General features: G+C 63.5%; 55 protein-coding genes and 1 pseudogene (1 of these 56 running past the window's edge). 24 read left to right on the top strand and 32 right to left on the bottom strand.

What is annotated here, in order from left to right; genetic code table 11:
- The 3 genes from B0E55_RS28175 to B0E55_RS28165 form a co-directional block, all read left to right on the top strand.
- Positions 1–538 carry the 3' portion of an ABC transporter permease gene (locus B0E55_RS28175; protein ID WP_019749328.1) on the top strand. Its footprint begins 236 nt before the window's first position, so 538 of the gene's 774 nt are visible here — the last part of the coding sequence; its start codon lies off the left edge, out of view; it ends in the stop codon at positions 536–538.
- Positions 539–574: 36 nt separating this feature from the next.
- Positions 575–4384 (top strand): ABC transporter ATP-binding protein, encoded by a 3810-nt coding sequence (locus tag B0E55_RS28170; protein WP_080910912.1) that lies wholly within the window; start codon positions 575–577, stop codon positions 4382–4384.
- A gap of 175 nt (positions 4385–4559) precedes the next feature.
- The gene (locus tag B0E55_RS28165) at positions 4560–8321 is read left to right on the top strand and encodes a multifunctional oxoglutarate decarboxylase/oxoglutarate dehydrogenase thiamine pyrophosphate-binding subunit/dihydrolipoyllysine-residue succinyltransferase subunit (protein ID WP_080910911.1); all 3762 of its coding nucleotides are present in this window, start codon (positions 4560–4562) and stop codon (positions 8319–8321) included.
- Positions 8322–8420: 99 nt separating this feature from the next.
- On the opposite strand, the gene B0E55_RS28160 is transcribed toward B0E55_RS28165, so the two are convergent.
- Positions 8421–9050 carry a TetR/AcrR family transcriptional regulator gene (locus tag B0E55_RS28160; RefSeq protein ID WP_007736130.1) on the bottom strand — a complete coding sequence of 210 codons (630 nt, stop codon included), beginning with the start codon at positions 9048–9050 and terminating at the stop codon, positions 8421–8423.
- 71 nt (positions 9051–9121) lie between these two features.
- Between B0E55_RS28160 and B0E55_RS28155 the strand changes: the two genes are divergently transcribed.
- The 3 genes from B0E55_RS28155 to B0E55_RS28145 all read left to right on the top strand — a co-directional run bounded on the left by B0E55_RS28155 (position 9122) and on the right by B0E55_RS28145 (position 12545).
- Complete coding sequence (locus B0E55_RS28155; protein WP_080910910.1) at positions 9122–10696, top strand: flavin-containing monooxygenase; 1575 nt, start codon at positions 9122–9124, stop codon at positions 10694–10696.
- Complete coding sequence (locus tag B0E55_RS28150; RefSeq protein ID WP_080910909.1) at positions 10693–11523, top strand: SDR family NAD(P)-dependent oxidoreductase; 831 nt, start codon at positions 10693–10695, stop codon at positions 11521–11523. The genes B0E55_RS28155 and B0E55_RS28150 overlap by 4 nt, the downstream gene beginning before the upstream one ends.
- Positions 11524–11603: 80 nt before the next feature.
- Positions 11604–12545, top strand: a complete 942-nt coding sequence (locus tag B0E55_RS28145; protein WP_080910908.1) for an alpha/beta hydrolase fold domain-containing protein — start codon at positions 11604–11606, stop codon at positions 12543–12545.
- An 80-nt stretch (positions 12546–12625) separates the two neighbouring features.
- Here B0E55_RS28145 and B0E55_RS28140 read toward each other — a convergent pair whose 3' ends face one another.
- Positions 12626–13510, bottom strand: coding sequence for an ABC transporter substrate-binding protein (locus B0E55_RS28140; protein ID WP_080910924.1), 885 nt, complete (start codon positions 13508–13510; stop codon positions 12626–12628).
- Positions 13511–13713: 203 nt separating this feature from the next.
- Here B0E55_RS28140 and B0E55_RS28135 point away from each other — a divergent pair, with 203 nt between their 5' ends.
- The 4 genes from B0E55_RS28135 to B0E55_RS28120 are packed head-to-tail and all read left to right on the top strand — an operon-like array spanning position 13714 to position 17176.
- Positions 13714–14652 carry an ABC transporter substrate-binding protein gene (locus B0E55_RS28135; protein ID WP_019749336.1) on the top strand — a complete coding sequence of 313 codons (939 nt, stop codon included), beginning with the start codon at positions 13714–13716 and terminating at the stop codon, positions 14650–14652.
- Between the two features lie 4 nt (positions 14653–14656).
- Positions 14657–15802: an ABC transporter ATP-binding protein gene (locus tag B0E55_RS28130; RefSeq protein WP_029255803.1), complete on the top strand. Its 1146-nt coding sequence runs from the start codon at positions 14657–14659 to the stop codon at positions 15800–15802.
- Positions 15803–15806: 4 nt separating this feature from the next.
- Entirely contained in the window at positions 15807–16490 is a 684-nt protein-coding gene (locus B0E55_RS28125) for an ABC transporter permease (RefSeq protein ID WP_019749338.1), read from the top strand.
- Entirely contained in the window at positions 16487–17176 is a 690-nt protein-coding gene (locus tag B0E55_RS28120) for an ABC transporter permease (RefSeq protein ID WP_003945081.1), read from the top strand. Before B0E55_RS28125 ends, B0E55_RS28120 begins: the two co-directional genes overlap by 4 nt.
- Before the next feature lie 70 nt (positions 17177–17246).
- On the opposite strand, the gene B0E55_RS28115 is transcribed toward B0E55_RS28120, so the two are convergent.
- From B0E55_RS28115 to B0E55_RS28100, 4 genes are all read right to left on the bottom strand, one after another.
- Positions 17247–18440, bottom strand: coding sequence for an NAD(P)-dependent malic enzyme (locus B0E55_RS28115; protein WP_003945072.1), 1194 nt, complete (start codon positions 18438–18440; stop codon positions 17247–17249).
- Positions 18441–18859: 419 nt separating this feature from the next.
- Positions 18860–19234, bottom strand: a complete 375-nt coding sequence (locus B0E55_RS28110; RefSeq protein ID WP_020908450.1) for a hypothetical protein — start codon at positions 19232–19234, stop codon at positions 18860–18862.
- A gap of 3 nt (positions 19235–19237) precedes the next feature.
- Positions 19238–19852 (bottom strand): MarC family protein, encoded by a 615-nt coding sequence (locus B0E55_RS28105; RefSeq protein WP_164490628.1) that lies wholly within the window; start codon positions 19850–19852, stop codon positions 19238–19240.
- Entirely contained in the window at positions 19849–20703 is an 855-nt protein-coding gene (locus B0E55_RS28100) for a PHP domain-containing protein (protein ID WP_019749340.1), read from the bottom strand. The genes B0E55_RS28105 and B0E55_RS28100 overlap by 4 nt, the downstream gene beginning before the upstream one ends.
- 169 nt (positions 20704–20872) lie before the next feature.
- Here B0E55_RS28100 and B0E55_RS28095 point away from each other — a divergent pair, with 169 nt between their 5' ends.
- Together B0E55_RS28095 and B0E55_RS28090 are read left to right on the top strand one after the other, a co-directional pair.
- A complete protein-coding gene (locus B0E55_RS28095; protein WP_019749341.1) occupies positions 20873–21943 on the top strand; it encodes a magnesium and cobalt transport protein CorA in 1071 nt (356 codons plus the stop codon).
- Between the two features lie 133 nt (positions 21944–22076).
- Entirely contained in the window at positions 22077–22523 is a 447-nt protein-coding gene (locus tag B0E55_RS28090; RefSeq protein ID WP_007736117.1) for an SRPBCC family protein, read from the top strand.
- 25 nt (positions 22524–22548) lie between these two features.
- On the opposite strand, the gene B0E55_RS28085 is transcribed toward B0E55_RS28090, so the two are convergent.
- Positions 22549–23133 carry a suppressor of fused domain protein gene (locus B0E55_RS28085; RefSeq protein WP_019749342.1) on the bottom strand — a complete coding sequence of 195 codons (585 nt, stop codon included), beginning with the start codon at positions 23131–23133 and terminating at the stop codon, positions 22549–22551.
- Between the two features lie 71 nt (positions 23134–23204).
- On the opposite strand from B0E55_RS28085, the gene B0E55_RS28080 reads away from it, so the two are divergent.
- Both B0E55_RS28080 and B0E55_RS28075 read left to right on the top strand, forming a co-directional pair.
- A complete protein-coding gene (locus B0E55_RS28080) occupies positions 23205–23903 on the top strand; it encodes a metallophosphoesterase family protein (RefSeq protein ID WP_080910907.1) in 699 nt (232 codons plus the stop codon).
- Entirely contained in the window at positions 23893–24756 is an 864-nt protein-coding gene (locus B0E55_RS28075) for a hypothetical protein (protein WP_003945080.1), read from the top strand. Before B0E55_RS28080 ends, B0E55_RS28075 begins: the two co-directional genes overlap by 11 nt.
- On the opposite strand, the gene B0E55_RS28070 is transcribed toward B0E55_RS28075, so the two are convergent.
- Both B0E55_RS28070 and B0E55_RS28065 read right to left on the bottom strand, forming a co-directional pair.
- On the bottom strand, positions 24749–25855 hold the full coding sequence (locus B0E55_RS28070; protein WP_080910906.1) for a winged helix DNA-binding domain-containing protein: 1107 nt from the start codon (positions 25853–25855) through the stop codon (positions 24749–24751). The two genes, B0E55_RS28075 and B0E55_RS28070, sit on opposite strands and share 8 nt — an antisense overlap.
- A gap of 10 nt (positions 25856–25865) precedes the next feature.
- On the bottom strand, positions 25866–27131 hold the full coding sequence (locus tag B0E55_RS28065) for a sensor histidine kinase (protein WP_041816087.1): 1266 nt from the start codon (positions 27129–27131) through the stop codon (positions 25866–25868).
- A 126-nt stretch (positions 27132–27257) separates the two neighbouring features.
- Here B0E55_RS28065 and B0E55_RS28060 point away from each other — a divergent pair, with 126 nt between their 5' ends.
- A complete protein-coding gene (locus tag B0E55_RS28060; protein WP_202022982.1) occupies positions 27258–27494 on the top strand; it encodes a hypothetical protein in 237 nt (78 codons plus the stop codon).
- A 3-nt stretch (positions 27495–27497) separates the two neighbouring features.
- Here B0E55_RS28060 and B0E55_RS28055 read toward each other — a convergent pair whose 3' ends face one another.
- The 6 genes from B0E55_RS28055 to B0E55_RS28030 form a co-directional block, all read right to left on the bottom strand.
- Entirely contained in the window at positions 27498–28667 is a 1170-nt protein-coding gene (locus B0E55_RS28055) for an ABC transporter ATP-binding protein (protein WP_080910905.1), read from the bottom strand.
- Between the two features lie 4 nt (positions 28668–28671).
- Positions 28672–29502: a carbohydrate ABC transporter permease gene (locus B0E55_RS28050; RefSeq protein WP_019749348.1), complete on the bottom strand. Its 831-nt coding sequence runs from the start codon at positions 29500–29502 to the stop codon at positions 28672–28674.
- 1 nt (position 29503) lies between these two features.
- Entirely contained in the window at positions 29504–30385 is an 882-nt protein-coding gene (locus B0E55_RS28045) for a carbohydrate ABC transporter permease (protein WP_198538461.1), read from the bottom strand.
- A gap of 80 nt (positions 30386–30465) precedes the next feature.
- Positions 30466–31803, bottom strand: coding sequence for an ABC transporter substrate-binding protein (locus B0E55_RS28040; protein WP_029538448.1), 1338 nt, complete (start codon positions 31801–31803; stop codon positions 30466–30468).
- 226 nt (positions 31804–32029) lie between these two features.
- Positions 32030–32524 (bottom strand): general stress protein, encoded by a 495-nt coding sequence (locus B0E55_RS28035; RefSeq protein WP_003945065.1) that lies wholly within the window; start codon positions 32522–32524, stop codon positions 32030–32032.
- A 106-nt stretch (positions 32525–32630) separates the two neighbouring features.
- The gene (locus tag B0E55_RS28030) at positions 32631–33593 is read right to left on the bottom strand and encodes an HpcH/HpaI aldolase/citrate lyase family protein (protein ID WP_020908461.1); all 963 of its coding nucleotides are present in this window, start codon (positions 33591–33593) and stop codon (positions 32631–32633) included.
- A 72-nt stretch (positions 33594–33665) separates the two neighbouring features.
- Here B0E55_RS28030 and B0E55_RS28025 point away from each other — a divergent pair, with 72 nt between their 5' ends.
- From B0E55_RS28025 to B0E55_RS28005, 5 genes are all read left to right on the top strand, one after another.
- Complete coding sequence (locus B0E55_RS28025; RefSeq protein ID WP_019749352.1) at positions 33666–34952, top strand: magnesium transporter MgtE N-terminal domain-containing protein; 1287 nt, start codon at positions 33666–33668, stop codon at positions 34950–34952.
- A complete protein-coding gene (locus tag B0E55_RS28020; RefSeq protein WP_003945067.1) occupies positions 34949–35491 on the top strand; it encodes a DUF1003 domain-containing protein in 543 nt (180 codons plus the stop codon). Before B0E55_RS28025 ends, B0E55_RS28020 begins: the two co-directional genes overlap by 4 nt.
- 130 nt (positions 35492–35621) lie before the next feature.
- Entirely contained in the window at positions 35622–37028 is a 1407-nt protein-coding gene (locus B0E55_RS28015) for a lytic transglycosylase domain-containing protein (RefSeq protein WP_020970202.1), read from the top strand.
- Between the two features lie 145 nt (positions 37029–37173).
- Entirely contained in the window at positions 37174–38037 is an 864-nt protein-coding gene (locus tag B0E55_RS28010; RefSeq protein ID WP_003945171.1) for a lytic transglycosylase domain-containing protein, read from the top strand.
- Between the two features lie 24 nt (positions 38038–38061).
- Positions 38062–39198, top strand: coding sequence for an Mrp/NBP35 family ATP-binding protein (locus B0E55_RS28005; RefSeq protein WP_003945178.1), 1137 nt, complete (start codon positions 38062–38064; stop codon positions 39196–39198).
- 63 nt (positions 39199–39261) lie between these two features.
- Here B0E55_RS28005 and tatB read toward each other — a convergent pair whose 3' ends face one another.
- The 4 genes from tatB to sigE form a co-directional block, all read right to left on the bottom strand.
- Positions 39262–39654, bottom strand: a complete 393-nt coding sequence (gene tatB, locus B0E55_RS28000; RefSeq protein WP_080910903.1) for a Sec-independent protein translocase protein TatB — start codon at positions 39652–39654, stop codon at positions 39262–39264.
- 74 nt (positions 39655–39728) lie between these two features.
- Positions 39729–41207 carry a S1C family serine protease gene (locus tag B0E55_RS27995; RefSeq protein WP_047889716.1) on the bottom strand — a complete coding sequence of 493 codons (1479 nt, stop codon included), beginning with the start codon at positions 41205–41207 and terminating at the stop codon, positions 39729–39731.
- Positions 41208–41304: 97 nt separating this feature from the next.
- Entirely contained in the window at positions 41305–41664 is a 360-nt protein-coding gene (locus B0E55_RS27990) for a hypothetical protein (protein WP_020970204.1), read from the bottom strand.
- A 52-nt stretch (positions 41665–41716) separates the two neighbouring features.
- Positions 41717–42313: an RNA polymerase sigma factor SigE gene (gene sigE / locus B0E55_RS27985; protein WP_029255812.1), complete on the bottom strand. Its 597-nt coding sequence runs from the start codon at positions 42311–42313 to the stop codon at positions 41717–41719.
- A gap of 330 nt (positions 42314–42643) precedes the next feature.
- On the opposite strand from sigE, the gene B0E55_RS27980 reads away from it, so the two are divergent.
- Entirely contained in the window at positions 42644–43279 is a 636-nt protein-coding gene (locus B0E55_RS27980; protein WP_007736091.1) for an O-methyltransferase, read from the top strand.
- On the opposite strand, the gene glgC is transcribed toward B0E55_RS27980, so the two are convergent.
- Positions 43276–44490, bottom strand: coding sequence for a glucose-1-phosphate adenylyltransferase (glgC, locus tag B0E55_RS27975; protein WP_003945185.1), 1215 nt, complete (start codon positions 44488–44490; stop codon positions 43276–43278). The two genes, B0E55_RS27980 and glgC, sit on opposite strands and share 4 nt — an antisense overlap.
- Positions 44491–44622: 132 nt before the next feature.
- Between glgC and glgA the strand changes: the two genes are divergently transcribed.
- Entirely contained in the window at positions 44623–45795 is a 1173-nt protein-coding gene (gene glgA, locus B0E55_RS27970; RefSeq protein ID WP_070386685.1) for a glycogen synthase, read from the top strand.
- Positions 45796–45801: 6 nt separating this feature from the next.
- Here glgA and B0E55_RS27965 read toward each other — a convergent pair whose 3' ends face one another.
- The 10 genes from B0E55_RS27965 to dapE all read right to left on the bottom strand — a co-directional run bounded on the left by B0E55_RS27965 (position 45802) and on the right by dapE (position 54249).
- Positions 45802–46641, bottom strand: coding sequence for a putative RNA methyltransferase (locus B0E55_RS27965; protein ID WP_080910923.1), 840 nt, complete (start codon positions 46639–46641; stop codon positions 45802–45804).
- 115 nt (positions 46642–46756) lie between these two features.
- On the bottom strand, positions 46757–46924 hold the full coding sequence (locus B0E55_RS27960) for a DUF3117 domain-containing protein (RefSeq protein ID WP_003945169.1): 168 nt from the start codon (positions 46922–46924) through the stop codon (positions 46757–46759).
- A 151-nt stretch (positions 46925–47075) separates the two neighbouring features.
- Positions 47076–47645: a DNA-3-methyladenine glycosylase I gene (locus B0E55_RS27955; RefSeq protein ID WP_019749361.1), complete on the bottom strand. Its 570-nt coding sequence runs from the start codon at positions 47643–47645 to the stop codon at positions 47076–47078.
- Positions 47645–48022: a DivIVA domain-containing protein gene (locus B0E55_RS27950; protein ID WP_019749362.1), complete on the bottom strand. Its 378-nt coding sequence runs from the start codon at positions 48020–48022 to the stop codon at positions 47645–47647. Before B0E55_RS27950 ends, B0E55_RS27955 begins: the two co-directional genes overlap by 1 nt.
- A 32-nt stretch (positions 48023–48054) precedes the next feature.
- Positions 48055–48996, bottom strand: coding sequence for a glucosyl-3-phosphoglycerate synthase (locus B0E55_RS27945; RefSeq protein ID WP_019749363.1), 942 nt, complete (start codon positions 48994–48996; stop codon positions 48055–48057).
- Entirely contained in the window at positions 48993–49892 is a 900-nt protein-coding gene (gene folP / locus B0E55_RS27940) for a dihydropteroate synthase (protein ID WP_108912747.1), read from the bottom strand. The genes B0E55_RS27945 and folP overlap by 4 nt, the downstream gene beginning before the upstream one ends.
- 30 nt (positions 49893–49922) lie before the next feature.
- A complete protein-coding gene (locus B0E55_RS27935; RefSeq protein WP_019749365.1) occupies positions 49923–51695 on the bottom strand; it encodes a long-chain-acyl-CoA synthetase in 1773 nt (590 codons plus the stop codon).
- Positions 51696–51807: 112 nt separating this feature from the next.
- A complete protein-coding gene (locus B0E55_RS27930; RefSeq protein WP_020908470.1) occupies positions 51808–52365 on the bottom strand; it encodes a TIGR00730 family Rossman fold protein in 558 nt (185 codons plus the stop codon).
- Positions 52359–53162 (bottom strand): TIGR00730 family Rossman fold protein, encoded by an 804-nt coding sequence (locus B0E55_RS27925; RefSeq protein ID WP_003945176.1) that lies wholly within the window; start codon positions 53160–53162, stop codon positions 52359–52361. Before B0E55_RS27925 ends, B0E55_RS27930 begins: the two co-directional genes overlap by 7 nt.
- Before the next feature lie 16 nt (positions 53163–53178).
- Entirely contained in the window at positions 53179–54249 is a 1071-nt protein-coding gene (gene dapE, locus B0E55_RS27920) for a succinyl-diaminopimelate desuccinylase (RefSeq protein ID WP_179154702.1), read from the bottom strand.
- A gap of 49 nt (positions 54250–54298) precedes the next feature.
- On the opposite strand from dapE, the gene dapD reads away from it, so the two are divergent.
- On the top strand, positions 54299–55252 hold the full coding sequence (gene dapD, locus B0E55_RS27915) for a 2,3,4,5-tetrahydropyridine-2,6-dicarboxylate N-succinyltransferase (protein ID WP_019749368.1): 954 nt from the start codon (positions 54299–54301) through the stop codon (positions 55250–55252).
- Positions 55252–56634, top strand: coding sequence for an amino acid permease (locus B0E55_RS27910; RefSeq protein ID WP_020908472.1), 1383 nt, complete (start codon positions 55252–55254; stop codon positions 56632–56634). Before dapD ends, B0E55_RS27910 begins: the two co-directional genes overlap by 1 nt.
- A 9-nt stretch (positions 56635–56643) precedes the next feature.
- Here B0E55_RS27910 and B0E55_RS27905 read toward each other — a convergent pair whose 3' ends face one another.
- Together B0E55_RS27905 and B0E55_RS27900 are read right to left on the bottom strand one after the other, a co-directional pair.
- A complete protein-coding gene (locus tag B0E55_RS27905; RefSeq protein ID WP_029255815.1) occupies positions 56644–57402 on the bottom strand; it encodes an ABC transporter permease in 759 nt (252 codons plus the stop codon).
- Positions 57402–57671: pseudogene (locus tag B0E55_RS27900) on the bottom strand (ABC transporter ATP-binding protein); the annotation flags it as partial. The pseudogene B0E55_RS27900 and the gene B0E55_RS27905, both read right to left, overlap by 1 nt.

The raw sequence follows: 57671 nt of genomic DNA, 5'->3' as shown, positions 1-57671 counted from the left end.
CACCGCCGGATCCGAATTCGGCTACAAGACTCTCACCACAACGTTCCTCACAGCTCGCGGCCGCGACGGAGTTCTCGGCGCAAAGCTTGCCGTCGTCGCGGTATTCGCCGTCGGCTACGCACTGGCGGTCGAAGTAGTCAGCATCGGCGCGATGTTGCTCTTCGGCCGGGACTTCAGCTTCACCACCGATCTCTTCGCCATCTGCGCCGCAGGCATTCTGGCGTGTGCGCTGTGGGCACTACTCGGCGCCGGGGTGGCCCTGCTCACCGGTTCGTCGATGGCCGGTGCCCTCTCGGTCATCCTGTGGTTCGTCTTCGGTGAATGGATCGTCCGCGCCGTGCTGCTCGCGATGGATCTCGGTGGGATCGGGGCCGCGCTTCCGGTGTCGGCCACGATCGGCACGATCGTCAATGCGGCCCCGTCGATCGACGTCGACGCGTTTGCGTCCTGGCCGAGCGGCCCGATGATGCTGGCCGCTTGGGTAGTTCTGTTCTGCGGGCTCGGTTGGCTACGGACCAGGACCCGCGACATCACCTGAAAAAGCTGTCTGGGGCCGGGTCTACCGTGGATCTCGATGAACACGATCAACACGGACAGTCCGGTAGCTGGAGAGGTGGATCGAGCTCCGGGCTGGATCCGCCGCTTGGCCCACGCATGCTGGTTGCACCGAAGAGTTGCGATCGGCGCGCTACTCGTTACGGTCATCGCCTCTGCGATCGACATCTCGTTTCCTCTCCTGACCCGCTATGCGCTCGACGCCGCAAGCCAGGAGAACCCGGGCAAGGTGATCGGGTTCGTCGCGTTGGCGATCGCGTTGCTCGCGATCGTCCGCTTCGCGTGCCAGTACGGCCGACGGATGCTTGCCGGCCGACTCTCGCTCGACGTTCAACACGACTTGCGGCTCGCCCTGCTCGGTTCGCTGCAACGCCTCGACGGACGCGGGCAGGATCAGATCCGCACAGGCCAGGTGGTCTCCCGGTCCATCACGGATCTGCAGCTCGTCCAGGGTTTACTCGCGATGGTGCCGATGTCCGCAGGAGCGCTCCTGCAATTCGTGCTGGCGATCGGCATCATGGCGTGGCTCTCGCCGCTGTTGACTCTCGTCGCTGTCGCCGTCATCCCAGCAGTAGGGCTGGTGGTGTTCCTGATGCGACCGATGCTCTTCGCCGCAACATGGTCCGCGCAGCAGCGGGCCGCCGACCTCGCCCAACACGTCGAGGAAACCGTCACCGGCGTTCGTGTCGTCAAGGGATTCGGGCAGGAACAACGAGCCGTCGACCAGCTGGAGAAACATAGCCGCACGCTGTACTCCGAGCGCCTTCGCGCCGCGTGGTTGAACGCGAAATTCGCGCCAACCATGGCCGCCTTGCCCCAGCTCGGGCAGGTGGGAGTGATCGCTCTCGGCGGGTATCTCGCACTGCACGACAAGATCACCGTGGGAACGTTTCTCGCGTTCGCCACCTACATCGTGACGATGACCGGAGTCACCCGAACTCTGTCGTCGGTCATCGTCATGGCGCAGCTGGCACGCGCCGCTGTAGAGCGTGTCTACGACGTCATCAACGCTCAGCCGGACATCGCCGATCCCGACCATCCGGTGGACCTGCCCGACGGTCCTCTCGGAGTCACCTTCGACGACGTGGCATTCGGATTCGACACAGAACGCGACGTCCTGACCGGGCTGAACCTCCGCATAGAACCGGGCGAGACCGTCGCCGTCGTGGGTCCGGCCGCGTCGGGCAAGACCGCGTTGTCCTTGCTTCTCCCGCGGTTCTACGCACCGACTTCGGGTGCGGTGACAGTCGATACTGCCGGCGAGACGTTCCCCATCGGCGAACTGCGCAGTGAGCAGCTTCGTGCCGCCGTCAGCCTCGTCTTCGACGAACCGTTCCTGTTCTCGGACACCATTGCCGCCAACATCGCACTTGGCCGCGAGGACGCCTCCGACGAGGACATCCGCGACGCAGCAGCACTGGCACAGGCAGATTCGTTCATCGAGGCACTCCCGGACGGATACGACACCGTTGTCGGTGAACGAGGTCTGACGCTGTCGGGCGGCCAGCGTCAGCGCATCGCACTTGCCAGGGCACTGCTCGTCGACCCACGGATCCTGGTCCTCGACGACGCGACCTCCGCAGTCGATGCGGCTACCGAAGCCGCGATCTTCGACGCGTTCCGGGCCCGACGGCGCCAGACCACGCTCATCCTCGCTCACCGGCGGTCCACCCTGACGCTCGCAGACCGGGTCGCGGTTCTCGACGGCGGACGGATCATCGACTCCGGAACCGTGGACGAACTGGAAGCGCGATGTCCGCTCTTTCGTGCCCTGTTCTCCTCGCCGCCGGAACTACCGGCCGAACTCGACGACGTCGACTCCGATGCTTTCGGACGTGACCGCAGCGAGCCGACAACCGAGCAGTTGTGGCCGCAGGCACCGGAATCCGAAGCCGACAGCACAGCCGCTACGACGCAGGGTGCGGGCGGACCGATGGCCGGAGCGCTCAGCGGAATCGCGGTGACGCCGTCCCTGCGGGCAGCAGTCGACGCTCTCCCACCCGCACGCGAAGACCCCGGAATCGCTCCTGAGAGCCTGCGCGAATCGAATCCACAGTTCTCACTACGACAGATCTTGCGGCCGGTCCGCTGGGTTCTACTGGCGGTTGTCGTGTGCCTTGCCCTGGACTCCGCAGCGGCGATCGCATTTCCCTCCCTCGTCAGATATGCGATCGACCACGGAGTCGTGACCGCGGACAGCAGCACGCTCTGGATAGCGACGGCATTCGGCGCGCTCCTGGTCGCCGCGGACTGGGTCGTCGTCGCGGTCATGACGGTGCTCACCGCCCGGGCCGGCGAACGCGTGTTGTTCGGGCTCCGCGTACGCAGCTATGCACACCTACAGCGTCTGGGTCTGGACTACTACGAACGTGAATTGTCCGGGCGCATCATGACGCGCATGACCACCGACGTCGACGCGCTGTCGTCGTTCATCCAAACCGGCATGTCGACGGCGATCGTGAGCGTCCTGACCGTCGGCGGCATTTCGATCGCACTCCTGGCGACCGACGTGACGCTCGGACTGGTGGCGCTGGCCGTCATCCCACCGCTCGTGGTTGCGACCGTGATCTTCCGCAAGATCTCCTCGGTTGCCTACAGCCAGTCCCGCGAACGGATCTCGCTCGTCAATGCCGACTTCCAGGAGAACATCGCCGGTCTGCGAGCGGCTCAGGCCTACCGCCGCGAAGAAGGTGCGGCGCGTAGGTTCGCAGAACGCTCCGAGAGCTACCGCCGATCGCGGATGCGGTCGCAGCGAGCTATTTCGATCTACTTCCCGTTCATCTCGTTCCTGTCCGACCTCGCGTTGGCCGCAGTGGTGTTCGTCGGCGCGCACCAGATCGCCAACGGGTCGACGTCACCCGGCGTACTGATCGCTTTCGTGCTCTACCTCGGCCTGCTGTTCGGACCGATTCAGCAACTCTCACAAGTGTTCGATGGTTACCAACAGGCAAACGTCGGATTGCAACGAATCGGCGACCTTCTGCGTACTCGGAGTTCGATCGAAACAGCCGACAGCGAGGATCTGATCGCGATCTCCGGACGGCTCGACGGCGCCGTCCATCTCGACGGGGTCGGGTTCCGGTACTCGGGTGCGGACGTCGACGCCCTCTCCGATTTCGATCTGCAGATTCCGCCGGGCACGACGGTTGCCCTCGTCGGCAGAACCGGTGCCGGGAAGTCGACGGTGGTGAAGTTGCTCGCCCGCTTCTACGACCCGACGTCCGGATCCGTCGACGTGGACGGAACCGACATCCGGAACTTCCACCTCTCGCAGTACCGACGTCGCCTCGGCGTGGTCCCGCAAGAGGCGCATCTGTTCACCGGCACGGTCGCCGACAACATCGCGTACGGGAGGCCGTCGGCGTCGCGCGCGGAGATCGAGGAAGCGGCGCGTTCCGTCGGCGCACTGAATTCGATAGCCGACATGCGTGGAGGCATGAATCATCCCGTCGGCGAGCGCGGCCAGGGGCTCTCGGCGGGCCAACGCCAACTGATCGCATTGGCCCGTGCCGAACTGGTCGACCCGGACCTTCTGCTCCTCGACGAGGCGACCGCGACGCTCGATCCCGCGACCGAACGAATGGTGCTCGAAGCAAGTCGGTCGGTCACCCGGAAACGGACTTCCGTCGTCGTAGCTCACCGCCTCGCGACAGCTGCCCGAGCGGACCTCGTTGTCGTAGTTGACCGGGGACGTATCGTTGAATACGGCCCGCACGATGTTCTGCGGTATGCCGGTGGTCACTACTCGGGACTCTGGGATGCATCGCAGGCGCGTGAGGGGAATAATCTGACGTCGAGAACTGTCATCGAAGGCAACCCCGTCGCGTGACAGTCGGCACGGATTTGTACCGCCGAGAGGTAGTGCGCGATCGCAAGATCACGGACTTCCGTGAGACAGCTCACAAATTGTGTGCCGCACAATTGCTCGTCACACGCTCGGGCTAATCTCATATATATAGGCGCTCTGATCGGGTACCGAAATAGAAACGAGGCGAACACCTGCCGTGAGCAGCAGTTCTACATCCCAATTCGGACAGAACCAGTGGCTGGTTGACGAGATGTACCAACGCTTCCAGGACGATCCGTCGTCCGTGGATCCCAGTTGGCACGAATTCTTGACCGATTACTCGCCGGACTCGGCGAACACGGGAGGTGGAAACGGGACTGCCTCGAACGGCAACGCGGCTGCACCCGCCGCTGTTGTAGCTCCGCCTGCTGCTCCCAAGGCCACGCCTCCCGCCCCCAAGACCGCACCTCCTGCGCCGCCTGCCAAGGCTGCCGCACCGGCCCCCGCGAAGACGGCAGCGCCCGCCGCGAAGGCCGCCCCCGCCAAGCCTGCAGCAGCCAAGCCTGCGGCCGCTCCCGCGAAGCCCGCTCCCGCCGGCGGAGCCGAGGAAACCAAGGTTCTCCGCGGCGCCGCAGCAGCGGTCGTCAAGAACATGTCGCTCTCGCTCGAGATTCCGACAGCAACCAGCGTGCGTGCCATCCCCGCGAAGCTGATGTTCGACAACCGCATCGTCATCAACAACCACCTCGCGCGTACCCGCGGCGGCAAGATCTCGTTCACCCACCTCCTGGGTTACGCGATCGTCCAGGCAGTCAACGCGTTCCCCAACATGAACCGGCACTTCGCCGAAATCGACGGCAAGCCGAACGCGGTCACCCCCGAGCACACCAATCTCGGACTCGCGATCGACCTTCCCGGCAAGGACGGCAACCGCTCACTGGTTGTTGCCGCCATCCGGAACACCGAGTCGATGAACTTCGTCCAGTTCCACGCGGCGTACGAGGACATCGTCCGACGCGCCCGTGAAGGCAAGCTCACCGGCGAAGACTTCACCGGCGTCACCATTTCGCTGACCAACCCGGGCGGCATCGGCACGGTTCACTCCGTTCCTCGCCTGATGAAGGGCCAGGGCGCCATCATCGGTGCCGGCGCGATGGAATACCCCGCCGAGTTCCAGGGCGCCAGCGACGAGAAGCTGGCCGAGATGGGCGTCGGCAAGTTGATGACCCTCACCTCGACCTACGATCACCGCATCATCCAGGGTGCCGAGTCGGGCGATTTCCTACGCACGATCCACAACCTGCTGATCAGCGACGAGTTCTACGACGAGATCTTCCACGCGCTCGGCAACCCGTACGAGCCGGTGCGTTGGCGCAAGGACGTGCCGGAAGGCGCTGTCGACAAGAACACCCGTGTTCTCGAACTGATCGCTGCATACCGTGACCGCGGCCACCTCATGGCCGACACGGACCCGTTGCAGTTCGTCAAGGACAAGTTCCACAGCCACCCCGACCTCGACGTCATCAGCCACGGCCTGACGTTGTGGGATCTGGACCGCGAGTTCAAGGTCGGCGGCTTCCACGGCCAAGAGAAGATGAAGCTGCGCGACGTGTTGAGCGTGCTGCGCGACGCGTACTGCCGCCACGTCGGCGTCGAGTACACGCACATCCTCGAGACGGATCAGCGTCAGTGGATCCAGGACCGCGTCGAGGGCCATCACGCCAAGCCTTCGGTCGCTCAGCAGAAGTACATCCTGAGCAAGCTCAACGCCGCCGAGGCCTTCGAGACGTTCCTGCAGACCAAGTACGTCGGCCAGAAGCGCTTCTCGCTCGAAGGCGCCGAAGCCGTCATCCCGATGATGGACGCCGTGATCGACCAGGCCGCCGAGCACCAGCTCGACGAGGTCGTCATCGGAATGCCGCACCGTGGCCGTCTCAACGTGCTTGCCAACATCGTCGGCAAGCCGTACTCCAAGATCTTCACGGAGTTCGAGGGCAACATGAACCCGGCAGCCGCTCACGGCTCCGGCGACGTGAAGTACCACCTGGGCGCCAGCGGAACGTACATCCAGATGTTCGGTGACAACGACATCGCTGTCTCCTTGACCGCCAACCCGTCTCACCTCGAGGCCGTCGACCCGGTTCTCGAAGGCCTGGTCCGCGCAAAGCAGGACATCCTCGACAAGGGCGAAGAAGGCTTCACCGTCCTGCCGCTCATGCTGCACGGTGACGCTGCATTCGCCGGTCAGGGCGTTGTCGCCGAGACGCTGAACCTCTCGCTGCTTCGCGGCTACCGCACCGGCGGCACCGTACACATCGTCGTGAACAACCAGGTCGGCTTCACCACCGCTCCGGAACATTCACGCTCGTCCGAGTACTGCACCGACGTCGCGAAGATGATCGCCGCACCGGTCTTCCACGTCAACGGCGACGACCCCGAGGCGTGCGTCTGGGTTGCTCAGCTGGCCGTCGACTTCCGTGAGAAGTTCGGCAAGGACGTCGTCATCGACCTCATCTGCTACCGCCGCCGCGGTCACAACGAGGGCGACGATCCGTCGATGACCCAGCCGGCGATGTACGACGTCATCGACACCAAGCGCAGCGTTCGTAAGAGCTACACCGAGTCCCTCATCGGCCGCGGTGACATCTCGCTCAAGGAAGCCGAAGACGCACTTCGCGACTACCAGGGCCAGCTCGAACGGGTCTTCAACGAGGTCCGTGAACTCGAGAAGTTCCAGCCCGAACCGTCCGAGTCCGTCGAACTCGACCAGACTCCCCCGGCTCGCCTGACCACGGCTGTCGCTCCCGAGGTCCTCGAGCGCATCGGTGATGCGTTCGTCAACGTCCCCGACGGCTTCACCGTTCACCCGCGCGTCAAGCCGGTTGCCGAGAAGCGCCGCGAAATGGCCCGTGAGGGACATGTCGACTGGGCGTTCGCAGAATTGCTCGCGTTCGGCTCGTTGGCCGAGCAGGGTGCCTTGATCCGCCTCGCCGGTCAGGACTCCAAGCGTGGAACGTTCACGCAGCGTCACTCGGTCCTCATCGACCGCAAGACCGGCAACGAGTACAGCCCGATCGCCAAGATCGCTGCCGACGCCGAAAACGGCGGCAAGTTCATGGTCTACGACTCCGCACTCACCGAGTACGCAGGTCTGGGCTTCGAGTACGGATACTCGGTGGGTAACCCCGACGCTCTGGTCCTGTGGGAAGCGCAGTTCGGTGACTTCGTCAACGGCGCGCAGACCATCATCGACGAGTTCATCTCTTCGGGTGAGGCCAAGTGGGGTCAGCTCTCCGACGTCGTGCTGCTCCTGCCACACGGTCACGAGGGTCAGGGTCCGGACCACACCTCCGGTCGCATCGAGCGTTTCCTTCAGCTGTGTGCAGAAGGCTCGATGACCGTCGCGGTTCCGTCGACTCCGGCCAGCTACTTCCACCTGCTGCGTCGCCATCACCTCGACGGCATCCGCCGTCCGCTGGTGGTCTTCACGCCCAAGTCGATGCTGCGTAACAAGGCTGCAGTCAGCAACGTCGAGGACTTCACGACGGGCAAGTTCCGTTCCGTCTTCGAGGAGCCTGCATTCGAGAGCGGCGAAAGCGCCCGCGAATCGGTCAAGCGGGTTCTGCTGGTCAGCGGCAAGCTGTACTGGGAGCTTCTGGCGAAGAAGCACAAGGACGAGCGTGACGACATCGCAATCGTGCGCATGGAGCAGCTCTACCCCGTGCCGAAGCGTCGTCTCCAGGAGACCCTGGACCGTTACCCGAATGCGGATCAGTTCCGTTGGGTTCAGGAAGAGCCCGCAAACCAGGGTGCGTGGCCGTTCCTCGGACTGGCTCTGCCGGATCTTCTGCCGGAGACCTTGACCGGCATCAAGCGCATCTCGCGTCGTCCGATGTCCGCTCCCTCTTCGGGATCGAGCAAGGTGCACGCGGTGGAGCAGCAGGAGATCTTGGACGAGGCGTTCCTGCCGACCAACTGAGCAGTGGCGTTCCTGCCGACCAAGTAAGCAGTGGCAGTACCCAAAGGCCGGGCCCCACATTCCGCAAGGAGTGTGGGGCCCGGCCTTTCTGCGTTCGCGTCAATTCGATTGCAGCAGACCCAGATCCGGCCCGGCATCGAAGCCGACGGCGGCCAGTGCCAACGCGGGCAACGACTGAACCGTCAGGTCGATCAGTTCCTCGCGGGTGATTGCGGGCGCGCGGAGCCAACTGATGGTGGCTTCCTCGACAAACGCGATCCAACCTCGAACGGCCAACTCCACCTGAGGCGTTCGAGTCAGGCCGATCTTGGGGAGCTGATCGAGGGTTCTCTTGGCCATGATGTCGCGAGTCTGCTCGAACACCTCACGCATCTGCGGATCCCCGCTGGCGGTCCCCCGGAGCAGCGAGACGTAGGTATTGCGGTTCTCGGTCACGTAGTCGACGTACGACGCCAGCACCGAGCGGAGGGTGAGCATCGGATCGTCCGACTCGCTCGGCTCCGTGCGCTGGAGCATCTGTTCACTGCTGTGTCGGACGATGGCGAGATGGAACTCGCTTTTCGACGCGAAGTAGTGGAACAGAAGCCCACGCGACACCCCCGCTTGATCGGCGATGTCCTCGACGGAAATCTGCTCGAGCGGCCGTTCGGCCAGCATGCGCGCCCCGAGGTCGATGAGTTGCGCTCGGCGTTGCGCAGGGTCGAGCCGCGTTCGCTTTACTGCGTCCATGCCCAATAGACTACTGAATATCCGTCAATAAGCTATTGACCGTGACTCAATAAAGGCATATCGTTCCCTACATGAGTCTTCCAGTTACAGATACCTCAGCACCTGCCGCGGATACTCGCCACGTCGGCACACTGATCATCGGCAGCGGTTTCGCCGGTCTCGGTGCGGCGATCAAACTGGCACAGGCCGGCATCACCGACTATGTCGTTCTCGAGCGCGGCAACGACGTCGGCGGAACCTGGCGTGACAACAGCTACCCGGGCGCCGCGTGTGACGTGCCGTCGCATTTGTACTCGTACTCTTTTGCACTCAATCCGGAGTGGACGCGCTCCTTCTCCACCCAGCCCGAGATCTACAAGTACATCCAGTCGGTGGCCAACCGCCACAAGGTGCTCGACAAGCACATCTTCGACTGCGACGTTCTCTCCGCCCGCTGGGACGAGTCGTCGGCTCAGTGGCACGTCAGCACCAACAAGGGTGAATTCGTCGCAAAGATCGTCATCTCGGCCGTCGGTGCACTGTGTGAGCCTTCACTTCCGGACATCAAGGGCATCGACGGATTCAAGGGCGAGATCTTCCACTCCTCGCGCTGGAACCACGATGCCGATCTGACGGGCAAGCGCGTGGCCGTCATCGGAACCGGCGCCTCCGCCATCCAGATCGTGCCCGCTATCGGCAAGAAGGTCTCACACCTCGACGTGTACCAGCGCACGGCGCCGTGGATCCTGCCCCGCGCAGACCGCGAGTACACCAAGATCGAGCACCTCGCGTTCAAGTACCTTCCCGGCTTCCAGAAATTGTGCCGCACCGGTATCTACTGGATGCGAGAGACGCAGGTCGTCGGCCTGGCCAAGGCGCCGGTCTTCATGAAGCCGCTGCAGTTCGCCGCCGAGCGTCACCTGAAGGCTCAGATCAAGGACAAGGATCTTCGTAAGAAGGTCATGCCCAACTTCCAGATCGGCTGCAAGCGCATGCTGATCTCGAACAACTACTTCCCCACCCTCGCCCAGGACAATGTCGACCTGGTGACCGAAGGCATCGAGGAGGTCACCGCCAACGGGATCGTCTCGAAGACCGGCACCACCCGTGAGATCGATGCCATCGTCGTGGCGACCGGATTCCACGTCACCGACTCCCCCACCTTCGCGGGAATCTTCGGCAAGGACGGACGCTCGCTCGCCGAGGTCTTCGAAGAGACCGGCATGCAGGGATACAAGGGCGCCGCAGTTGCCAACTTCCCCAACATGTTCTTCCTGGTCGGCCCCAACACCGGCCTCGGACATTCGTCGATGGTCTTCATGATCGAGTCACAGATCAACTACCTGGTCGACGCGATCGCCACCATCGACAAGTACGACATCGGCACCATCGAGGTGCGCAAGGACAAGCAGGACAAGTACAACAAGGACCTGCAGGCAGCTATGTCCAAGAGCGTGTGGAACAACGGCGGTTGCGCCAGCTGGTACATGGACAAGCACGGAAACAACACCACCCTGTGGCCTGGCTTCACCTTCCAGTTCCGCAATGCCACCAAGCATTTCGACCTCGCGGCATACCGCAGCGTCGCCACCTCGGATCTCGGCGCCGTCGGCACCGCGACCACTTCACAGATCGACCTCGACGACGAGAAGGCAGTAGCACAATGAGTGATTTTGCAGGCAAGGTCGTAGTCATCACCGGAGCGGGATCGGGCATCGGTCGCGCACTCGCACTGAACCTGGCCGGCCAGGGCGCCAAGTTGGCGATCTCCGACGTGGACACCGTCGGGCTCGCCGAGACAGCGCGTCTGGTGGAGGCCATCGGCGCCGAGGTGAAGTCGGACCATCTCGACGTCACCCAGCGTGAAGCGGTTCTCGAGTACGCCGACGCGGTTGTCGCCCATTTCGGCAAGGTCAACCAGATCTACAACAACGCCGGAATCGCGTACCACGGCACCTTCGAGAAGTCCGAGTTCAAGGACTTCGAACGGGTCATGGACGTCGACTTCTGGGGAGTTGTCAACGGCACCAAGGCATTCCTTCCCCACGTCATCGCCTCCGGTGACGGGCACATCGTGAACGTGTCGAGCCTCTTCGGTCTGCTGTCGATGCCGGGTCAGAGCGCCTACAACTCGGCCAAGTTCGCCGTTCGCGGTTTCACCGAGTCGCTTCGCCAGGAAATGCTGATCGCCAAGCACCCGGTGAAGGTGACCTGTGTGCACCCGGGCGGAATCAAGACCGCCATCGCACGCAACGCCACCGCAGGTCCGGGCGAAGATCTTGCGGTCTTCTCCGAGTTCTTCGACCGCAAGCTCGCGCGCACCACTCCGGAGGACGCCGCCAAGACGATCGTCAACGGTGTTCGCAAGAGCAAGCCGCGAGTTCTCATCGGGATGGACGCAATCGCACTCGACGCCTGGGTTCGCCTCGTAGGATCGGGCTACCAGCGCATCGTCGCGATCGTCGCCGGCCGAATGATGCCCAAGTCCAACTGAGCTCGTTTCACAGCGTCGTTCGTTTCACAGCGTCGTTCGTTTCACAGCGCAGTTCGCATAAAGAGTCAGGAGCCCTGCCGGTGAGCACGTTCACCCTTCCGCTGCCCGTGGTCGCATTCTTGTTGAAGCCGTACTTCCGTTTGGCTTTCAACTCGCGGCTGCCGTATCGGATTCAACGTCTGTTGCTCGAGGCCGGGGCACCGCTACAGCAGGTTCCAGCGGGCGCCGTCGTGCGCCCGCTGGAGCTGGCTTGCCGACCGGCAGAGAAGATCACCGTCGGCGCAACCGAGCGCCCCACCGCAGTTCTCTACCTGCATGGCGGGGCGTACACACTGGGTTCGCTGGCCACACACCGTTCTCTCGCAGCTCATCTCGCCCGTGAGTCGTCCAGTGCGGTCTTCACCTTGGACTACCGTCTCGCGCCGGAGAATCCGTATCCCGCCGCTCTCGACGACGCGGTCTCAGCCTTCATGCAGTTGGTCACCGAGTTCGACTATTCGGAAGACCGCGTTGCCATTGCCGGCGATTCGGCCGGTGGCGGTTTGGCCGCGGCGACCGCTCTGCGTCTGATCGAGCGTCACGGCGTGACCCCCGGCGCGCTCGCACTGATCTCACCGTGGGTCGATCCCGGCGATCGGGGTGCTACCAAAAAGGCCGACCTTGTCGTCAACACAGCTTGGTCCTTCGATGCCGCCGACGCTTACCTTGCCGGCGGCGACCGTACTGATCCTGGCTACGCGCCGATGCACGGCAAGCTCGACGGGTTGCCGCCCACCAGGATTCACGTCGGTTCCGAGGAGGTCCTCTACCCGCAGATCATGACGTTCACCGACAAGCTCTCCGCTGCCGGCGTCGACGTGTCCCTGATGGAGTACGCACGACTGTGGCATGTGGCTCACGCACAGGCGTCACTGGTGAAGGAAGCAGCAGACGCCGTTGCCGACCTCGGCCAGTTCATCGCATCGAAACTAATTCGTGCCAAGGATGATTCGAGTTCAGCAGTGGGATCGAACAGTCACTGACGGGTGGCCCACTCCGTCCATGTCACTGACGGGTGGCCCACTCCGTCCATGTCACTGACGGGTGGCCCACTCCGTCCATGTCACTGACGGGTGTCCCACCAGGTTCGGGCCACTTCCGGGGCTGACGCCTTGCCAGTCCGCACCTGCTCGATCATTGCGGCGAGATCGGTGGTGGACAGTTCACCCGCAACGACGCTGAGCGCCTTGACAGCCGAATCTCCCAGCGCGCCCGCTCGAAAGAGCGGAACGACATTCTGCGCAGCCAGAACGTGATTCGAATCAGCGAGCACTGTGACGGCACCGGATTGTGCCAGCGCTGACAGCGTCGTGGTTCCGAATACCTGTGCACCGGGTACGTCTGCCGGCGTTGCCTGATCGACGCCGGCGAAGACACACTCGGCGCCCTCGGCCAATTGTTCCACTGCCCCGTCCTCGACGAATCTCGCGGAGACGAGCGGCGTCGCCGCGGCACACGAAGGAGCAAAGGCTTCTATCGTCTTCGCTCCCAACGACTGTGCGTATGCGGTGTCGAGTGCGAGGACCGCACGATCTTCGGCCATCGCATAGTCGGAGACCGAAAGACCCTCCGGCAGAGAGCGACTCAAGGCCTCGAAGACGTCGTCGGCCTTGCGGGCCGGGGATGACGGGTCGTAGTGATCGAGCAGCGCACCGGTGAACTCGGGCACCAAGGTGACTCGCGCTGCGTCCAGAGCCTCGAGTGATTGGGTTCTGCCTCCACCCACCGATTCGACGCGAGCCGACAGACCGGAGGATGAGAGCACCGTCGAATACACCTCGGCCAACACCGAACTCTCCACTGATGCGTCAGCAGCCACCACGATCTGGTCACGAGACTCCGCTCCGGCGCTCTCTACCACCGAATCACCGTTTGCGCATCCGCTGAGAATTGGCAGGACCATCAGTGCTGCAACAACAGTCGAATACTTCGTGCGTGTGCTCTTCACCGAAATCCTCACATCCAATCCCATGGATCGAAAACCGTGCCATGTCGGTACCTATCGTTACACTTGTCGGGCGATGCGCGGTAACCAGTCCTGACGCAGCCACTCGGTGGCGGCGCCGTCGAAGCCACTCGGGTGGCTTCGCCACAAGGGGATGGTTTCCGACGCCCGAAACACGGGACGCCCGAAAAACCGGAAGGACGCTCATGCGCACCTCACGATTTCGTTCCAACCGTTGGCTCGTAGCCGCGGCAACCGTTGTCTCTCTGACTGCACTGACAGCGTGCGGTAGCAGTGACGGTGACTCCAACAGCGATCCCAACGCGGTTGTCGTCGGCTCCGCCAACTTCACCGAATCCGAGACGATCGCCAACATCTACGCCGAAGCACTGCGTGTCAACGGGTTCGATGTGTCCACGTCGTTCAACGTCGGCAGCCGTGAGGCGTACATTCCGGCGCTCAAGGACGGGTCGATCAGCGTCATTCCGGATTACACGGGAAATCTCCTGCAGTACTTGGATCCCGACAGCACGGCCACCAGCTCCGCTGATGTCCTCGCCGCTCTTCCCGCAGCTCTCGGGTCGGAATTGGCAATTGCGACGCCTGCATCCGCCGAGGACAAGGACGCCGTCGTCGTCACCAAGGAAACCGCTGACAAGTGGAACCTGAAGACGATCGCCGATCTGGCTCCGCATTCCGCCGAGGTCAAGTTCGGCGCTCCGGCCGAGTTCCAGGAACGTCCAGCCGGATTGCCCGGTTTGAAGTCCAATTACGGTCTCGACATCTCGGCAGCCAACTTCGTCCCGATCGCCGACGGCGGTGGACCGGCAACAGTGAAGGCTCTCTCGTCCGGCGACATCACGGCGGCAAACATCTTCACGACGTCTGCCTCCATCCCGGCAAACAACTTCGTGGTTCTCGAAGACCCGAAGAACAATTTCCCGGCTCAGAACGTGGTGCCGGTGCTGCGCGCGTCGAAGTCTTCCGACAAGTTGAAGACAGTCCTCGATGCGGTGTCCGCCAAGCTCACCACCGAAGAGTTGTTGGCACTCAACGTCCAGGTGTCCGGCGACACCAAGACGGAGCCGGCAGCGGCGGCCAAGGCGTGGGTGACGGCGCAGGGCCTCGACAAGCCGGTCTCGTAGTCACGTGATCACATTCGAGGGCGTCACCAAGCAGTATCCGGACGGCACCACCGCCGTCGACCGTCTCGATCTCACCATCGAGGCCGAGTCGTTCACGGTGTTCGTGGGGCCGTCCGGGTGCGGCAAGACGACGTCGATGCGCATGATCAACCGGATGATCACACCGACGTCGGGCAAGATCTTCGTCGACGGTCGTGACATCGAACAGACCGACGCGGTGAAGCTGCGTCTCGGCATCGGGTACGTCATCCAGAACGCCGGCCTGCTTCCGCATCGCACCGTGATCGACAACGTCGCAACAGTTCCGGTACTGCGCGGTGAGTCCCGCCGCGCAGCGCGCAAAGCCGCGTTGGGGGTACTCGAACGAGTCGGTCTGGACATCTCCCTTGCCACCCGCTATCCCGGGCAACTCTCGGGTGGGCAGCAACAACGTGTGGGAGTTGCGCGTGCATTGGCTGCCGATCCGCCGATCCTGTTGATGGACGAGCCGTTCAGCGCCGTCGACCCGGTGGTGCGTGAGGATCTGCAGACCGAAATGCTCCGTCTTCAAAGCGAACTGAAGAAGACGATCGTCTTTGTCACCCACGACATCGACGAGGCAGTCAAACTCGGTGATCACATTGCCGTCTTCGGTCCCGGCGGGCGGCTTCAGCAGGTTGCGGCGCCTCGCGACGTGTTGGCCGCACCGGCAACGGATTTTGTCGCCGGATTTGTCGGACGCGATCGCGGATATCGGGGATTGTCGTTCCGCGCTGCCGACGAGGTTCCGTTGCACCCCGTACGCACGGCCGTCGAGAACGAATTGAAGGCTCTGCGTCTCGAATTGGGCGAGTGGGTTCTCGTGGTCACGGACAGCGGAAGTCCACAGGGATGGATCGACGTGACCGGCGTCGAAGGCCTGCGCTCGGGACGCACTCTCGCGCAGTCGACGTCGGCCGGTGGTTCGTTGTTCTCCCCCGGCGGTGATCTACGCCAAGCACTCGATGCGGCAATCTCGTCCCCTTCCGGTATCGGCGTTGCCGTCGACGGCGAGGGCGCGGTCATCGGCGGGATCCTTGGCTCCGAAGTCGTGGCGAAATTGGCAGATCAGCGTCGACGCGAGGACGAGGAACGCAACCGAGTCGCCTTCACCGAGGGATTCGGGGCGTAGCGGCATGCGCTGGCTCATCGACAATTTCTCGACGGTCGTGGACTACTCGAAGACCCATCTGTATCTGGCGCTGCTGCCCTTGCTGATCGGTCTCCTGATTGCCGTTCCGGTCGGAACAGCGATCCGCAACGTCAGATGGCTGCGCCGAATCACGTTGACCCTGGCGAGCATTGCGTTCACGATTCCGTCGCTCGCGCTGTTCGTCACCATCCCCCAGCTGTTCGGACTCAAGACCCTTGATCCGCTCAACGTCGTGATCGCACTGAGCGTCTATGCGACAGCACTGCTCATCCGGGCCGTGCCCGAAGCACTCGATTCGGTGCCGGACAACGTCATCGACGCTTCCACCGCCGTCGGGTTCACACCGCTACGACGCGCCCTGACGGTCGAGTTGCCGTTGGCACTGCCGGTGATGATCGCGAACATCAGAGTTATTGCCGTTACCAATATTTCGCTGGTTTCGGTCGGATCGCTGATCGGAATCGGCGGGCTGGGAGTTCTGTTCAAACAGGGCTACGACCGCGACTACCCGGACCAGATCGTTGCCGGCATCATCGCGATTGTCGTGCTGGCCCTGGCGCTCGACCTGATCCTGTATCTGATCGGCCGATTCCTGACCCCGTGGACCAGAACATCGACCTCGTCGAAGGTCCCCGCCGTCGTGGCTGCCGAGGGGGAACCCGTATGAGCATCTTCACCGGAGCCTGGGACTTCATCGTCGATCCCGGAAATTGGAGCGGCGACACCGGAATCGGCACCCGCATCCTCCAGCACCTCTGGTACAGCGTTCTGGCCGTGGCGCTTTCGGCTGTGATCGCGGTGCCCATCGGATTACTCATCGGCCATCTGCGTCGCGGTGAGATCGTGGTCGTCAGTCTGGTCAACGCACTGCGGTCACTGCCCACTCTCGGCCTGCTCACCTTCCTCGTTCTTCTCATGGGCCTGGGAGTGATGCCGCCGATTCTCGCCCTCGTCATCCTTGGTATTCCCCCACTACTCGCCGGCACGTACGCCGGAATTGCCAGCGTCGACCGCGGCGTCGTCGAGGCCGCGCGGGCGATGGGTATGACCGAACTCCAAGTGCTCTTCCGCGTCGAGATACCCAATGCGCTGCCATTGATTCTCGGCGGACTGCGTAACGCGACACTGCAGGTGATTGCCACGGCAACGGTCGCCGCCTACGTCAACCTCGGCGGCCTCGGCCGGTACATCTTCGACGGTCTCGCGCTCTACAAGTACGACCGAGTGGTCGTCGGCGCAATCCTGGTCGCGGTTGTGGCTCTGGTCGTGGACGGCTTACTGGCGCTGGTGGTCTGGGCATCGGTGCCCGGGACCGGCAGGCTGCGCCGAACACCCGACCTCACTCGTCTGTAGATCGGTACACACGAAAAGCCCCGATCGGAACCTTGTGTGCGGGTCCCGATCGGGGCTTTCGTAGTCCCTCTTAGCTGGTCACGCCCTCAGCATGCGCTGCGGCCGCGACGGCTTCCGCTACTGCGGGTGCCACGCGAGGGTCGAGTGGGCTGGGGACGATTTTGTCCGCCGCCAACTCGTCGCCGACCACCGACAGGATTGCCTCGGCGGCAGCGAGCTTCATACCTTCGGTGATGCGACGGGCGCCGGCGTCGAGCGCGCCCTTGAACACACCGGGGAAGGCGAGAACATTGTTGATCTGGTTCGGGAAATCACTGCGACCCGTAGCCACGATCGCCGCATACTTCGACGCGGTTTCGGGGTGAATCTCCGGGTCCGGGTTGGAGAGCGCGAACACGATCGACTCGGGAGCCATCGAAGCGATGAGCTCCTCGGGGATCTTGCCCGCCGAGACACCGAGGAACACGTCGGCACCTTCGAGAGCCTCGATGGCACCACCGTGCAGGTCGCGGGGATTGGTGCGGGCCGCGAGTTCTGCCTTCACGTCGTTGAGGTCGCTGCGCTCGCCCGAGATGATGCCCTTCGAGTCCAGCACGATGACGTCGCTGATTCCGGCGGCGAGCAGGATGTTCGCGCACGCAACACCCGCAGCACCGGCGCCGGAGATGACGACCTTGAGTGTGGTGATGTCGCGGCTCTGAACCTTCACGGCGCCCTTGAGGGCAGCGAGGACCACGATGGCGGTTCCGTGCTGATCGTCGTGCATGACGGGGCAGTCGAGGGCTTCGATGACGCGCTTCTCGATCTCGAAGCAACGCGGCGCCGAAATGTCCTCGAGGTTGACCGCGCCGAAGCTCGGGCGCAGACGGATGAGCGTCTCGACGATCTCGTCGGGATCCTTGGTGTCGAGAACCAGCGGAATGGAGTTCAGTCCGGCGAAGTTCTTGAACAGTGCCGACTTGCCCTCCATGACGGGCAGCGACGCGCGGGGGCCGATGTCGCCGAGTCCGAGAACCGCGGTGCCGTCGCTGACCACGACGACGAGTCGGTTGGTCCACGTGTATCGATCGGCGAGGGTTTCGTCTGCAGCGATGGCGCGGCTCACCTGAGCAACACCCGGCGTGTAGGCGATCGAGAGGGCCCGCTGCGTATCGAGCGGCGCGGTGGTCTCGACCGAGAGCTTGCCACCGACGTGAGCGGCAAAGATTTCTTCGTCGGTCAACTCGACCTTGGGTACGTTGATGGCTTCAGTCACGAGGGACACGATGACACTCCTGATTAGTCCAGCCTCAAGCGGGGCTGGGTTACTGGGAAGTAATCCTTCGGACCGCTGCGAAACTACGTTCACAACGGTCAGAGATCATTTCTTCCGCGAACGACTACTGAGAAGAAGAGCATTCGGCGTGCGCGAGAAAGTGGGCCGCAATACATCCGAAGCGTCATGGTGTGGGGCGGGTGAGCCCTGGCGTATCCATGCAATCTAGGTTTCGGGAGAAATTCTGACGAAACCTGCACTTCGGGGCCGGGCTGTGGCGCCGCCTCGAAGTAACTCCAGTTTGCCACCAGAGTCGGATCACAATCAAATCCTCCAAGCGGTCGGATTCCTCACCACACTCGAACCCGAGCCGTCATCCCCACCGTGTCATCCCACCCAGTCATCCCCACCGTGTCATCCCCACCGTGTCATCCCCACCACTGCGTCACCAACAACAGCCCCGCCACCACGAGCACGACCACCGATCCGGCAACCGCCGCGATACCCCGCCTGCGGTCGCACCAGATCTGCGCGGCCAAAGCAACCACCGAGGCCGCAATGTGCGCGGTGATCGACGTTGTTCCCGGACCCGGGAATCCGCGGTTGCCGCCCAGATATGCCGAACCGATGATCACGAGTGTCAAGACCACGATTCCGGCCGCCACGGTGCCGCTCAGGGCGCGTAGAGCGCGAACCAGCAGCCATTGTCGTTTGTCGGCGGGATAGTCGTAATCGTCTTCGTACTGATAATCCTGATAATCCTGGTACCGGTAGTCGTCCTCGTACCTGTCGTCGTATGTCATCTCTTACGCTCCCGCGACGAATCCGCGGACTGATTCCGCAATGAGTTGAACTGCGATGGCGGCGAGCAAAAGACCGGCGATGCGTGCCAGCAGGCTGATGCCACCCTCACCCAGTATCCGGATCAGTGCCGTCGAGAAGCGCAGGACCACGAACAGCACGAGGTGGATGGACAGAATCGCCAACGCGATCGCCAGATACGACGCCGCTTCACCATCGGCCTGGGCGACAAAGACGATGACAGCCGCAATTGCACCGGGACCGGCCATCATCGGCGTTCCCAGCGGAACGAGTGCGACGTTGACGTCGTCGGCTCCCTGCGGACGGTTGGAGGCCTTCCCGGTCAGCAGTTCGAGTGCGATGAGAAGCAGCAGTAATCCGCCTGCGCCCTGCAACGCCGGAATGCCGATGTGAAGGTAGTTGAGTATCGCCTGACCGCCGATGGCAAAGACCGAGATGACCGCAAGGGAGACGGCGGGGGCCTGCCATGCCGCTCGGTTGCGATCTTCACGGCTCTTGCGGCCGACCAGTGACAAGAACACCGGGATGACTCCGGGCGGGTCCATGATCACGAACAGCGTGATGAACACGGTGAGGTAGAGCGTGGTGTCGAGCATCAGCGCCCAAGTACCTCCACGCCGGTGGCAGCCGAGACGAGTTTGTCGAACTCGGCCTCGTCCGTCAGCTCGTCGCCGAGTCCGATCGTCTTGTTCTCGCCGTGGTAGTCCGAGGATCCGGTGACTGCCAAGCCCAGGTCGACGGCCAGGCTGCGCAGGACGTCACGATCGTCGCTGCGATGGTCCGGGTGATCGACTTCGAGACCCCCGAGACCCAGATCGGCCAGATCACGGATGTGGTCGAGCGCAAGCAATCCGCCGCGCGAACGGGCACGTCCATGCGCAAGGACAGTTACTCCCCCGGCCGCTGCCACCAGTTCGACGGCGTACTCGAGCGGAGTGTCGTACTTGGGAACGTCGTATCTCCCTCGACTGGACAACAAGTCGGAGAAAGCCTCACTGATGCTCGACACCACTCCCGCTCGCATCAGGGCCGCTGCGACGTGCGGGCGTCCGACGGACGGACCGGCGTCAGCCAAGATCTGATCGGGATCGACGGGCAGACCGTCGCGCGCCATCATGGTCGTCATCACCCGGATACGTTCGACGCGTTCGGCGCGCAGTCGCTCACGTTCCTTGGCGAATTCGGGGTGCGTCGGATCGAACAGGTACGCCAGCAGATGAACAGCGACCGGCCAACCACGCTCACCTCGACCTTCGCACGACATCTCCATCCCACGAACCAGGCTGACGCCGGCCGGCAAGGCGTGCGCCGCCTCGGCCCAGCCCGAAGTCGTGTCGTGATCGGTGATGGCGACGACGTCGAGTCCGGCGTCGGCTGCGGCGCGCATGAGGGCAGCCGGGGTATCGGTGCCGTCCGATGCGTTGGAGTGGGTGTGAAGGTCTATTCGCACTGTTCCAGTGTGTCAGCAATCGGCAACTTCATCGCGCTCCGGTGGCCGAGCCGGAAGCTGACGTACGATTACGCCGCAGCGGCAGCGCAATTCGATCACGTGCCGCTGCAGTGCCGTTCCCCTGCCGTTCCACTGCACTACAGACCGAGAAGGAGCGAGCGTGCCAACCATGCCGTCACTGCCGAATTGGTCGAACGGCAAATCGACGCAAGCCGATGCGCCCAAGATCCCCGTTCCGGCAGCCCGCGCGATCGTCGACTGCGCGGTCTACGTTGACGGCGTGCGGTTGCCGGGCAAGTACACGCACCGCGCCGCGTTGGCCGAGGTCCGTAGTCGAGACAACGCGTTCGTCTGGGTGGGCATGCATGCACCCGACGAAGGCCAGATGCAAGATGTCGCAGCAACTTTCGGACTCCACGAGTTGATGGTCGAGGATGCCGTCCATGCACACGAGCGCCCGAAACTCGAACGCTACGACGACGTCATGTTCCTGGTGCTGCGCACGGTCGTCTACGTACCGCACGAGTCCGTCGCGACGGCGAGCGAGATCGTCGAAACCGGCGAGATCATGGTGTTCGTCGGTCCCGACTTCGTGGTGACCGTCCGGCACGGGGATCACTCCGAACTGGCAAGCGTGCGCAAGTCACTCGAGCAGAATCCCGAGCGTCTCGCCATGGGCCCGTTCGCGGTGTTGCACGCGATCACCGACCACGTCGTCGACAGCTATCTCTCCGTCATCCAACTCGTCGAGCAGGACGTCGACAGCATGGAAGAGTTGGTGTTCAACCCACGGAACACCGTTGCCGTCGAGCATATCTACCTGCTCAAACGTGAAATCGTCGAACTACGACGCTCGGTCACTCCACTCGGATTGCCACTGCTCCAGCTGACCCAGCCCGCGGGCGGCCTCGTCCCGAAGGAGATCCGGCGATACTTCCGTGACGTAAGGGATCACCACACGATCGTGGCCGAACGTATCTCGGAATACGACGAGGTGTTGAGTTCTCTGGTCGATGCCGCACTCGCGAAGATCGCGGTGCAACAGAACACCGACATGCGCAAGATCTCGGCTTGGGTCGCTATCGCCGCCGTGCCGACGGGCGTTGCCGGTATCTACGGAATGAACTTCGAGAACATGCCGGAACTCGGTTACAAGTACGGCTATCAGTCCATCCTGTTCCTCATCGCGTCGGTGTGTGTCGGCTTGTTCTTTCTCTTCCGTCGCAACAACTGGCTGTGAACCTCGCACGCTGACTCCCTGTACTTGCCACCGTCGCAGGCGGACAATGGATATGGGTACGCCTTTTCATTCCGTTCCCGAAATTCATTTTGCGACAAGCAAATTCAGATCCAGGAGAGATGGAGGAACAACCATGCCTACAGTCGAGCAGTCTGTAGAGATCGCGTTGCCACCCAAGGACGTCTGGGAGTACATCGCCGTCGCCGAGAACTGGCCCAACTGGGAGAATTCGATGGTCGAGTGCAAACAGATCACCGACGGCCCGATGGGCGTGGGAAGCCGTTGGCACGGCGTCTCGAGAATCCTGGGCAAGCGCCTCGAGTGGACATCCGAATTCACCGAGTACGACCCACCGAGATCGTCGAAATCGACGTCCGTCGAAAGTCCGGTCAGCTTCTCGCAGACCACGACATGCGAAGAAGTCGGTGACGGCACTCGGGTCACCTACCGACTCGACAGCGAAAGCGGACTAGGAGGCGTATTCGGCAAGATGGCCGACCCGATCGTCACGAAAGCATTTTCACGGACGGTTCGGGTAAGTCTCGAGAACTTGGCAGACATCCTCGTGCACGCCGAATGATCTGACGGACAAAGCGCCGGCGCAGCTAGAGCGAGGCAGCGGAACGGTGCGGATCGCGAATGTCGATCCCCGCCTCGGTCCACGCTTCCCGCAGCGCCTCCGCGCCGCGCAGACGCACCCAGGCGGCTTCGGTACCGGTCAGGGGGACCACACCAAGGAAGCGCACCGGATCGAACGGCTCCGGCAGCGTCAGGTCGGCGATCCCGCTGTCACCGAGAAGCACCGCCGTGAACGCAGTGTCCTTCCACAGCGGCTCGCCCAGGTCCAACAGTGCGTCCTCGAGCAGCACGACGCCTTCGACGGACGGCGCCGCAGCCAGCACCGCGAGCGTCCTGGCCACACCCGACGCGACACCCGTGCCACCGCGCAGGGTGAGCACCAACTCGGCGCGAGGACCGCGTGTGGGGTCTGCGACCAGTTCATTGGGGTCGCCCATCGGATGACGCGAGCACCCCAGTGTGACGTAGCGGACCAGGCCGTCGGGTGATTCGAAACGCAGTACGTCCAGCGGTTCGACACCGAGGAACGTCACTGAGGCCGCGGTGGGGTCCGGCCCCTCGATACTGCTGACGAGATGGGCCCGGACGGAAGATACGACGCTGTCTGACACTCGTCCATCTAAACACCGTGCCCGCGAGGTTCGCAGCGCAGATACCTCGCGGTGGCGGTAGCGTCGTCGAAATGGTCTCCGTTCTCGCTGTCAGCGACGAGACCGTCGAATTCCTGTGGAGCAGTCAAGTTCGTTCACTCGGAGTCGACGTGATCCTCGGCGCGGGCGACCTGCCGTTTGCGTATCTGGAGTACCTGTCTGACCAACTGAATGCGCCGTGCGTGTTCGTTCCCGGAAACCACGACGTCGATCTGTCCGGATATTCGAACACGAGATCCGGTTGGATGCGGGCAGGTATGCCGGCGCAGTGGCCCGGCCCGACCGGCGCAGTCAACGCCGACGGACGCATCGTGACCGTCGCCGGTCTGCGGATCGCGGGCCTCGGTGGTTCCATCCGATACAACACGGGTCCCAATCAGTGGTCCGAGCGCCAGCAGAGCCGACGCGCCCGCTCGCTCACCTGGCGAAACGCCTGGCAATCGCGGCTTCCCGGCGGCCGGGCGGGCGTGGATGTGCTGCTCACCCACAGCCCCGCCCGCGGCGTCGGCGACGCCGAGGATCGGCCACATCGTGGGTTCGAATGCTTCACCCCCTTGATCCGCACCCTCGATCCGACGGTCATGATTCACGGACACATCCACCCGCACGGGCGAACACCTCTCGATCTGGAGGTAGGCCGGACTATCGTGCTCAATACCGTCGGCTTCACGCTGATGGAGATTTCCCCAGGTACTCCGCCGACGATCGTGAGGCGCCGACATGGCTCGTGACACCGGATTTCCCACAGCCGACGCGGAAAACGACTTCGCTCGTCAGCGTCGACGCGCCGACGTTGCCCGTCTGGTCAGTTGGCTACGACGCGAACCGGACGACGTCAACGCGATCCTGCCGTTCGACGAGGTTGTCGCAGCGCTCGGCAAGGTTGGTGAGAAGTCTCTGGGTCTACAGGTCGTCACCATCGAATCGATAGTCGGAAGTGTCGACCGCACAGGTGATTTCGACAGGTACTTCCGTCCGACGTCCACTCATTCGCGCGCTCGTTGGGAGCGACTCGCGGTGGCGCAACGACGCGGCGAATCGGTGCCACCCGTTCAGTTGTACCGTGTCGGCTCCATGCATTTCGTGATCGACGGACACCACCGAGTGTCCATTGCGTGTGCGATGCACCAGAAGACAATCGACGCGTACGTCACCGAGATCATCACGCGCATCTCGCCGGAAGGCATCACTCAGCGCGCCGATCTGCTCATCAAGGACCATCGCCGACTCTTCCTCACTCGCGTTCCGCTGCAGGGCTCGCAACGCGAAGCTGTCCAGGTCACCGACCCGTGGGAGTACGCCGAACTCAGTGAGTGCGTGGAGGCGTGGGGTTTTCGGCTCATGCAGGAAAAGGGCGAGTTCCTCGGCCGAGACACGGTCGCCCGGCGCTGGTTCGGCGAGGAGTTTCTCCCCGTCGTGCGAATGCTGCGGGGCGCCGACATGTTGCCCGAGCACACCGACGCCGAGGCGTACTTGTGGATCGCCCGGGAGCGGTACCGACTGGTGCGGCGGCACATGTGGAATGACGAGATCGTGGCCGAACTACGCGATCGAGCACCGCGAAAGCACAAGCCCGCTACGTAGCGACAGCGAACCGCACCTCTCGGGTCGGGATCTTCGGGTGCATGAACTTCAGCAACGAACGCGCTTCTTTCTCGATGGACGCGAGCGCGGTCTTCGGTTGCTGCGCAAACAGAGTCGCGCTCAACTCGACGGTCTCCTTGGCCGGCGTCACCGTCGCGAATCCCACCACCTTTCCGCGCACCAGGATGGCGGGCTTGATGATGCCGTTGACGGTGAAGACGCGAGTTCGATACTGCTCGTCCATGATTCGCGAGCGGTCGGCGTGCGAGAGCAGGATGTTGTCGAACGGAGCAAGGATTCTGACCGGCGGTGTTCCGGAGGTCGGTCGTGGCGCATCCGGCAGGTCGAACACCTCGGCCCCTTTCGCGTTGACAAAGGTGATCAAGCCCGGACGTAGCCTCTCGAAGACTTCGGCGAGTCTCGTGAGCCCCGACCACGCTTGCGCATCCTTCACGCTCGCGGGCCCGAAGGCAGCCAGATAGCGCAGCACCATCGCGTCGGGATCTGGAGTTGAACTCACCTCTGCGCCAAGCCAATTCTCCAACGTCGTCAGTGCCGGTGCTCCGGATCGTCCCCACAGACCTCGCGGTGGGACCTGCACCATCGGCAGAAGCCCTCGAACTCCGTGCGCCAGTCCTTCGGCCGCGTGGCCGGGAAAGCGCTCTGCCAGTATCGGTCTCATCTGCATCTGAGTAAGCGGCCCGTCCGCTACCAGGTCACGCCCCGCCTGCGCAAGCGCGTCGAGATCCAACCCGGTGAGCGCCGCACGCTGAGTGCTGTTGGTGTGGAGGTCGCGTTCCATGATCGTCTGAACCGTGGCACGGAAGGGACCCGCATCGGCGGCCGAGAGGGCAAAGACCGTGCCCCGCATGGCAACCAGCCGCACCACCTGGCGCTTCTCGACAAGGGTGGAGAGGTCTTCTGCCGCAAAGTTCTTCAGCCGCGCCCACAGTGCCAGGTAGGGCGGATTCGGCGCCTGGGCCTGCAGACCTGCCAGATGCTCGATCGCATCCAACGCGCTGACCTCGGCCCGCCGCAGCAGGAACTGCCGCGCCAGAGTCGCCAGGTTGAGCTCGCGATCGGTGATCAGTGCAGCCATCGACAACTCCTCAACGATCGTGGTCAGGGGCAGTGACGATCTCGAACGGTATCTCGACTCGCGCGAGCGTTCCGGACTCTTCACCCGGTCCGACCGAGAACGAGCCACCAGCGGCAACCACACGCAGTTCGTGCGAGAGCAGTCCGATGTGCCCGGCGGCCCGTCGTTGGGCAATCCGATCGGCGCTGATCCCCCGACCGTCGTCCGAGACCACGAGCACCGCACGGTGGTCCAGTCGTGCAAGCTCGATCCGGACATTCTGCGCGCCGGCATGTTTGACGACGTTGCCCAGAAGTTCTCGGGTGGCGCCGAACAAGACCTCGTCGGCAGACGTGCGTAAATCGTCGTTCCAGCCCGAAGTGTCGACGTCGACCACCACTCCGCCGCGTCCCTGCGCCGAGCGCGCGAGGTCCCCGATCGCGCGGGCAAGGCCAACGTGGACGAGAACTGTGGGATGCAGTTCCGAGACGGACGACCTCAGCAGCGTTGTCGCTTCACCAAGCGCTTTCCCAGCTCGCGCCAATGCGACGGGTTCCGCACTGCCTGCCAATTCGTCGAGATCCATCCGCGCCGCGAGAACGTACTGGAGCGCCCCGTCGTGCAGTTGCTCGGACAGTTCTGTGCGCTCACGCTGCTCGAGCCCCATGAGTTCGGCCAGAAGACTCGTGCGGTGGCCGACGAGGTGCCCGATGGTCAACACTCGCGACCTTTGAATCCGAGTCAATCCGATTGCGCCCGCACCCACCCCGGCCAAGGCCATGGTACTCAGCAGGATCGACGGCCACGGCTCGGAATTCGAAGTCATCGTTGCCCAACTGGAAGCAAAAAACACACCGATCGTGCACGCAACGACGCCGACACACACGTCCGTCCGCAGTTGCGTACACGCAAGAACCGGAATGACGAAGAGCCCGTTGCTCAAGATGTCGGCGGTCCAACTCTGCTCGGCTGCGAGACCGGTCAGCAATGTCAGAGTTGCGAGCACGGCGAGGTCGACGAACAAGCCGAGCCAGATCATCGTCACCGGGCCGGTGCCGCCTTTGCGGATCCACAGCGCCACGGCTGCCGACCAGAGGGCATAGGCGCCCAGAATCGCGAAACACCATCCCGCGTCGTTCATCGGCGGGACGAAGATCAGCGTCAGGGCGATGAACAGCACCAGAGCGCCGCGCACCGTCAGTTGGAGGTACGCACCGCGGTAGGCGTGTTCGCGCATGATCCGTTCGAGGTCCGGGCCGCCGGGCAGGTGCTCGGTTCGTACCGAGGATTCGTTCATCTGTCCTCCTGTGCCGCCCATCCCAGTTCCCTGTGAATGAGCTTCGCACACGAGATTTCACAATCAACCCGCAATACCGTGAATGGCACAGCATTCACCGAACCTCGAAACCACGCAGGAGTGCTCATGATCTCGACCCGAGCAAGCAAGCGCCGCATCGCCACTCGATTTGCCGTCGCCGGCGCCCTGGCAGCGGCGCCGATCGCCGTGGTGGCCGGGACAGCGCAAGCCGCCCCGGCCTCCACCCATCACGAACAATTCGGCCGCCTGATCCCCCTACCCGAGCCGGCCGACGCAGCGCCCGGCCCCGAACAGGTACCGCTCCCCTGGGGCGCGACGTATTCGGTCACCTTGCCCGGGTAACGGTCACAGCAGCAGATTGGCTCCCGTACCGCCGTCGAACACTGCGATCTTGGCGGGATCGAACCACAGATCGATAGACCTGCCCTGGTCCACGGTGGACTCGGACGAGAGCCTGGCAACCAGTTGACCGCCACCAGCGACGGCCGTTCCCGAATCGGCGGCGAGTTCCTCGAGTTCACGAGAATTGACGGCGGGGCCACCAGCGAGGAAATACGCGTACTTGTCGGAACCCATCGATTCCAGCACGTCGACGTCGACGGTGAACGTCCCACCGTGCGGCTTCTGCGCTGCATCGACCAGCGCCACGTCCTCGAAATGTTCCGGCCTGATACCGACCACGACGTCCTTGCCCGAGCCGCTGCCCGAGATCTTCGACTGCGCCGCCGCGGGCAGGCGAACATCGCCGATCGGCGTGCTGACGCCGTCCGCCGTCAACTGTCCGGGGAAGAAGTTCATGGACGGGGACCCGATGAATCCCGCCACGAACAGATTGTTCGGACGATCGTAGAGTTCCTGCGGCGCACCGATCTGTTGCACGATTCCGCCGCGCAGCACGACTACCCGATCGCCGAGCGTCATCGCCTCGGTCTGGTCGTGGGTCACGTAAATCGTTGTCGTACCGAGTCGCTGCTGCAGACGGGCGATCTCCGTCCTCATCTGCACGCGCAGTTTGGCGTCCAGGTTGGAAAGCGGCTCGTCCATGAGAAACGCCTTCGGGCTGCGCACGATTGCGCGTCCCATCGCGACACGCTGACGCTGACCGCCCGACAGGTTCGCCGGTTTGCGATCGAGATGCTGGGTGAGGTCGAGCACCCGCGCCGCGTCGTCGACCTTGGCGTTGATCTCGTCCTTGGACATCTTCGCCAATGTCAGTGGGAACGCGATGTTCTGGCGCACCGTCATGTGCGGATACAGAGCATACGACTGGAACACCATCGCGATGTCGCGGTCCTTGGGGGCGCGTTCGTTGACGCGTTCACCCGCAATCCGCAACTCACCGGTCGAAATGTCTTCCAGCCCGGCAATCATGTTGAGAGTCGTGGATTTTCCACAACCGGACGGGCCCACGAGAATGATGAATTCTCCGTCGGCGATGGTGATGTCGACATCACTGACCGCCTTGGCTCCGTCCGGGTACAGCTTGGTCACCTTGTCCAGCACGATCTCGGCCACAGGCTTATCCCTTCACTGCGCCGGAAGTAAGCCCGGCCACGATACGACGTTGGAAGAACAGAACAAAGATGATGATCGGAATGGTGATGACCATGGCGGCCGCGGCGATCGACCCGGTGGGCTCCTCGAATTGTGAAGCGCCGGTGAAGTTCGCGATGGCCGCAGGGGCGGTGATTGAGCGTTCGGTCGACGTCAACGAGATCGCGAACAACAGATCGTTCCAGCAGAAGATGAAAACCAAGATGCCCGCAGTGACGATACCGGGCGCGGCCAGTGGAGCCACCACCTTCCGGAACGCCTGACCCGGCGTCGCGCCGTCCATCTGAGCCGCCTTCTCGAGTTCCCACGGAATCTCTTTGAAGAACGCCGAGAGCGTGTAGATCGCCAACGGCAACGCAAAGGTGATGTACGGCAGGATGAGTCCGGCCCAGGTGTCGAAGAGTCCGAGCCGTCGTTCGATGTCGAACAGCGGGCTCACCAATGAAATCTGCGGGAACATCGCGATCAGCAGTGCAACACCCACCAGCAGCTTCTTGCCCGGAAAATCCAGGCGCGCAATGGCGTACGCCGCCATGGTCCCGATCACCACGGCGATGACCGTCGAGATGAGTCCGATACCGATGGAGTTGATCAGAGCACTGGTGAAGGCGCTGGTGTCGAAGATTCCTCGGTAGTTGTCCAGGGTCCACTTCTCCGGAATGAACTTGCCGTCCTTGATCGTTCCGGCCGGTTTGAAGGACAGGCTCGCGATCCACAGGACGGGAACCAGCGCGTACAGCAAGACCAGAAGGTTGACGACGGACCAGCTGATCTTGAGTCTGGGAGTCACGGTCATGTCAGCGTCCTTCCGTATCGGATCCGGGAGCCGAAGCACCGAAAAGTTTGATGAAGATGAACGCGATCACGGCCACACACACGAAGATCAGCACGCTGATCGCGGATCCGATGCCCAAGTTGAACGCTTTGAACAGATTGTCGTAACCCAGAATCGACACCGACCCGGTGTCGTTCGCTCCCTTCGTCAGCACGTAGATGTTGTCGAAGATGCGGAACGCGTCGAGTGTGCGGAACAGCAGAGCGACGAGGATGGCGGGCTTCATCAGCGGAAGGATGATGCGTACCAACCGGGTCCACCCGCCGGCGCCGTCCACCTGAGCCGCCTTGAGAAGGTCATCGGGCACGAGCGCCAGGCCGGCGAGCAGGAGCAGCGCCATGAACGGCGTCGTCTTCCACACCTCGGCAAGGACGATGATCGCGAGCGACGGGATCTGGTCGGTGAGCGGCGCACTGCCGTCGGGCAGGAGATTGGCGAGGTAGCCGGTCCCCGGCGTCCACGCGTAGTACCAGCTGTATGCCGCCGCGACGGTGACGATGCCGTACGGGATGAGCACCACGGTGCGGACGAGCCCCTTACCCACGATCGTTCGGTGCATCACCAGTGCGATGGTCAGTCCGAGAACGAACTCGATGACGACCGAGACGACAGTGATCGACGTCGTCACCGCGAACGCTTGCCACCAGTAACCGTCGGTCAGCACCGACACGTAGTTGTCGAACCACACGAACTTTCGTTGATCCGGGAAGCGCAGGTCGTAGCGCTGCAAACTCAGCCAAACGGCGTAGACCACCGGATATGCGGTCACCGCGATCATGAGAATCGCGGCCGGGGCCACCAGCCAGAGACCGAGGCGACGCTCGGCCGCCTTTCCGTCCGACATCTTCGACTTCGCGGAGTGCTTCGGCTCCGGCGAGGGCGTCGCGACTGTTGGTGCAGCTCCCGAATTTTCGCTGTCGATCGTCACGGAATCAGCCCCTCGGAATTGACTGCCTTGCGTACCTGCTCGGCAAGATCGTTCACGGTCGATTCCGGATCGATGTTTCCTACAGGGTTCAGCGTGGCAGTGATGAGCGTCGAAATACTCTGATAGGCAGGAGAAACCGGACGAACCGAAGCGGTGTCCAGGCTGTCGCGAACCTCACGCCACGCCGGGTACGCCTCCTGGAACGCCGGGTCGTCGTACAGGCTCTCGAGAGTCGGCGGAACGCCACCGGCTACCGCGTTGTTGCGCTGATTCTCCTCGTTACGCAGACAGGTGAGCGCCTCGAACGCGAGGTCCGGATGCTGGCTGGTCTTGGCCACCGCTACGTTGAAGCCGCCGATCGTGACCTCGGCCGGCTTACCCTCGATCACCGAGGGATACGGAGCGGCAAGGAAATTCCGTTCTCCGTTCACCGTGAGCACCGTGTTTCCGGTGTTCTCACTGGTGACGTTGCCCTTGTCGTCGATGTACGGCAGATCGCCCTTCTCGGCGTTCTCCATGATGCCGGGCAGCACGAACGGCCAGTTGACCTGGAAGGCAGATTTGCCGCTCTCCATACCCAATCGCGACGACGCTTCATCCCCCTGCGAGATCGAGGGATCCGCACCCTTCGCGGTGGCGACGCGCTTCATGACGGTCAGCGCCTGCTGGGCAGCATCACCGTCGGCCACCGTCACGGTTGTTCCGTCGGGCCCCACCACCGATCCGCCGGCACTGGCGAGAAGGGTGTTGAACCAGACCATCAATCCTTCGTACTGCTTGCCCTGCACACCGATCCAGCTGGGGCGCCCCTCCGCGGCCAGGCCTTCGGAGATGTCGATCATCTGATCCCAGGTTTGGGGTGGTTGCCCGTCCGGCATCAAATCCTTTCGATACCAGAGCAATTGGGTGTTGGTGTTCAATGGCGCCGCATAGAGCTGGTCCTGCCACTTCGCCGACTCCAGCGGACCCTCGAGAGTCCCGTTGCTGACCTCGGCCGCCACGTCGTCAGGAAGCGGCAATGCCCATCCGGCTTCGGCGAATTCGGCAGTCCACACCACGTCGAGCGTCATCAGATCGAGTGACTTGTCATTGCCGGTCAGACGCCGGGCCAACTGAAGTCGCTGGTCGTCGGCACCCTTGGGCAGAGTTTTCTGCTCGACCCGGTACGCGCCGTTCGACGCCGCCGAGCAATTGGCGGCGGCCTCCGCATACTGCTCGGCGCCGTCGGCGGCGGTGTAGAAGGACAGCACCACGCCGTCGTCATTGTCTGATCCACACGCACTGAGCAAGGGCGCCAACAACAATGTCGCCGCGCCGAGCAGCCCCACCCTCAATTTCTTCTTCTGCCCCGCCTGCAATCTCTTGTTCTGCACAGCCGTCCTCCTCGGGCGGCGAGACGGCGCAGTCGATTCGGCTGGCCGACGCACCACACATCGGCACTTTTGCCGGAGAAGGGACCTATTTCCTTGTCCGGCAAACGGTCACGGGAAGGAGTACTGCCTCGCCCGCGTGTACATAAAGTAACCGAGATCACACAAGTTGGCAGCCCGAGCGAGAATGTCAGATGGCGAGCTTGGCGAGCAGGTCGCGCGCAGACTCCGCCGTCTTGGGCTCACACAGTACGTCGTAACGTCCGGCGACCAACTGCATCGTCGAGGCGAAGTCCCGCTGCCCACGCGTCGCGGCGTACGGGATGGTCGTGGAGATGACACCGAAGATGATGCCGCCCACGATGCCCGCGATCAGCGGAGCGAGGAACCCGCCGGTGACGATTCCGAGCACCAGGCCGAAGAAGACACCGAGCCAGGCACCGGAGACGATGCCACCACCGATCACCTTGGCCCACGTCAACCGGCCGAGAACGCGCTCGACCTGCATCAGGTTCACGCCGACGATCGTGACGTCCTGAACCGGGAATTCTTGATCGGAGAGGTAATCGACTGCGCGCTGCGCCTCGGCGTAGGTGGGATACGACCCGATGGGCCATCCCGAAGGCGGTGTCGGCAACGCTCCACGGCGCGACCCATTCGACGATTGACCGAGCGGATTGGACATGGCTGGCAGCGCTCCTCTTTTCGGGCACGTCATCCACGCGGATGACGCAAGTACATCTACCCCTATTGTGCCCTTTACAGACCTGATTCGTTCGGCTATGCGAGCGTCAGGCGTGTTCGGGCGGCGTGAATTCCGACGTGCGCGTCATCCCCGCGGCGCGGCCCTTGGCCGAAATCACCAGTGCCATCTTGCGACTCGCCTCGTCGATCATCTCGTCGCCGAGCATGACGGCGCCCCGCCCTCCTCCGGCGGCCGAGGTGTGGAACGCGTACGCGTCCAAGATGAGTTCTGCACGGTCGTAATCGGATTGGCGCGGACTGAACACCTCGTTGGCCGCCTCGATCTGCGTGGGATGCAGAACCCACTTGCCGTCGAAGCCGAGCGCTGCCGTCCGCGCCGCCGACCGAGTGAAAGCCTCGACGTCGCGAATCTGGAGGTACGGACCGTCGATCGCCTGGACGCCGTGTGCACGTGCGGCCATCAAGATGGTCATCAAGATGTGGTGATACGCGTCACCGCGGTCGTAACCGTCCGGTTGCTCACCGACGACCAGAGTTCGCATGTTCAAGCTCGCCATGAAGTCGGCCGGGCCGAACACGAGTGCCTCGACGCGGGGACTCGCGGTGGCGATCGCGTCGATGTTGGTCAAGCCGATCGCGTTCTCGATCTGCGGCTCGATTCCGATCTTGCCGACCTCGAGACCGTTGGCCTTCTCGACCTGCGTCAACAACAAATCGAGTGCCTGGACGTGACTCGCGTCGGGAACCTTGGGCAGCAGAATGGCGTCCAGATGCGCTCCGGCGCGGCCGACCACCTCCACGACGTCGGCATACGTCCATTCGGTCGTCCAGTCGTTGACCCGGACGACCTTGACCTGTTTGCCCCACCCGTCCTCGGCCAACGCGTCGCCGATCGACTCTCGTGCCGCCTGCTTCGCCAACGGCGCCACCGCGTCTTCGAGGTCGAGGAAGATCTCGTCGGCGGGCAATCCCTTCGCCTTGTCGATCATCTTCCGACTGCTGCCGGGAACTGCCAATACCGATCGACGGGAACGGTTGCGTGAAGTCATTGCGGACTGCCCTTCTCGATTTTCGGTGGCGCCGTTGCAGATTTTGACGCTGGACGAATTAGCCTTGCAATCATGGCAGCAGCAGGCAAGGTATTTGCAGCCAGGCTTGCCGGCCTGGTTGTACTCGGCCCGGACGGCGAATCGATCGGTCGTGTGCGCGACGTCGTCATCACGGTCCGTATCGGACGCCAGCAACCGCGGGTTCTCGGTCTGGTGATCGAAATGTTCACGCGCAAACGCATTTTCGTTCCGATGCTCCGCGTGACAGCCATCGAGCCGAGTGCGGTCACCCTGACCACGGGCAACGTCAGTTTGCGGCGCTTCAACCAGCGGCCGGGTGAAGTACTCGCGCTGGCGCAGGTACTCGATTCGCATGTGCGCGTGGACGACCCGGAACTCGAGGAGCTTCACGGCGTCGACACGATAGTCGTCGACCTCGGGATCGAATCGACGCGAACGCGAGACTGGGTCGTCTCGAAGGTCGCCGTTCGCGGCCATCGCGGACGCCTCGGTCGACGCGCGGCGATTCACATCGTCGACTGGCAGCACGTCGCCGGCCTCACCCAGAGCGATCTCTCGCTCCCCGGCCAGGGCGTAGCTCACCTCCTTCTGCAGTACGAAGGCATGCGACCCGCCGATGTGGCCAACGCCATGCGGGAACTGCCGGAGAAGCGCCGCCACGAACTGGCCGTGGCACTCGACGACGAACGCCTCGCCGACGTCGTGCAGGAACTGCCGGCGGACGACCAGACCGATCTGCTGATGCACCTGGAAGTCGAACGTGCCGCCGATCTACTCGAAGCGATGGATCCCGACGATGCCGCCGACCTGTTGGGCGAGCTGCCCGAGACCGAAGCCGAATCACTGTTGCAGTTGATGGACCCGCAGGATTCCGAACCTGTTCGACGCCTGCTCGAGCACTCCCCGGACACTGCCGGTGGCCTGATGACGCCCGAACCGGTGGTACTGACGGCCTCGACGACCGTCGCCGAGGCCCTTGCCCGCGCCCGCAACTACGACGTGACCCCGGCGCTGTCGAGCATGGTCTTCGTCGTACGTCCGCCGACCGCGACTCCGACCGGGCGGTATCTCGGCTGCGTCCACTTGCAGAAGCTTCTCCGCGAGCCTCCCGCCAGCCTTGTGGGCGGAATACTCGACACCGACATGCCCCGGTTGGCGCCGGACGACTCGCTGGCGTCGGTCACCCGATACTTCGCGACCTACAACTTGGTGTGCGGGCCGGTCGTGGACGACGAGAACCACCTGATCGGGGCCGTGACAGTCGACGACGTGCTCGATCACCTCCTGCCGGAAGACTGGCGTGAGGATTACTCCGACGACGAGGAACTACTCCGATGAGCGAACGGGCGTCGAGCACGACCGCACGGCAACGACTGGAAACGCCTCGCGGAAGCCGCCGGTTCAATCTCGATTTCGACGTCGAAGCTGTCGGACGCGTCAGTGAACGCATCGCCCGCTTCCTCGGTACCGGGCGTTATCTCGCGATCCAGACGATCATCGTGATCGTCTGGATCCTGATCAACGTGTTCGCGGTGGCTCTGCAGTGGGACCCGTATCCGTTCATCCTGCTCAACCTCGCCTTCTCCACCCAGGCTGCCTACGCGGCGCCGCTGATCCTCCTGGCCCAGAATCGTCAGGAGAATCGCGACCGGGTCTCGCTCGAGGAGGACCGCTCACGCGCCGAGCAAACCAAAGCGGACACTGAATTCCTCGCTCGCGAACTCGCAGCGCTGCGCATCGCCGTCGGCGAGGTCGCCACCCGCGACTACCTGCGGCGGGAGCTCGAGGAGATCAAGTCGATCCTTGCCGCCGACGGCGAACCGACCCCGAAGAAGAAGCACCGTGACTCGAATACTGCGAAACAAAGTCACAACTAGCTGAGCGTTCGCTGAGTTTTGCTGCACGCACCGTGACCGATATGTAACGTAAGTCACAGCAGGATGGATTATCACGGTGGGTACTCCGAGGCGGGAGCACCAGCAAAGGGGAATCGTGCGAGTACGCGGAATGATTGCAGCATCCACACTGGTGGGGGGACTGCTTGTCGTAACAGGTCCAGCAGCCCTCACGGCCGGAAGCGCACCATCCGGCGGGTCGCAGGTCCCCATTGCCCTCGCAGGCTCCGCCTCCGTTGCGCAGCCGGACTCTGTCGACTTCCTCCCGACGCCCCGCACCGTCCGAACGCAACGATCGGCCCCACCCAGCGATACGGTCGCCGGCGCTCCGGCAGCGCCCAACGCTGCGGCCGTCGTCCTCACCTCTCTGGGCATCCCCGAGATCGTTCTGAACGCGTACCGCTCTGCAGAACTGGTGATGATGACCGAGGCGCCGGGCTGCGGCATCCCCTGGCATCTCCTGGCCGGCATCGGACGCATCGAATCCGGTCACGCCAACGGCGGCAAGACGACCTCGGTGGGTACGACGGTCACCCCGATCCTCGGCCCCGTCCTCGACGGACGGTTGGCAGGCAACGAAGTCATTCGGGACACCGACAAGGGCGCGATCGACGGAGACCCGACCCACGACCGCGCTGTCGGGCCGATGCAATTCATTCCGGCCACCTGGGCCGGTTATGCCAGCGACGGCAACGGGGACGGAATCAAGGACCCCAACAACGTCTTCGATGCGGCGCTCTCGGCAGCGAAGTACCTCTGCAGCGGCGGACTCAACCTGCGCGATGTCGCCCAGGAGACCAAAGCTGTTCTGCGGTACAACAACTCGGCCGCCTACGCGGCAAACGTGATCATGTGGTCGACGGCATACAAGAACGGTGTCATTCCTTCCGGCCAGCTCCCGTACACCACCGGCATCAACACCGGCAGCTCGGCGATCAACGCCGCCGCCTCGGCAGACTCCGCCGCTTCGGCCGTTCTCGCCGCTGCTGCAGCTACCGACCCGGCGGCAGGCGACAAGGAATCTGCGTCGACGACTCCGACCACCACCCCCCCTCTCTTCCCAGGCCTGCCCGACATGCCCGCGCTCTCACCCGAGATCCAGGCACTGATCCCGCCGGGAGTAACGCCGACCAGCCCCACTCCGGGACCCAACGCCGCCCGGAACGCGGCTCCCGGTCCGATCATCCCGCTCCCCGTCCTCACCTCACGGGGTCTCGTCTGGCCGATTCTGACGGCTGAGGGATGGCGCTGGCCCGACGACATGTGCGTGATCCTTCCGGATCCAGCAGCACTCGACGCCTTGCAGGACGGCATCCTTCTGCCGTGCACGGTCCCAGGAATGGCAGTAGCCGCCACGGCACCCGCCACCACCGACGCAGCGCCCGCGGAATCTTCGCCGCCGGCTGCCCCGTCGCCTGAGCCCGCTCCGTCACCCGCACCGGCCCCCGCACCGGAACCGGCCCCGGCTCCGGCATTCGCGCCGTTCTTCCCGGGCCTTCCCGGCATGCCCGCTCTGTAACCAAAAAATCACGAAAGAACAGTGCATATGCCCCAAACTGCCCTTCTAGATCACGGTTGAATAACGGAAACGCAACAAATCAGGTAGCCTCGACTCCGTCAGTTGAACGGAAAACCTCCTCGCGGAGGTTCAGGAGGCATACACAGTGGGTCGGCACAGCAAGAAGACAGATTCGCACATCCGTCGAAATTCGGTCATCGCGCTCACCGGACTCATCCCTATCGGACTCGTCACCGCAGCCAACACGGCCGGCGCCGCTCCCAAGGTTCCGTTCTTCAACACCAGCTCCGCCGAAACGGTGGACACTGCCGCGCAAGCCACGCAGGAACCGCAAGCGCAGATTCTGCCCGCCGTCGAAGCAATCGCCGAGCCCGCTCCCGCCCCCGCGCCGGAACCCGCGCCGTTGGCTCCCGTGCAGGCGACTCCCCCGCTCCCAGCCTCCATGGCCGAGGGCGCACTCGGAATCCCGAGCGTGAGCGTCGCCGCATACCAGAACGCCGAGCGGATCCTCGCCGTCGAGAAGCCCAACTGCAACATGCACTGGACACTCCTGGCCGGTATCGGCCGCGTCGAATCCGGCCACGCCAACGACGGCAAGGACGCCGACGCGAACGGCAACCTCTACAAGCCCGTGATCGGCCTGCCACTCAACGGCAGCCTTCCCGGCCAGGCCGTCATCATGGACACCGACGGCGGCGCCCTCGACGGCGACACCGTCTACGACCGCGCAGTCGGCCCGATGCAGTTCATCCCGTCCACCTGGAACCAGTACGCCGGCGACGGCAACGGTGACGGAATCGCCGACCCCCAGAACCTTTTCGACTCCGCACTGACCACCGGCAAGTACCTGTGCGACGGCGGACTCAACATGCAGGACGTCACCCAGGTTGCCTCCGCGATCCACCGCTACAACAACTCGGCCGCCTACGTTGCCAACGTTCTGGCCTGGTCGCTCGGGTACTCCACCGGCATCGTGCCCGCCGCATCGGACCTGCCGCGCATCCACTGACCTACCTGGACTTACCATGGAGTCATGTCTGTACTGACCGAGTCCGACGTTCGCTCCGCGCTCGCGCGAGTTCTGGACCCAGAGATCCGCAAACCCATCACCGAGCTGGGGATGGTCAAGGGGATCTCCCTCTCCAGTGACAACAGCGTCGACATCGGCATCTATCTCACGACCGCCGGTTGCCCGATGCGCACCGAGATCACCGAACGCGTCACCAAGGCCGTCGCCGACGTCGCCGGGGTCGGTGCGATCCGCGTCGAACTCGACGTCATGGACGACGCCCAGCGGACCGAGCTCCGCAAGTCGCTTCGCGGCGATTCCGCCGAACCCGTCATCCCGTTCGCCCAGCCGGGTTCACTCACCCGCGTCTACGCCGTAGCCTCCGGCAAGGGTGGCGTCGGAAAGTCCAGTGTGACAGTCAATCTCGCGGCAGCAATGGCCGCGCGCGGGCTGTCTGTCGGCGTACTCGACGCGGATATCTACGGTCACTCGATCCCCCGCATGCTCGGCACCGACGCCAAGCCCACTCAGGTCGAGCGCATGATCATGCCGCCGGTTGCACACGACGTGAAGATGATCTCCATCGCGCAGTTCACCCAGGGCAACACTCCTGTCGTCTGGCGCGGACCGATGCTTCACCGCGCGCTCCAGCAGTTCCTCGCCGACGTGTTCTGGGGCGATCTGGACGTGCTGCTTCTCGATCTGCCGCCAGGCACCGGTGACATCGCCATCTCGGTGGCTCAGCTCATCCCGAGCGCCGAGATCCTGGTCGTCACCACACCGCAGCAGGCCGCTGCCGAGGTCGCCGAGCGAGCGGGCGCCATCGCCCTGCAGACCCGCCAGCGCGTCGCCGGCGTCGTCGAGAACATGTCGTGGCTCGAACTTCCCGACGGCACCCGCATGGACGTGTTCGGCGAAGGCGGCGGGCAGACCGTCTCCGATCGCCTCACGAAGGCCGTCGGCGCCAAGGTTCCGCTTCTCGGACAGATTCCGCTGGACCCGTCCGTCCGCGAGGCAGGCGACGCCGGGACGCCGATCGTCCTCAGCGCTCCCGATTCACCCGCGGCCATCGCACTCAAGGACATCGCCGACAAGTTGGCCGTCCGTCAGCGCGGGCTGGCCGGAATGTCGCTCGGTATCAATACGGTTCGCAACTTGTAGAACCCCGCATGCGAAAGGGCGCCTGTCACCGATCGGTGAGAGGCGCCCTTTCGTATGTCGAATCTAGGTTGCGTCGAAGTCCACAGGAGGACGTTCGCCCGCGGTGAGTGGCTTGTCCTTCGACAGCATCTTCGGCTCCTGCACTCCGCTCTGCGGCTTCTTGTCGAAGTTGCCTGTGAAGATGGAGTCGTCGCCGTCGAGGAGGTGCTGGGTGATCACAGCGCGCGGCGTCATTCCGCGCAGCTTGTTCAGATCTGCGAGTGGTTTACGCAGATCCTCGAAATCGGTGCCCAGTTCTTCCTTGAGCTGATTGGAAGCGCCCGAAGCATATTCGCGCACCTGCCTCAGGGACTTCGTGACCCAGGAGACCGCACCAGGAAGCCGCTCAGGTCCCAAGATGACCAGAGCCGCTACGAGGAGGATCATGAACTCGCCCCAACCGATGTTGCCAAACACAGGGTCAGCCTACTGTGTGCTCGCTCGGTGCGCGCATGTCCGGATCAACCTCACAGGAAGATCGCAGGGTCCGATCAGTCGGACACAGGCGTGACCGAAATGTCGACCTGCCGTCCGTCGCGGATCAACTGGACGTTGACCGGCTGATCGACGGTCGTCGCGTTGACCGCAACCACCAGTTCGTCGGCACTCGTCACCGGTCGGTCACCGACCTTGACGATGACGTCACCCTCGACGATCCCCGCACGTTGAGCTGGGCTGCCGTCGCGGACGTTGGCCACCGCAGCACCGCTGGTCGCGTCGTTGACCGCGGTGCGGGCATTCACGCCGATGTCGGGGTGATGAACCTTGCCGTCGCGAATGATGGTCTGCGCCACCTCGGTGACCGTATCGATCGGGATCGCGAAGCCGAGCCCGACCGAACCACCGGACTCGCTGAGCATGGCCGTGTTGATACCGATGACGCGGGCTTCGTCGTCGACGAGTGCACCACCCGAGTTGCCGTGGTTGATCGCCGCATCGGTCTGGACGGCGTCGATGACGGCGTTGGTGTCGGTGCCTTCACCCGACAAACGCAGAGGCCGGTTCAGCGCACTGACGATTCCGCGGGTGACGGTCTTGCTCAATCCGAGCGGTGAGCCGACGGCGACGACGTCGTCGCCGACCTGAACATCCTCGGATTTTCCGAGCTGAGCGACCGTCAGATTGTTGGCCGACACCTTGAGCACCGCGAGGTCTGTCTTGACGTCACGTCCGACGATCTGGGCATCGGTCTTGGTTCCGTCGGAGAAGATCACCTGGATCTTCGCGTCCTGAGCGGGCGGTACGGCCGAGGAGATCACGTGGTTGTTGGTGACGATGTATCCGGCGCCGTCGATGACCACACCGGAACCCGTACTGCCCTGGTCACCGACGGCGACCTGAATCGACACCACGGAAGGCAGCACTGCGTCGGCGACCTTTGCCACCTGCGACTCCGGCTGTTCCCCGCCGCCGGATTGAACGAGCGTGACACGTGAGCTGGTGAGTGAACTGCGATCGGCGGTGATGACAGTGGCGAGCAAGCCACCGACAAGAGCGATGACAAGTGCCATGCCCGCAAGCGCGGCCAGTGCGGAGGGGGCGACCTTGCGACCGAACAACAGCTCACGCACGTCGAGCTTCTGGGCGGGAGGCAACTGCACCGGCGCCTCGGACTCTGCAGGCTTGCCCAGCGAGACCTCGGATTCAGGATCGCGCCACGGATCACGCGGGGGTTCTTCGTCGGGTGTGTTGTTCGCCGACGCCTCGGGATCGCGACCGATCGACTCGGTGGCGTCTGCGGGTCGACCGAACGCTTCGGCCAGAACCGGGTCCGGATTCCCGATCACGACGTCGGAAGACGGGGTCGATCGCGTGGCAATCGGAGTGAACGAGCCCTCGACTCCACTCGGTCGACCGAACACCTGGCGCGAGGCCGGGTCGATCTGAGGTCGGTACACCGGCCGAGGGTCGAGCACCGGCGCATCTGCCGGTCGATCCGCCGAACCGCTTGCCGAAGAATCCGAGCTCACTCCGGAGTGCCCCCTCTTTCCGTCAGTCACGTTGTCCAGTATCACTGATCCGTGCCGGGAAGCTGGCGCGCGGCGTCATTTGCGCCAGCGCGCGGTGTCATTTGCGCCAGCGACGGGACAACCGCTTGCTGATGGTGGAAAAGCCTGCGGGCTGATTACCGACGGAACCGTCGGCGTTTTCCGAATTGGGTCCGGTGGTCGGACTGTTGCACGAGGGAATCTGACTGAGAAGTCCCACCAGGGACAACGGCATCGTCATCTCGCCGCTTCGACGCAGCGCACCACGTGCCTGCTGCTGAGCATCGACGGCCGCAGCGCACTCGGCGCAGATCGAGATGTGATGCGAGGCCCGCAAGTAGGCCTGCATTCGGAGTTCTCCGTCGACGTAGGCAGCGATTGCCTCGCTGGCCAGATGTTCGGTCGAACCGAACTGGCGATGTGCCCGCGCCTCCGTCATTCGTCCCTCCAGGTGATTGACCACGTCCCGCTCTGTAGCTCGAACCCGACCGTCAGAAACCGACGAGTTCGGATTCGGCTGCGCGCTGCGCTGCCAGATGATCACGAATCGCCTGTCGCCCACGATGGATACGGCTACGAACCGTTCCGAGCTTCACTCCCAGTGTGGCACCGATTTCCTCGTACGACAGACCTTCGATGTCACAAAGCACAACAGCGGCGCGAAATTCAGGTGCGAGTGAGTCGAGTGCGGCCTGCAGACCTGCGTCGAGGCGCGCGTCGTGGTAGATCTGCTCGGGGTCCGGACCGGGTGAGGGAACGCGGTCGTAGTCCTCGGGCAGCGCTTCCATACGGATGCGGTTGCGTCGGCGAACCATGTCGAGGAACAGGTTTGTGGTGATGCGGTGCAGCCAGCCCTCGAAAGTTCCGGGCTGATAATCGGAGAGCGAGCGGAACACCCGAATGAAGGTGTCCTGCGTCAAGTCCTCGGCGTCCTGGGCATCGCCTGACAACCGGTAGGCCAGGCGGTACACCCGGTCACCGTGCTGACGCACGAGTTCGTCCCAAGACGGCATGGAGGACTTCTCACCAGTTGCATCGAACACAGCAGTGCCGATCAATTCGGAATCCACAGCCGATTCCGTCGTCAAAACTTCCGACTCTCGAGGGCGAGGCTCGTCGTTGACCTGGTAAATAAGTTGATCCTCCTGCTCGGGATCGCGTAGTTCGATCACCGCGTTGTCCGAATCACGTAATGCGCGATATTCGGGAGAACCAGCCGTTGCTGTGATTTGTTCCCGATCACCGAGCTGCGAAAGACCAACTTGGTAAAAATCGATACCGCCGTGCGATCTTCGATCCGGCGATGTATACACCTTTTCTCATCGCGGTGTGCACGCCATATGAGGAGCCTGAGGGATTCCTGAGAATCCTGGTGACTGCGCGCCTTGCAGCGACAATCCGAACCGCCCGATAACCTCATGAGCGTGACCCACGCCGAACAGATACTCCGCCACGTCGAGGACGTAGTTTCCGAGGACGAGATTTTGACCGCGGCGCGAGATCGAGCGCTGGATCTCGGAGCCCATCCGGTGACGCCCGCCGTCGGTGCGACGCTCGCGATGTTCGCGAGGATGCTCGACGCGAAGACGGCCGTCGAGGTGGGTACCGGAGCCGGCGTGAGCAGCCTGTGGCTTCTGCACGGAATGCGCGACGACGGCGTCCTGACCACGATCGACAGTGAACCCGAACACCAGCGGGCGGCCAAGCTGACCTTCCGCGAAAGCGGAATCGCTCCGGCACGCACTCGCCTGATCAACGGACGGGCTCTCGACGTACTTCCCCGGCTCGCAGACGGCGGCTACGACCTGGTGTTCGTCGACTGCGCCGCGATCGACCACCCCCACTACGTCCGCGAAGGTGTCCGCCTGCTGCGCTCCGGCGGTGTCATCGTTCTGCACAACGCCCTGGCCGACGGCCGCGTTGCCGACAGCTCCGCTCGCGACGCGACAACGGTTGCGGTCCGAGAAGCAGCAAAGGCCGTAACCGAGGACGAGCGACTCATTCGAGTCCTCCTCCCCCTCGGCGACGGCCTCCTCTGCGCGAGCAAGCTCTAGATCCAGACGCCCTTACCGATGGCGACGACGCCACCCTGACTGACGGCAAATCGTTCGCGGTCACGTTCGAGATCGACGCCGATGATTTCGCCGTCACCGACCACGACGTTCTTGTCGAGGATCGCGCGCCGCACGACGGCGCCCTTGCCGATGCGCACACCCGGCATCAGCACGCTGCCCTCGACGGTCGCACCGTCCTCGATCATCACGTTGGAACTGAGTACCGAATTGCGCACGGTCGCCGCGGACAGGATCGACCCCGCACCGACCACTGATTCCTGAGCGAGTCCGCCCTTCACGAACTTGGCGGGCGCGAGATTCTCGGTGGCGCCGCGGATGGGCCAGCGACGGTTGTAGAGATTGAAGATCGGGTGCACCGACACGAGGTCCATGTGAGCGTCGTAGAAGGCGTCGAGGGTACCGACGTCACGCCAGTAACCGCGGTCTCGATCGGTAGCGCCGGGAACGACGTTGTCCTTGAAGTCGTAGACCGACGCCTCACCCGCCGCGACCAAGGCGGGAATGATGTCTCCGCCCATGTCGTGGTCGGAATCGGAGTTCTCGGAATCAGCCCGGATGGCGTCCACGAGCACTTTGGTGGTGAACACATAGTTACCCATGGACGCGAACGTGGAATTTGGGTCGTCCGGTGTGCCGGGAGGATGGGCGGGCTTTTCCAGGAACTGCGTGATGCGTCCGGACTCGTCACTGTCGATGCAGCCGAAAGCGAAAGCCTCACTTCGCGGTACACGAATACCCGCGACCGTCACGCCTGCCCCGGATTCGATGTGGTGCTGCACCATCTGTTCCGGATCCATCCGGTACACGTGGTCGGCACCGAAAACCACGATGTACTCGGGGTCCTCGTCGTAAACGAGATTGAGCGACTGCAGGATTGCGTCGGCGCTGCCGGTGTACCAGCGCGGCCCGAGCCGCTGCTGGGCCGGCACCGGAGTGATGTACTCACCCGCGAACCCGGACAATCGCCACGTCTGCGAAATGTGACGGTCGAGTGAATGTGACTTGTATTGCGTCAACACACAAATACGCAGATATCCCGCGTTGACAAGGTTGCTCAACACGAAGTCGATAAGTCGATATGCACCTCCGAAGGGCACTGCGGGCTTCGCTCTGTCCGCGGTCAGCGGATACAAGCGTTTGCCCTCGCCCCCGGCGAGCACGATTCCAAGCACATGCGGCTGGCTTCTCACACCGCTAACCTATCCGCACTGGTGAACTCCCGCTAGCGAAGCAGTCCGAGAGGTCCGATCGTGTCCCCCTCCGAACGGTCGGGGATAACGCGATCGGTAGCCGGATCGACCACGGGCGGTTAGGTTTAGCGCGTGCGAGTCGCAATGATGACCAAGGAATACCCGCCGGAGATCTACGGCGGTGCAGGAGTACACGTAACCGAGCTCGTCGCTCAGATGAAGCGGTTGTGCGAGGTCGACGTGCACTGCATGGGCGCCCCGCGCGAAGGCGCGATCGTCCACTCTCCCGACCCCGCTCTCGCCGGATCCAACCCAGCCTTGACGACGCTCTCCACCGAGTTGCGGATGGCGGACGCCGCGGCCGGTGTCGACATCGTCCACTCCCACACCTGGTACACCGGACTGGCCGGGCATCTCGCGTCGGCTCTCTACGACGTGCCGCACATCCTCACCGCGCACTCACTCGAGCCCAGACGCCCGTGGAAGGCCGAACAGCTAGGCGGCGGCTATCGGATCTCGTCGTGGTCCGAACGCAACGCCGTCGAGCACGCAGACGCGATCATCGCCGTCAGCTCAGGTATGCGACTCGACGTCCTCGACGCGTACCCCGCTGTCGATCCGAGTCGCGTACACGTAGTGCGCAACGGAATCGACACCGAGGTATGGCATCCCGGGGGATCTGCGCCGGGAGCGCCGTCCGCACTCGCGTCGATCGGCGTCGACCCCGCAAAACCCATCGTGGCCTTTGTCGGACGGATCACGAGGCAGAAGGGCGTCGGGCACCTCGTCGCGGCAGCACACCACTTCGACCCGGAGATTCAGCTCGTGCTGTGCGCCGGCGCTCCCGATACGCCGGAGATCGCCGCCGAAACGGAGAAGGCAGTGGCCGAACTCGCCAGACATCGGGGCAATGTCTACTGGGTGCGCGAGATGCTCCCGACCGAGCAGATCAGGGAAATACTCTCGGCAGCAACCGTATTCGTCTGCCCTTCGGTGTACGAGCCCCTCGGAATCGTCAATCTCGAAGCCATGGCGTGTGAGACCGCCGTGGTCGCTTCCGATGTCGGCGGTATCCCCGAGGTGGTCGCCGACGGCGTCACCGGTCGACTCGTGCACTACAACGCCTACGAGCCGAACGCATTCGAGGAATCACTCGCTGCCACCGTCAATGCCGTTGTCGCCGACCGAGAAGGCGCCGACGCGATGGGTCGTGCGGGCAGAATCCGTGCTATCGACGAGTTCTCCTGGGCCGAAATCGCCAAGCAGACGCTCGAGGTCTACGCGGACGCCGTCACGAGACGCTGATCCGCGTCAGATCTTGCGATAGGTCGAGACCGTCGCCGACGCGGTGACGGTGCTCGGCTGCGGCAGCTTCGCCACGGCGGCAGCCAGATCGGCGGGCGTCAGGTGCCTCGCCGACGGTCCCATCCCCACCAAGTCGAGGACGTCCTGGTGTGAGAGTGACATCGTGAACTCGACCTCGTCGCTGCTCACGCGCTCGAACAAGCCGGCCATCGACGATTCGAGACGTTCCACCTTGCGATCGTCGACCTTGACCATCTCGAGAATGTCGATCAGCTCGCGCAGATGCCTGTCGGTGGGCGTCAGGACCACCAGAACGCCGTCATCGGCGAGAACTCGATGGGACTGCGGACCGTTGCGTGGAGCGAACACACAGAGCACGTGGGAGAGCACTCCGTCTCGAATCGGAAGTGGTTGCCAGACGTCCGCGACGATCGAGCCGATCCTTTCGTGGATCTTCGCCGCTCGCCGTGCCGCGAACTTGGACACGTCCAAGGCTATTGCCCGAGAATCAGGCAGCGAATCCACGACGTGTGCGAGGTATTGTCCTGTGCCTGCACCGATTTCGACGATCCGCGCAGGATCCGCCCCTGCCGTCGTCGCGCAGGCCCGGGAAACGGCATCCATCAGCGGGCCGAAGTGGCCGGCGCCGAGAAGTCGTGCACGCGCGGCGATCATCTCGGCACTGTCGCCGGTGAACTTCGTGGCACCGCCACTGATCAGGCTCAGGTAACCCTGGCGAGCCACGTCGAATCGATGTCCGCGATCGCACTCGGCGGCGCCGTCCACCAATTCCAGCTCTGCGGCGCACTGCGGACAGGACAGTAGATCGACCACGGCGGCAAGCATTGATCCGTCCTTTCGGCTACCGGCGGTGCGCACACTTCAGGCCCCGTACCGAAACGGATACGGAGCCTGCGTGCAATCACGTGCTGTTGTTCGTACTGCTACAACCTGGACCCGACTAGCTGGTGACGTTCGTGAGTTCCACACCGAGCGCTGCAGCTTCATCCGGGGTCAGCTCGACGACGAGGCGTCCGCCACCCTCGAGTGGAACCCGCATGACGATTCCTCGTCCCTCTTTGGTTGCTTCGAGGGGACCGTCCCCGGTCCGGGGCTTCATGGCCGCCATCCTCTGCTCCCTCCAGATCTGCGCTGCATTGCTCTGCGCCTCGACTAACGGTGCGCCCCGCCAACAATCAGCGAGGCTCGTACCCTCCATTGTTCCCTATGGATGCAGGAACCGGGAATCTGAGTCACATTTAGGGGTGTTCAGTCGACCGTCACACCTGCGCCGGAACCCAGCAATCGGCCACGTGATCGTCGACCATTCCGGTAGCCTGCATGAGCGCATAAGCCGTGGTAGGACCCACAAACTTGAACCCGCGTCGCTTGAGTTCCTTAGCCATGGCAGTCGACTCGGGAGTGACCGCCGGAACCTCTGCAATTGATGTCAGTCGTCTGGTGCGTCGAGGCGGCGAGAACGACCAGAGTAACGAATCGAGGTCCAGATCGGGTGAATTCACGAGCACTCGGGCGTTGGAAATCGTCGCCTCGATCTTCGCGCGATTGCGGACGATCGCGGCATCGGAGAGCAATCTCTCCACATCCGCAACTCCGTACGCTGCGACCTTGTCCGGATCGAACCCGTCGAAGGCTTCGCGGAACGCCTCGCGTTTGCGCAGAATCGTGATCCAAGAAAGCCCCGATTGGAATGCTTCGAGGGCGAGCCGCTCGAACAGTTCGTCGCGCCCGTGCAGCGGACGCCCCCACTCCTCGTCGTGATAGTCGCGGTACAGCGAGTCACCGGGCGTCTCGACCACCCAGCCGCACCGAACCAGTCCGTCTGCCATCAGCCCTGGGAATCCTTCGCTTCGGATTCGGTCTCAGGCGCCTCCTGCGTTGCTTCGGCCTTGGCCGGAGCATCCGCCTTCACCAGAACCTCGGACTTCTCGTCACGGCCCAGTTGCGCACGCAGAGAATCGATTTCCAACCCGAGGCGATGCAGGGCCCAATCCACTTCACTCGCCTTGTATCCACGCAACACCTGCTGAAAACGAAGAGCGTCGACATCCGCCCCGGTGACGTCCTCTGCCGGGAGTACGGTCGCCGTCGTGCCAGGAGGCAGCGGCGGCAGCTCTTCCGAGCGCCCGAACACAGCGCTGGCGGCGAGGAAGATCATCGCGCCGACCAGTGCCATGACAATCAGGTACAGGAGGATCGTCATCATGAACCGATACTCCCATACCCGAGTGTGAGCGGTCAGACCCCCGCGGTGCGCACTATCGAATTCATCGGGGGTCGATCGAGTAGCGAAACCTCAGTGGTCTCGGGCACGAAAGAATCGCCGTCGACCAGGAATTGGGTCAACCCGGCACCCGAATCCTCGATCCCGCACCGCCGGAGCATCGTTCCGATGATCTGCCGGCTCATCACGCCGAGGTCGGCGAGCGGCCGGTTGCGATGCTTGCGCACACCGAGATTGACCTGACCGATCGCCGCCAGCCCCAACGTGTCGTACGTGTCGAGCAGAAGGCCGATCTCGACGCCGTAGCCGGGCGCAAACGGAACAGCCGACAGCAGCTCACGGGTGCCCGCGTATTCACCGCCCAATGGTTGCAGTACCGACGTGAGTTCGGGCCGCAGCGCAGCCAACATGGGCCGCGCAACCAATTCCGTGACTCGTCCGCCGCCGTTGGCGTCCTCCGTGCCGCTCACGCGCAGCGGACGGCGGTAGTAGCCCTTCACCAGATGGATGCCGTCCACCGTGAGCAGCGGCCCCAGCAGTTTGGGCACGAACGCCGGATCGGGATTGATGAGATCGGAGTCGACGAATGCGATCAGATCGCCGGTCGTTGCGGCGACCGAACGCCACAACACCTCACCCTTGCCCGCGGTCGGCGGGATGGACGGGACTGCGCTCTCACGACTGATCACCGTCGCCCCCGCCGCGCGAGCACGCTCGGCGGTACGGTCGGTCGAACCGGAATCGAGAACGATCAGCTCGTCGACCAAACCACCGAGCAACGGATGAATGGTGTCGACCACCGCAGCAACGGTGTCCTCTTCGTTGAGCGCGGGCAACACCACCGAGACGGTTCGGCCACCCTTCGCCCGTTCGAGTTCGGCGACCGTCCAACTCGGATGGTCCCAACTGTTGGCTTCTGCCCATACGCGGGTCGGGCCCGCACCGGTGATGCTCATGCCAGACCTCGAACCGTACGTACCGGGGCACGGCGTCCTTGGATCGCGGCCACCATGTCGACTACTCGACGGGTGGACGCCACCTCGTGAACACGGAACACCCGGGCGCCGCCAGCCGCGGCCATTGCTGTCGCTGCCAATGTTCCCTCCAACCTCTCGGAAAGCTCCACACCAAGAGTCTCCCCGATGAAGTCCTTATTGCTCAGCGCCATCAGCACTGGCCACCCGGTGTTTACAAGAACGTCCACTTTTCGCAACAACTCGAGCCCGTGGAAGGTGTTCTTACCGAAATCGTGAGTGGGATCGATCAGAATCGCGTCACGCGGCACTCCGAGTGCCAGGGCGCGTTCTGCCGCCGACACGACCTCGGTGACCACATCTGTGACGACGTCGTCGTAGCGGACACGGTGCGGGCGGGTGCGCGGAACCGCGCCACCCGTGTGCGAGCAAACGATCCCGGCACCAGTCTCGGCGGCAACCACAACGAGTTCCGGATCCGCACCCGCCCACGTGTCGTTGATCAGGTCGGCGCCTTCGCCGCGTGCCAACCGCGCGACGCCGCTCCGCCAGGTGTCGACGCTGATGATCAGCTCGGGGTACTTGGCTCTGATCGCGGCGACAAACGGAACCACCCGCGTGACCTCTTCGTCGGCGTCGACGAGGTCACCTGGCCCGGCTTTCACTCCCCCGATGTCCACCAGATCGGCGCCCTCGTCGACGGCCCTGTCGACGGCGGCCATCGCTGCCGAATCCGAGAACGTCGCGCCCTGGTCGTAGAAGGAATCGGGAGTGCGGTTGACGATCGCCATCACCAATGCACGGTCGACCGCGACCGGACGCCCACACAGGGTGGGCGCCGGACCTGGCTGCGCGGTCGAACCGGAGAGTGAAGACATGCCACTCATACTGGCATGACGGAACTCGGTCTAGCCCTTGGGTACCGAGCCTGCCGCGACCTTTCCGACGTATTCGTCGTACGAGTCCACGTAACCACCCTCGCGGCCTTCGAGAACGTGCAGAGTGTCGGCGCCGACGTCGTAACCCTCGTTGCGCAATTCCACCTTGCGCGACTTGAAAGTGCTGGTGTGTTCGAGTGAGTCGACGATGCGGATGAACAGCGGGACCGCGTAGTTGGGGAGCTTGCCGTAGAGGTGAGCCGCGACTTCGCTGCCCTCGAAACTCTGACCGTCCCGTAGCTTCACCGCCGCCATGCCCGCGCGACCGTCGGTGCCCGGAATCTCGACGCCGTAGACAACCGCTTCCTCGACGGCCGGGTGCGAACTCAGCGCGCCCTCGACCTCCGTGGTGGCAACGTTCTCACCCTTCCAACGGAAGGTGTCGCCGAGACGGTCGACGAAGGCGACGTGGCCCCATCCCTGCTTGCGCACCAGGTCTCCGGTATCGAACCAGGTGTCGTCGTCCTTGAATCCGCCGCGCACCAGCTTGCTGTTGCTCGCGGCTTCGTCGGTGTAACCGTCGAAAGGCGCTCGGTCGGTGACCTTCGACAGCAGGAGCCCGACCTGACCCGTGGACACCTTGCGAAGGCGACCGTCGGCTCCACGCAACGCTTTTCCGGTGTCCTCGTCGAACTCGACGACGGCGTGCGGCAACGGACAGATCCCGGCCGTCTTGTCGACGTTGAGTGCGTTGACGAACGCGATGTTGCATTCGCTCGCACCGTAGAACTCGGCGACGCGGGGAATGCCGAAGCGCTGGGTGAATTCGGCCCAGATCTCCGGGCGCAGACCGTTACCCACCATCAGCCGAACAGCATTGTCGCTGTCGGTCGGCTTGACCGGCTGGTTGAGCAGATAGCGGCACAGTTCGCCGATGTAGGTGAACGCGGTCGCCTTGTTGAGTGCGATGTCGTCCCAGAACCGCGAGGCGGAGAACTGACGTCCGATCGCGATTGTCGCACCGGACGCGAGCACCGAGGACAACGAGACCGTCAACGCGTTGTTGTGGTAGAGCGGCAGGCAGCAGTACAGAGTGTCCGAGCCGCGCAAGCGCACGCCCATCAACCCGAGGCCCGACATCGACTTCAGCCAACGGAAGTGAGTCATCAAGCTGGCCTTGGGCATTCCCGTGGTACCCGAGGTGAAGATGTAGAACGCCTTCTCCTTCGCGAGCACCTCGGCGGTGACCGCCGGGTTGGCGGCATCAGCCGTCTTCGCCAGATCCGCGAGTTCACTGACGAGAAGTTGCTTCGGTCCGGTAAACCCCGCCGGCAAGGATTCGAGGGCCTCTTCGCACTCGTCGGCGACCACCAGGACGCGCGCGTCGAGCAGCGTAAGGCTGTGTGCCAGAACGTCGTCGCGCTGGTTGTAGTTCAACATGCCCGCAGCCGCGCCGAGTTTGACGGCGGCCAACGCGATCAGCAGGGCTTCGGGGGTGTTCTTTGCCAGCACTCCGACGACGTCTCCGCGATCGACTCCTCGTCCGCGGAGGACGTCGGCGTAGCGGTTCACCAGTTCGTTGGCCTCCGCGTAACTGGTCGCGTGGCCCTCGAACCGGATGAACGGGCGCGACGGGTGCGCGTGCGCGGCCTTCTGGAAGATCAACCCGATCGATTCCTTGGCCGAAGGCTTGCGGGTGAGCCCGGCGGCCCCCCGCGCCAGGATCGGCACCTCGGTGATCATCGACGGCAGTTTTGCCGCCAGATCCAGCAGGCCGACGGTCGAACGGGCTTCCGAACTCATGGCTCCCCTAACACGTATCCGGCGCCCATTCGGCCGCCCAGTCTGCGGCCACCTTACTGCACGGTAATAAAGCCCGCCATGCCCCAGGTCAGGGTTCCACGCAGGCGTCTGATCAGGATCTGACGCACGCGTCGAGCGCAGCCTCGACGTCCGTCCGCACCAACAGAGTGTCCAACGCCTGACGCCCGACGAAGCCGGTCCCGTCGAGCTTGTTCAACCACTCGAGCAGGCCGGTGAAGTGCCCGACGGGATCGAGCATCACCACTGGCTTCTCGTGCATTCCGAGGTAGCCGGCGGTCCACGTCTCGAACAGCTCTTCCAGCGTCCCGATTCCGCCCGGCAGCGTGATGAACGCGTCGGCGTGATCTTCCATCAGCTTCTTGCGCTCGCGCATGGTGTCCGTGACGATCAGCTCGTCGGCATCGACGTCGGCTACTTCCTTGTGCACCAAGGCCTTCGGAATGACGCCGACGGTCCAGGCGCCCGCCGCGCGAGCGGACTCGGCGACAGCGCCCATCATCGAGACGTTGCCACCGCCCGAGACCAACTGCCATCCGCGTCGACCGATCGCGGTTCCCACCTCGGCAGCCAATGCCAGGAACGATTCGTCCACCGGACCCGACGCGCAGTAGACGCAGATCGAGTACTTCTTGTCGGAATCGGTCACCATTCTTCTTCTTTCCCCAGATCTGCGGCCTCGTCGACGCCCTTGTCGGCGTTGAGGACGATTCGTACTGCTTCTTCCACACTGTCGGTGACGTGCAGCAAGTTCACGTCGCCCTCGGAAATCTTGCCGTCACGCTCGAGGGTGCCGCGAATCCAGTCGACGAGTCCGGACCAGTACTCGGTACCGAACAGGACGATCGGGAAGCGCGTGACCTTGTGGGTCTGCACCAAGGTCAGTGCCTCGAACAGCTCGTCGAGTGTTCCGAAGCCACCCGGCAGGCAGATGAATGCCTGGGAGTACTTCACGAACATCGTCTTGCGTGCGAAGAAGTAGCGGAAGTTGATTCCGAGATCCACCCACTCGTTGAGACCCTGCTCGAACGGCAGCTCGATGCCGAGACCGATCGAGTATCCGCCGGCCTCGCTGCAACCGCGGTTGGCAGCTTCCATAACTCCCGGTCCACCGCCGGTGATGACGGCGTATCCGGCTTCGGCCAACGCCGTTCCCAGCTCACGGCCGGATTGGTACTCGGGATGATCGACCGTGGTGCGTGCCGAACCGAACACTGTCACCGCACGCGGGACCTCGGCGAGTGCGCCAAAACCTTCGATGAATTCGCTCTGGATACGCAGCACACGCCACGGATCGGTGTGTACCCAGTCCGTGGGTCCGCGCTTGTCGAGCAAGCGCTGATCGGTCGTGGTCTTCTCGTCCTTGCGCTTGCGTCGAAGCTGAACGGGCCCGCGGTGCTTGATCGACGAGCTCTGCTTCTTCGAAGCCGAATTCTTCTCTGGTGCCATGCGGCAAGGCTAACGGTCAGGCCGACAGATACTTCCTCAGCACGGCCGCGACGTCGGTGATCTGCTGCACCGGAACGTGCTCGTCGCGCTTGTGTGCGAGGTTCGGATCACCCGGTCCGTAGTTCACGGCAGGAATGCCGAGCGCCGAGAACCTGGACACGTCGGTCCACCCGTACTTCGCACGGAACTGACCACCGGCCGCCTCGATCAGGGCGGCAGCGGACGGGTTCGCCAAGCCAGGCAGCGCGCCGGGCGAGGAGTCGGTGACCTCGAATCCGAGGCCCAGACCGTCGAACACTTCGCGCACATGCGCCTCGGCTTGCGCCTCGCTGCGATCGGGCGCGAATCGGAAGTTGACGTCCATCTCGGCTTCGTCCGGGACGACGTTTCCGGCGACCCCGCCAGAAATCCGCACCGCCGACAAACCTTCGCGGTAGCCGCAACCGTCGATGTCGACCGAGCGCGGCTGGTAACTCGACAACCGCTCCAACGCACCGCCGAACTTGTGAATGGCGTTGTCCCCCAGCCAGGACCTGGCCGAATGTGCGCGAGTTCCCGAAGCCGTCAACCGAACCCGCATCGTGCCCTGGCACCCGGCCTCGATGAAACCGGCCGTCGGCTCACCGAGAATTGCGACGTCGGCCGCGAGCCATTCCGGGATCTCGCGTTCGATCCGTCCCAGGCCGTTGAAGGTTGCGGCGATCTCTTCGCAGTCGTAGAAAACCAGGGTCAGATCGTGGGCCAGGTTCTCGATGGTGGCTGCCAGGTGCAGAAAGACCGCATCGCCCGACTTCATGTCCACGGTCCCGCAGCCGTGCAGGATGTCGCCGTCACGCCGCGAAGGGACATTGTCCGCGATGGGCACCGTATCCAGATGTCCGGCGAGCATGACGCGACTGGGCAAACCGCGCGAGGTCCGCGCCAACACGGCGTTGCCGTTGCGGATGATCTCGAAGCCCGAAGTCTGCTCACGCAGCGCATCCTCGACGGCCTGCGCGATGACGGATTCGTCGTGCGAGACGCTGGGGATGTCGACCAGGGCGGCCGTCAAGTCGATGGGGTCCGAAGCAAGATCGAGGATGCTCACACGCACCAGCCTAGGCCGGTGCACCCACCACCCAGTAACCTCTAGTCCCGTGAGCGCACAGGGAGCAACAGCAGTAGGTATCGCCAACGTGACCGCGGACGGAACCGTCCTCGACACCTGGTTCCCGGCACCAGAGCTGGGAACATTCGACAAGACCGGTACCGAGAACGTCGAGGGAACAGACATTCCTTCCGATCTTGCACTGCTGGCAGGCACTGACGACGCTCGCGAGGTCTCGCAGGTCGTCGTCCGCACCACCATCGCCGATCTCTCCAAGGCGCCGGTCGACGCACACGACGTCTACCTGCGCCTCCACCTCCTCTCGCACCGTCTCGTCGCACCCCACGGCGTCAACCTCGACGGCCAGTTCGGCCTGCTCAGCAACGTCGTGTGGACCAACTTCGGCCCGTGCGCCGTCGAAGGCTTCGAGCAAGTTCGCTCACGTCTGCGCATCCGCGGCGTCGTGACCGTGTTCAGCGTCGACAAGTTCCCCCGCATGGTCGACTACGTCGTGCCGTCCGGAGTGCGTATCGGTGACGCGGACCGTGTCCGACTCGGTGCGCACCTCGCCAGCGGAACGACCGTCATGCACGAAGGCTTCGTCAACTTCAACGCCGGCACCCTCGGTAACTCGATGGTCGAAGGCCGCATCTCCGCGGGCGTCGTCGTCGACGACGGATCCGATGTTGGCGGCGGCGCCTCCATCATGGGCACCCTCTCCGGCGGCGGCAAGGAAACCATCTCCCTCGGCAAGCGCTGCCTCCTCGGTGCCAACGCCGGCCTCGGTATTTCACTCGGCGACGACTGCGTCCTCGAAGCGGGCCTCTACGTCACCGCGGGCACGAAGGTCACCGGCCCGGACGGAACCGTCGTCAAGGCCAAGGAACTCAGCGGCAAGTCGAACCTTCTCTTCCGTCGTAACTCGGTCTCGGGTGCCGTCGAGGTCGTGCCGTGGAAGGGCACCGGCGTCGAACTGAACGCTGCTTTGCACGCCAACGACTGATGACTGACACCGACGTCTCCGACGGAACAACCACTGCTCTCGGCCACGGTCTCAAGGTCCGCCATCTGACGATGATGGGCCTGGGCTCGGCCATCGGCGCCGGCCTGTTCCTCGGAACCGGCGTCGGTATCGCCAAGGCCGGCCCGGCCGTCCTGATCTCCTACATCCTTGCGGGCGCCGTCGTGGTGTTCGTGATGCGCATGCTCGGTGAGATGGGAGCTGCGATCCCGGCGAGCGGTTCCTTCTCTCACTACGCGCGCCTGGGGATCGGCGAGTGGGCCGGCTTCGTGATGGGCTGGCTCTACTGGTTCATGCTGATCATGGTGCTGGGCGCCGAGATCACCGGAGCCTCGGCGATCGTGAACGACTGGGTGCCGTCGATCCCGCAATGGGTTGTCGCCCTGGTCTTCGTGGTGTTCTTCGCCGTGGTGAACCTGGCGAAGGTCAGCAACTTCGGTGAGTTCGAGTTCTGGTTCGCCGCAATCAAAGTCACCGTCATCATCGCCTTCCTCGTCATCGGCGTCCTGCTGGTGTTCGGCATCCTCCCCGATACCGATCCGGTCGGTACTAGCAATCTGTTCGGGCAGGGCGGCTTCATGCCCAATGGGTTGTCTGGCATTGCCGCAGGACTGCTCGTCGTGGCGTTCGCCTTCGGTGGGATCGAGATCGTCACCATCGCCGCAGCCGAATCCGAGAATCCGGAACGCTCCATCGCCGTCGCTGTCCGCTCCGTGGTGTGGCGCATCAGCGTCTTCTACATCGGTGCCATCTCCATCATGGTTCTGGTGCTGCCCTGGAACGACCCCGAACTCGAGAGCGGCCCGTTTGTGGCCGTCTTGAACAAGGCGAACATTCCGGGCGTTGCCGGGTTCATGGAACTGGTCGTCGTAGTGGCTTTGCTGTCCGCGTTCAACGCCAACATCTACGGCACCTCTCGGATGGCGTTCTCACTTTCGCGCCGCGGCGACGGACCCGCTTTCATGGCGAAACTGTCGAGCACCGGAGTTCCGACCAATGCCGTTCTGCTGTCGGTGTTCTTCGGCTTCGTCAGCGTCCTGCTCAACTGGCTGCTCCCCGACGACCTGCTCGGCATCCTGCTCAACGCAGTCGGCGCCGCGCTGCTCGTCATCTGGATCTTCATCGTCGTCTCGCATCTGCGACTGCGTAAACAACTCGAAGCGTCGGGCAAGCTGACAGTTCGTATGTGGCTGTTCCCGTATCTGAGCTACGCGACCCTCGCGATGCTTGGCGTCTTCGTCGTCCTCATGCTCTTCGACGCCGATGCCCGTGCACAGTTGATCTCGACCACCGTGTTGTTCCTCGTGATCGCGGCATTGGGTTTCCTGAACGCCCGCTGGCGTAAGCAGAATCAGCCCGCCTGATCCGTGTGCCTATGCATCCCGCCTGTTCACGACGACGATGCTGAGGCCGAATACGACGAGCACGAAGAGGGCGAAGTAGACCAGGCTGCCCCAGGGTCCCCAGTGGAAGTCGACGCTACCGCCGGAACCGAGAAAATTGTTGGCGTTCATGAACGGCAGGAACGGCATGATCTTCTCGCCGATACTTCCGAACAGGTTGAAAAGATTCTCGATCAGCAAGGGCCACAACAGCAGTAATGCGATCGCACCTGCAGACTGCCGGAGCAACGCGCCCACTCCTACGGCTAGAACTACGCAGAAGAACGCGTAGATCGGTGTTCCGTAGACGACCCGCCAGTTATCGTCGCCAGACAGAGTCAGGAATCTTCCGGCGTCACCTGATGTGGCCTTCGTGAGAGCGAAAGCGCCGAACGACAATACGAGAGTCAGTACCGCTCCGAAACCACCGATGAGGCCCGCTTTGGCGATGAGCACCGAAGCGCGGTTCGGAACTGCCTGGAAGGTGGTGCGGATGGTCCCGAAGCGATATTCGCTGGTGATCGCGAGAGCCGCCATGATCATCAGAACCAACACACCGAAGCCGGTCACCCCACTGAGTGCCCCCGACACTGTCGGCATCATTGCACCGTTGGGGCTGCTGAGCGACGACTTGGCGCTGAGTCCGAAAGCTGTGGCGAGTCCCAGCCCGAGCACGATGATGATGATCGTGCACCACAACGGTGATTTGGTCGTGGTGATCTTGATACGTTCAGCACTGAGAACAGCCATTACAGTGCACCTCCCATAGCCTGCTGTGTGTATGCGTTCTGAGTTTCGGGGACTGCTTCGATACCGGATGCGTGGTACTGGACATCGTCTCCGGTCAACTTCATGAACGCATCCTCGAGCGACCCCTGCTGGGACGCCAACTCGTGCAACACGATTCCCTGCGAACCAGCCAGACCCCCGATCACATCAGTGGTCGAATCCACGACCACCAACGCCGGCGCAACACCGGAACCGTCCTCACGCACCGTCAACCCCTGCGAGAGCAACAC

The organism is Rhodococcus sp. 66b, assembly GCF_002076325.1.
Classification (GTDB): Bacteria; Actinomycetota; Actinomycetes; order Mycobacteriales; family Mycobacteriaceae; genus Rhodococcus_F; species Rhodococcus_F erythropolis.
Note: the sequence above shows the minus strand (reverse complement) of the source record. Positions and strands in the feature narration are given on the sequence as shown.

Coding starts and splice junctions, on each gene's coding strand:
- B0E55_RS28170 (WP_080910912.1), top strand. CDS start 575: ATGAACACGATCAACACGGACAGTCCGGTAGCTGGAGAGGTGGATCGA.
- B0E55_RS28160 (WP_007736130.1), bottom strand. CDS start 9,050: ATGGACGCAGTAAAGCGAACGCGGCTCGACCCTGCGCAACGCCGAGCG.
- B0E55_RS28155 (WP_080910910.1), top strand. CDS start 9,122: ATGAGTCTTCCAGTTACAGATACCTCAGCACCTGCCGCGGATACTCGC.
- B0E55_RS28150 (WP_080910909.1), top strand. CDS start 10,693: ATGAGTGATTTTGCAGGCAAGGTCGTAGTCATCACCGGAGCGGGATCG.
- B0E55_RS28135 (WP_019749336.1), top strand. CDS start 13,714: ATGCGCACCTCACGATTTCGTTCCAACCGTTGGCTCGTAGCCGCGGCA.
- B0E55_RS28125 (WP_019749338.1), top strand. CDS start 15,807: ATGCGCTGGCTCATCGACAATTTCTCGACGGTCGTGGACTACTCGAAG.
- B0E55_RS28120 (WP_003945081.1), top strand. CDS start 16,487: ATGAGCATCTTCACCGGAGCCTGGGACTTCATCGTCGATCCCGGAAAT.
- B0E55_RS28110 (WP_020908450.1), bottom strand. CDS start 19,234: ATGACATACGACGACAGGTACGAGGACGACTACCGGTACCAGGATTAT.
- B0E55_RS28095 (WP_019749341.1), top strand. CDS start 20,873: ATGCCGTCACTGCCGAATTGGTCGAACGGCAAATCGACGCAAGCCGAT.
- B0E55_RS28090 (WP_007736117.1), top strand. CDS start 22,077: ATGCCTACAGTCGAGCAGTCTGTAGAGATCGCGTTGCCACCCAAGGAC.
- B0E55_RS28080 (WP_080910907.1), top strand. CDS start 23,205: ATGGTCTCCGTTCTCGCTGTCAGCGACGAGACCGTCGAATTCCTGTGG.
- B0E55_RS28075 (WP_003945080.1), top strand. CDS start 23,893: ATGGCTCGTGACACCGGATTTCCCACAGCCGACGCGGAAAACGACTTC.
- B0E55_RS28070 (WP_080910906.1), bottom strand. CDS start 25,855: ATGGCTGCACTGATCACCGATCGCGAGCTCAACCTGGCGACTCTGGCG.
- B0E55_RS28065 (WP_041816087.1), bottom strand. CDS start 27,131: ATGAACGAATCCTCGGTACGAACCGAGCACCTGCCCGGCGGCCCGGAC.
- B0E55_RS28060 (WP_202022982.1), top strand. CDS start 27,258: ATGATCTCGACCCGAGCAAGCAAGCGCCGCATCGCCACTCGATTTGCC.
- B0E55_RS28050 (WP_019749348.1), bottom strand. CDS start 29,502: ATGACCGTGACTCCCAGACTCAAGATCAGCTGGTCCGTCGTCAACCTT.
- B0E55_RS28045 (WP_198538461.1), bottom strand. CDS start 30,385: ATGTCGGACGGAAAGGCGGCCGAGCGTCGCCTCGGTCTCTGGCTGGTG.
- B0E55_RS28035 (WP_003945065.1), bottom strand. CDS start 32,524: ATGTCCAATCCGCTCGGTCAATCGTCGAATGGGTCGCGCCGTGGAGCG.
- B0E55_RS28030 (WP_020908461.1), bottom strand. CDS start 33,593: ATGACTTCACGCAACCGTTCCCGTCGATCGGTATTGGCAGTTCCCGGC.
- B0E55_RS28025 (WP_019749352.1), top strand. CDS start 33,666: ATGGCAGCAGCAGGCAAGGTATTTGCAGCCAGGCTTGCCGGCCTGGTT.
- B0E55_RS28020 (WP_003945067.1), top strand. CDS start 34,949: ATGAGCGAACGGGCGTCGAGCACGACCGCACGGCAACGACTGGAAACG.
- B0E55_RS28015 (WP_020970202.1), top strand. CDS start 35,622: ATGATTGCAGCATCCACACTGGTGGGGGGACTGCTTGTCGTAACAGGT.
- B0E55_RS28005 (WP_003945178.1), top strand. CDS start 38,062: ATGTCTGTACTGACCGAGTCCGACGTTCGCTCCGCGCTCGCGCGAGTT.
- B0E55_RS27990 (WP_020970204.1), bottom strand. CDS start 41,664: ATGACGGAGGCGCGGGCACATCGCCAGTTCGGTTCGACCGAACATCTG.
- B0E55_RS27980 (WP_007736091.1), top strand. CDS start 42,644: ATGAGCGTGACCCACGCCGAACAGATACTCCGCCACGTCGAGGACGTA.
- B0E55_RS27965 (WP_080910923.1), bottom strand. CDS start 46,641: ATGCTTGCCGCCGTGGTCGATCTACTGTCCTGTCCGCAGTGCGCCGCA.
- B0E55_RS27960 (WP_003945169.1), bottom strand. CDS start 46,924: ATGGCGGCCATGAAGCCCCGGACCGGGGACGGTCCCCTCGAAGCAACC.
- B0E55_RS27955 (WP_019749361.1), bottom strand. CDS start 47,645: ATGGCAGACGGACTGGTTCGGTGCGGCTGGGTGGTCGAGACGCCCGGT.
- B0E55_RS27950 (WP_019749362.1), bottom strand. CDS start 48,022: ATGATGACGATCCTCCTGTACCTGATTGTCATGGCACTGGTCGGCGCG.
- B0E55_RS27945 (WP_019749363.1), bottom strand. CDS start 48,996: ATGAGCATCACCGGTGCGGGCCCGACCCGCGTATGGGCAGAAGCCAAC.
- folP (WP_108912747.1), bottom strand. CDS start 49,892: ATGTCTTCACTCTCCGGTTCGACCGCGCAGCCAGGTCCGGCGCCCACC.
- B0E55_RS27935 (WP_019749365.1), bottom strand. CDS start 51,695: ATGAGTTCGGAAGCCCGTTCGACCGTCGGCCTGCTGGATCTGGCGGCA.
- B0E55_RS27930 (WP_020908470.1), bottom strand. CDS start 52,365: ATGGTGACCGATTCCGACAAGAAGTACTCGATCTGCGTCTACTGCGCG.
- B0E55_RS27925 (WP_003945176.1), bottom strand. CDS start 53,162: ATGGCACCAGAGAAGAATTCGGCTTCGAAGAAGCAGAGCTCGTCGATC.
- B0E55_RS27910 (WP_020908472.1), top strand. CDS start 55,252: ATGACTGACACCGACGTCTCCGACGGAACAACCACTGCTCTCGGCCAC.
- B0E55_RS27905 (WP_029255815.1), bottom strand. CDS start 57,402: ATGGCTGTTCTCAGTGCTGAACGTATCAAGATCACCACGACCAAATCA.